This window comes from Frigoribacterium sp. RIT-PI-h (genome assembly GCF_001297205.1).
In the GTDB taxonomy this organism is placed as follows: Bacteria; Actinomycetota; Actinomycetes; order Actinomycetales; family Microbacteriaceae; genus Frigoribacterium.
The window spans coordinates 1-46,231 of the sequence record NZ_LHOZ01000067.1; the positions used below are offsets into that span (position 1 = coordinate 1).

Genomic DNA, 46,231 nt, shown 5'->3' on the forward strand with positions numbered 1-46,231 from the left:
GCCCCGAACCCCGGCTCGGCGGCCTGACGCGCGGTCCCGCCGACCCATCCGCGTCGGCAACTCCTGCCTGCAGCCGCCGCCCGAGCGGCGGACCGGGGAGGCGCGGTGCCGTCCGCGGCACCAGGCAGGAGTAGCCGACCGGCGGGCCCCCCCCGGCCCGACGCCCGCTCGGTCGCCCGGGCGTGGGAGAATCGAGCGGTCCCCCCGCCCACCACCCCCAGAGGATCGTGTGAGTCCCCAAGCAACCCGCGCACTCGAGCCGGCGTCGACCGAGCCCGAGTCCCTCCGCAACTTCTGCATCATCGCGCACATCGACCACGGCAAGTCGACCCTGGCCGACCGCATGCTCGGCATCACCGGCGTGGTCGAGTCGCGCGCGATGCGTGCCCAGTACCTCGACCGCATGGACATCGAGCGCGAGCGCGGCATCACGATCAAGAGCCAGGCCGTGCGCATGCCGTGGGAGCGCAACGGCGAGACCTTCGCACTCAACATGATCGACACCCCCGGCCACGTCGACTTCAGCTACGAGGTCTCCCGCTCGCTGGCCGCCTGCGAGGGCGCGATCCTGCTGGTCGACGCGGCCCAGGGCATCGAGGCGCAGACCCTGGCGAACCTCTACCTGGCGCTCGAGAACGACCTCGAGATCATCCCGGTGCTCAACAAGATCGACCTCCCGGCGGCCGACCCCGACAAGTACGCCGCCGAGCTGGCGGGCCTGATCGGCGGCGACCCCGCCGACGTCCTGCGCGTCAGCGGCAAGACCGGCATGGGCGTCGAAGAGCTCCTCGACCGCGTGGTCGACCGCATCCCCTCGCCCGTCGGCGTCAAGGACGCACCGCCCCGGGCGATGATCTTCGACTCGGTCTACGACAGCTACCGCGGCGTCGTCACCTACATCCGCATGATCGACGGCACCCTGCACCCTCGCGAGAAGGTGCAGATGATGTCCACGAAGTCGACGCACGACATCCTCGAGATCGGCGTCTCGTCGCCCGAGCCCGTCCCCAGCCAGGGGCTGTCGGTCGGCGAGGTCGGCTACCTCATCACCGGCGTGAAGGACGTCCGCCTGTCGAAGGTGGGCGACACCGTCACGACGGCGGCCAAGCCCGCGACCGAGGCGCTCAGCGGCTACACCGAGCCGCTGCCCATGGTCTTCTCGGGGCTCTACCCGATCGACGGCAGCGACTACCCCATCCTGCGCGAGGCCCTCGACAAGCTCAAGCTGTCGGACGCTGCGCTCGTGTACGAGCCCGAGACCTCGGTGGCCCTGGGGTTCGGCTTCCGTTGCGGGTTCCTCGGCCTGCTGCACCTCGAGATCGTCACCGAGCGCCTCGAGCGTGAGTTCGGCCTCGACCTCATCACGACGGCGCCGAGCGTCATCTACGAGGTCACCACCGAAGACAGGCAGACCGTCACGGTCACCAACCCCAGCGAGTTCCCGGGCGGCAAGATCACCAGCGTCAGCGAGCCCATGGTCAAGGCGGGCATCCTCGCGCCGAAGGACTACGTCGGCGTGATCATGGAGCTCTGCCAACAGCGCCGCGGCACCCTGCTCGGCATGGAGTACCTCGGTGAGGACAGGGTCGAGATCCGCTACGCGATGCCCCTCGGCGAGATCGTGTTCGACTTCTTCGACAGCCTCAAGTCGAAGACCGCGGGCTACGCCAGCCTCGACTACGAACCGATCGGCGACCAAGAGGCCGACCTGGTCAAGGTCGACATCCTGCTGCAGGGCGAACAGGTCGACGCGTTCAGCGCGATCGTGCACCGCGACAAGGCCTACGCCTACGGGGTCCTCATGACGGGCCGGCTGCGCGAGCTCATCCCGAGGCAGCAGTTCGAGGTGCCCATCCAGGCCGCCATCGGTGCCCGGATCATCGCCCGCGAGAGCATCCGCGCCATGCGCAAGGACGTCCTGGCCAAGTGCTACGGCGGCGACATCTCGCGCAAGCGCAAGCTGCTCGAGAAGCAGAAAGAGGGCAAGAAGCGCATGAAGACCATCGGTCGGGTCGACGTGCCCCAAGAGGCCTTCATCGCCGCCCTCAGCGGCGACGTCGAGAAGAAAGACAAGAAGTAGGGCGCATGCGTCGAGCCACCCACACCGAGACCCGCACGACCTACGGCGAGGTCGGGGCGACGCAGGCCCCCGACCTCATGCAGTACCCGCCGAAGGGCTTCAAGCCGGCCGAGTACCGGGCCCGCGTCGGCCACGGCGACGCCCGCTTCGCCGCGGCCTGGATCGCCACCATGACCTGGCAGATCCAGGAGCGCAGCGGCATCCGTGTCCGGGTCGACAGCGTGCCGCCGGCCGACGAGAGCGAGTACACGCCCGTCCAGTTCGACGAGCACGGGCAACCGGTCGACGCGGCCGAGTGGGCGACCGCGCGGGACGAGTCGCGGTACTCGCCCGACGGCACGCCCCTCCTCACGGCGGGCACGACGGCCACGCCCAGCATCGAGGCCTACGGGCGCACGGTCGAGGCGCCGGTCCGCGTCGTCTACGTCATCGACGAACCGAAGCGCAAGGGCTTCGCGTACGGAACCCTCGACGGCCACCCCGAGAGCGGCGAGGAGTCCTGGATCGTCGACCAGACCGACGACGGTTCGGTCTGGCTCTCCATCCGGTCGTTCTCGAAGCCGTCGAGCGCGAAGTGGCGCCTCGTGGCACCCTTCCTGCGACGCACGCAGGCGCAGTACACGAAGCGGTACCTGCGGGCCCTGAGCCTCAACGACAAGGGCGAGCAGACCGACGAGGTCGTCGTCGTCGAGGACACCGAGGCCGGGGTCGGCGATCCCCGCGGTGACGACCGGCCCCCGACCGGCCCGCGCGGCGACGCCTCGGGAACCGGCGCCTGACGGTGCCCGGAGCCCTTCCCCTCGGCGATCCCGCCCCCGTCGACGGACGCCTGCCCGAGACCGTCGCGGTCGGCGCGGACGACCGCAACTTCGGGGTCTACCTGCACGTCCCGTTCTGCCGTGTGCGCTGCGGGTACTGCGACTTCAACACGTACACGGGCGACGAACTGCGGGGCGCGCGCCGGGACGACTACGCCGGGCAGGCCGTCGCCGAGATCGAGCTCGGGGGCCGGGTGCTGCGCGAGGCGGGGCTGCCGCCGCGCCGCGCCTCCTCGGTGTTCTTCGGCGGGGGCACCCCGACGATGCTGCCCTCGGGCGACCTCACGTCGATGCTGCACGCGATGGTCGACACCTGGGGTCTCGAGCCGGGTGCCGAGGTGACGACCGAGGCGAACCCCGACTCGGTCGACGCCGCGTACCTGCAGCAGCTCGCCGACGCCGGTTTCACGCGCGTCAGCTTCGGCATGCAGTCGGCCGTGCCGAGCGTGCTCGCCACCCTCGAGCGCACGCACGATCCCGAGCGCATCCCGTTCGTGGTGCGCTGGGCGCGCGACGCCGGGCTCGACGTCAGCCTCGACCTCATCTACGGCACGCCCGGCGAGACCCTCGACGACTGGAGGCGTTCGCTCGACGTCGCCCTCGAGCAGCAGCCCGACCACCTCTCGGCCTATTCGCTGATCGTCGAGGACGGCACGAAGCTCGCCCGCCAGATCAAGCGGGGCGAGGTCCCGATGCCCGACGACGACACCGCCGCCGACATGTACGAGATCGCGGACGACCGGCTCGCCGCGGCAGGGTACGACTGGTACGAGGTCAGCAACTGGTCCCGGGGTGTCGAACATCGCTCCCGACACAACCTGGCCTACTGGCAGGGCCACGACTGGTGGGGCGTCGGCCCGGGCGCGCACAGCCACGTCGGTGGCGTCCGCTGGTGGAACGTCAAGCACCCGGCCGCCTACCAGCAGCGCATGGCCGCGGGCGAGTCGCCGGCCGCCGGGCGCGAGACCCTCGACGACGAGACCCGTCGGGTCGAGCGCGTCCTGCTCGGGGTGCGCATCCGCGAGGGGCTGCCGACCTCCGGGCTCGACGACGACGGTCGCCAGGCGGTCGCCGGCCTCATCGCCGACGGCTGGGTCGAGGGGCGCCCGGCCCTGCAGGGTCGCGTGGTGCTCACCCGCGAAGGTCGCCTGATGGCCGACGCCGTCGTGCGGCGCCTGCTGCCCGACTGACCGCGCACCCACCTCCTGCGCCTCGCGCACGGCGGACCGAGGAGGCGCGGGCCGGGAACGCAGGAGGCGCGGCTCCCGGGGGAGTCGCGCCTCGCGTCGTGCCCGTCCGGGCCGGTCGACCGTCTACTTGATGAACTCGATGGTCAGCGGGTACTTGTACCACTGGCCCTTGTTGGCCGCGACGGCGGCGATGATCGAGAAGATGACGACGAGGATGCCGGCGACGAGTGCGAGAACGCCGCCGATGACGATGACCGTCAGGATCGCCGAGATCACGTAGACGATGGCCATGGTGATCTGGAAGTTCAGCGCCGTCTTGGTGTGCTCCCGGATGAACGGGCCGCGGTCCTTGAGCACGAGGTAGCCGACGAGCGCCGGGACGAACGCGAAGATGATGCCGCCGAGGTGGATGAGCGTGGCCCAGAGCTTCTCGTCCTCAGGGCGCATGGGCTGGACGGGCTGCGGCTGGTAGCCGGGCTGCTGACCGTAGCCGGGGCCGGGCTGCTGGCCCTGACCGAAGGGCTGACCGGGCTGCTGGCCTTGGCCGTAGGGCTGGCCGGGCTGCCCGTTCTGGCCGGGCTGACCGTTCTGCGGGCCGTTCGGCTGGGCGGGAGGGGTCTCGGTCATGGCTGCACCTGTTCGTGAGTGTCCTGCGGATGTCCCCGCCACCCTAGGGCAGCCGGGCGCGGCGCGAGTAGGCCTCGCGACGGAGGTGTCGTACGATTGGCAGTCCGGCACGGCGAGTGCCAGGCCCGGTCGCCCGGCGTGCGGACGACCCGGGGGGCGTCGAGCGAAGAGAGGTGCGTCATGGTCTCCGAACGCGGTCTCGAAGTGCTGCGCGTCATCGTGCACGACTACGTCGCGTCCCGCGAGCCGGTGGGGTCCAAGTCCATCGTCGAGCGACACCAGTTCGGCGTCTCGGCGGCGACGATCCGCAACGACATGGCGCTGCTCGAAGAAGAAGAGCTCATCGCGGCCCCGCACACCTCGTCGGGTCGCGTGCCGACCGACAAGGGCTACCGGCTCTTCGTCAACCAGCTCGCCGACCTGCGACCGCTCAGCGCCGCCCAGCGTCAGGCCATCGAGACCTTCCTCGGCGACTCCACCGACCTCGACGAGGTGCTGGGTCGGACGGTCCGTCTGCTGTCGCAGCTCACCAACCAGGTGGCGCTGGTGCAGTACCCCACCTTCTCCCGGGCCCGCGTGCGTCACGTCGAGCTGGTCAGCCTGGGCGACGGCCGCGTCATGACGGTGCTCATCACCGACAGCGGCCAGGTCGAGCAGCGGGTCGTCGACATCCGCACCACCGTCGACGAGTCCTTCCTGTCCGAGCTGCGGGCCGCCATCAACGCCGCGGTCGGCGGACGGCCCCTGGGCGAGGCGTCCACGGCCCTCACCGACCTGCCGACGCGCTTCCGCCCCGACCTCGCGGCGGTCGTCGGCGTCGTCGTCGCGAGCCTCACCGAGCAGATCGCCGCCGGACGCCAGGACCGCCTCGTCATGGCCGGCGCGGCGAACCTCGTGCGCACGGGCGACGACTTCAGCGGCGACCTCTTCCCGGTGCTCGAGGCGATCGAAGAGCAGGTCGCGCTGCTGCGGTTGTTCGGCGAGATGCAACTCGACGCCGTCGACGTGGCCGCGAGCATCGGGCGTGAAAACGCCTCGTTCGGGTTGTCGCAGGCGTCGGTGCTGGCCAGCGGGTACTCGACGCAGGGCAGCGAGATCGCGAGGCTCGGCGTCCTCGGGCCCATGCGCATGGACTACTCGACCAACATGGCGGCGGTGCGTGCCGTCGCCCGCTACCTGTCGTCGCTGCTCGCCGAACGGTAGCCGACGCCGACGGCCCCGGCCGTCCCACGACCCCCATCCCCGTCCCGGTCCGCCGGGCCCGGCCCCGCCGGGAAGACCACCACACCACACCAGAGGCAGACGAGAACCAGTGGCAGATCATTACGACGTCCTCGGAGTCGACCGTCAGGCGACCCCGGAAGAGATCAAGAAGGCGTACCGCAAGCTCGCCCGCGAGCTGCACCCCGACGTCAACCCCAGCCCCGAGGCGTCCGAACGCTTCAAGGACGTCACGCACGCCTACGACGTGCTCAGCGATCCGCAGCAGCGCGAACGGTACGACCTCGGCCCGCAGCCCGGTTTCGGTGGCGGCGGAGGAGGCGGGGCCGCCGGCTTCGGCGACATCTTCGACGCGTTCTTCGGCGGCGGGGGTGGCCAGGGTCAGCGCCAGGGCCCGCGGTCGCGACGCGAGCGAGGGCAGGACGCCCTGCTGCGCCTCGAGGTCGACCTCGAGGACATCGTCTTCGGCACCCAGCGCGACATCGAGGTCGACACGGCCGTCCTCTGCGACACGTGCAGCGGCTCGTGCTGCGCGCCCGGCACGTCGCCGCAGACCTGCGACATCTGCGGTGGCTCCGGCCAGATCCAGCGCACCGTGCGCTCCCTGCTCGGCAACGTCATGACGTCGAGCCCGTGCGGCACCTGCCGGGGCTACGGCACCGTCATCCCGAACCCCTGCCCGACCTGCCAGGGGCAGGGCCGCGTACGGGCCCGTCGCTCGATCCCCATCGACATCCCCGCGGGCGTCGACACGGGCCTCAGGCTCCAACTGCCCGGCCAGGGCGAGGTCGGCCAGGCCGGCGGCCCGAACGGCGACCTCTACCTCGAGGTCAAGGTGCGCCACCACGACACGTACAGCCGCAACGGCGACGACCTGCTGGCGACGCTCGAGGTGCAGATGGCCGACGCCATCCTCGGCACGTCGACGACGCTCACCGGGCTCGACGGCGAGATCGAGGTCGAGATCAGGCCCGGCACCCAGAGCGCCGACATCATCACCGTGAAGGACCGCGGGATCACGCGTCTGCGCGGAACGGGTCGCGGCGACCTCAAGATCGGCGTCCAGGTGGTCACCCCGACCAAGCTCAGCCACAAAGAGCGCGAGCTGATCGAGAAGTTCGCCTCCGGTCGGCGCTCCCCGGCTCCCGAGTTGTCGCACTTCCAACAGGGCCTCTTCGGCAAGTTGCGCGACCGCTTCCTGAACTTCTGATCGTGGCGCACTTCTACCTGGTCGACGACCTGGTCGCCGCCGACGTCGGCGGGACCGTCGAGCTGACCGGTTCCGAGGCCCGGCACGCGGTCACGGTCAGCCGCGTGCGGGTGGGCGAGGCACTCACCCTCGGCAACGGTCGGGGCTTGGTCGTCCAGGGCGAGGTGACCGAGGCGGCTCCCGAGCGCTTGGTGCTGCTCTCGACGCGGGTGGTGCGGCACGAGCCGCCGACGACGCGGCTGGTCCTCGCCCAGGCCCTCGCCAAGGGCGATCGCGACGAGCTCGCGGTGCAGGCCGCGACCGAGCTCGGCGTCGACGAGATCGTGCCGTGGGCCGCGGCCCGCAGCATCTCCCGGTGGGAGGGCCCCAAGGTCGCCAAGGGGCTCACCCGCTGGTCGACGATCGTGCGCGAGGCGACCAAGCAGTCCATCCGTCCGTGGGCACCCGAGGTGTCCGGGCTCGCGACGACGCGGCTGCTGGCCGAGCGCGCCTCCCGCGATCTCGCGCTCGCGCTCGAGCCGGCTGCCGAGCCGGCGCCGACGGCGGTCGACCTGACCGCGGGGGGCGGGGTGCCCGCCCGCGTCGTCGTGGTCGTCGGTCCCGAGGGCGGGGGGTCGCCCGCCCGACTGCAGCAGCTCGCCGCGGCGGGTGCCCCCCCCGCGCGCCCCCGGGACGCCGCCCCCCGCACCCCCTCGGCCGGCCCCGCCGCGCTCCCCGTCCTGGGCGCACGTCTCGGCCGCCGGGGACCCCGACCCCCCCGGGGGCCGTGTCGGCGGTCGTCGCTACGATGGGCAGCATGTCCGAGACCTCCGACGAGCCCCCCGTCTTCGGCCGCACCGCCGCGCGCGAGATCCCCGCCGACATCGTGTTCGAGAGCGACACGGTGATCGCCTTCCGCGACATCGCGCCCCGGGCACCCGTCCACCTGCTCGTGGTGCCCAAGACCCAGGCGTACCGCGACGTCGTCGAACTCGCCGCGGGCGACCCGGCGCTGCTCGCCGAGCTGGTGGCGACCGCCTCCCGGCTCGCGGCCGACCCGGCGGCGTTCGGGGAACACTCCGGGTCCGAGTTCCGTTTGATCTTCAACACCGGCGCATCCGCCGGGCAGACCGTGTTCCACGTGCACGCCCATGTGCTCGGCGGACCCCTGGAGGAAGGCACCCTTGCCCACTAGCGACACGAACGCCACCGGCCCCTCGACACCGACGACGGGCGACGACGTCCGGCGCGTCGACGTCAGCGTCGACGGCGTCGCCATGGTCCAGCTGCTGGGCCCGCAAGACCGCCTGCTCCGTGCGGTCGAGAAGCAGTACCCCGAGGTCCGCGTGCTCGTGCGCGGCAACGAGGTCACCCTCGAGGGGCCCTCGTCCGCCGTCGACCGGGCCGAGGGGCTCGTCGACGAGCTCGTCTCGATGGTCCGGGGCGGCCACGACCTCGGCCCGGCCGAGGTCGCGACGTCGGCCCGTCTGCTCGACTCGGGGCAGGGCAGCCCGTCCGAGGTCTTCGGTCAGCCCATCGTCACCAGCCGCGGCAAGGGCGTCCGGGCGAAGACCCCGGGTCAGAAAGAGTACGTCGACGCGATCGACCAGCACACCATCACGTTCGGCATCGGTCCGGCCGGTACGGGCAAGACCTACCTGGCCATGGCCAAGGCCGTCCAGGCGCTGCAGCGCCGCGAGGTCCAGCGGATCATCCTGACGCGTCCCGCGGTCGAGGCCGGCGAGCGGCTGGGGTTCCTGCCGGGCACGCTCACCGACAAGATCGACCCGTACCTCCGCCCGCTCTACGACGCGCTCAACGAGATGATGGACCCCGAGATCGTGCCCAAGCTGCTCGCGGCCGGCACCGTCGAGGTGGCCCCTCTCGCCTACATGCGCGGTCGCACCCTCAACGACGCGTTCGTCGTCCTCGACGAGGCGCAGAACACGACGCCCGAGCAGATGAAGATGTTCCTCACCCGTCTCGGCTTCGGTTCGCGCATGGTCGTGACGGGCGACGTCACCCAGGTCGACCTGCCCACCGGGGCCAGCGGCCTCCAGCTCGTCACGACGGTGCTCGGCGGCATCGACGACATCCACTTCGCCCGTCTCACCAGCGACGACGTCGTGCGGCACACGCTCGTCGGCCGCATCGTCGACGCGTACACGACCTACGACGCCGAGCGTCAGGCCCAGCAGCACCGCCGTCACGAGGCGGCACACGAACAGACCGAGTCGGGCAACCGCGCCGAGCGGCGGGCCGACGCCCGCGACCGCCTGCCCAAGAGAGGAACCCGGTGAGCATCGAGGTCGCCAACGAATCCGCCGTCGAGGTCGACGAGGCCACGGTCCAACGTCTGGCCACCTTCGCCCTCGACCAGATGCACGTGCACCCCGAGGCCGAGCTCGCGATCGTCTTCGTCGACGAGGCCGCGATGGAGCAACTCCACGTCCAGTGGATGGACGAACCCGGCCCGACCGACGTCCTGAGCTTCCCGATGGACGAACTGCGTCCGGGCACCGAGGACGAGCCGACGCCGGCCGGCCTGCTCGGCGACATCGTCGTGTGTCCGCAGGTGGCCGTCGCCCAGGCGGCCACGGCGGGGCACACCCCTCTCGACGAGATGCTGCTGCTCACCTGCCACGGCATCCTGCACCTCCTCGGGTTCGACCACGCCGAGCCCGACGACGAGCGCGAGATGTTCGGTCTTCAGCGCGAGATCCTCGCGGCCTTCGCCGCGGCCGACACGAGCAGGTGACGCGGTGATGGTCACGGTCTTCGTCGTCGTGGCGGTCTTCCTGGTGGTCTTCGGCGGCCTGCTGGCCGCGGCCGACTCGGCCCTCGGTGTGCTCAGCCGCCAGGACCTCCTCGACGAGGCCGACGACGATCCGCGTCACGCGACCGCGCTTACCGCCATCGCGGCCGACGTCGGGGCACACGTCAACGCCGTCAACTTCGTGCGCATCCTGGCCGAGACGTCGGCGGCCGTCCTCGTGTCGTTGTCGTTCGCGTTCTCGGTCGAGCCCTGGTGGCTGGCCCTGCTGCTCTCGGCGCTCATCATGACGGTCGTGTCCTTCGTCCTCGTCGGCTCCAGCCCGCGCAGCGTCGGTCGCGCCCACGCCCGTGGTCTCGTGCGGCTCACCTCGGGGCTCGTGCGGTTCGTCCGGGTCGTCCTCGGGCCGCTGGCCGACGCCCTGGTGGCCGTCGGCAACCGGGTGACCCCCGGCCGTCCGCGCAGTGCGTCGTTCTCGTCCGAAGAGCAGTTGCTCAGCATGGTCGACGAGGCGACCGAGCTCGACGTCCTCGAAGAGGACGACCGCGAGCTCATCCACTCGATCTTCGAGTTCAGCGACACCGTGGTCCGCGAGGTCATGGTGCCCCGCACCGACATGGTCACCCTCGACGCCACCGCCTCGGTCGGATCGGCGATGAGCCTCTTCCTCGGCAGGGGCGTGTCCCGGGTGCCCGTCGTCGGCCGCGATTCGGACGACGTGGTCGGCATCGTGTACCTGCGCGACCTCGCCCGACGGTTGCACGAGCACAGCGGCGACGACTCGGCTCCCGTCACGACGCTCGCCCGCCCGGCGGTCTTCGTGCCCGAGTCCAAGAAGGCCGACGACGCGCTGCGACAGATGCAGCTCGACAAGAACCACCTCGCGATGGTCGTCGACGAGTACGGCGGCATCGCCGGCCTCGTCACGCTCGAGGACCTCATCGAAGAACTCGTCGGCGACATCAGCGACGAGTACGACCGCGAGGTCGCCCCGCAGCGCGAGGTATCCGCGGGGGTCTTCCGGGTGAGTGCCCGTCTCCCCGTCGACGAGCTCGGCGACCTCTTCGGCCTCGAGCTCGACGACGACGATGTGGACTCGGTGGGCGGTCTGCTCACCAAGGTCCTGGGGCGACTGCCCGAGCAGGGGTCGGTCGTCCGCGTGTCGGGCCTCGTCCTCACGGCCGATCGCACCGAGGGTCGTCGTCACGATCTGCAGACCGTCCTGGTCGAGCGTGATGCCGACCTCGCGGACGCCCAGGCCGCGTTCGCCGACGCCGCTCAAGACGACTGCGCGCCGGGTCGTCGCGACCCCCCCACCTCCCACCCGCTCCACCACGTTCACGAACGGCCCCCACGTCGCCCCCCGGAGACGACCTCACCCCCTCGGCCGCGCCTCCTCGGGGGTCGACCTACCGAGCCGGGTTCGTCTCGTTCGTCGGGCGGCCCAACGTCGGCAAGTCGACGCTGACCAACGCCCTGGTGGGCCAGAAGGTGGCCATCACCTCGTCGAAGCCGCAGACGACCCGCCGGGCCATCCGCGGCATCGTGCACCAAGCGTCCGGTCAGCTGGTCCTGGTCGACACACCGGGCATGCACCGTCCGCGCACGCTGCTCGGCGAGCGGCTCAACGACATCGTCCAGACCACGCTCGGCGACGTCGACGTGATCGGGTTCTGCGTGCCGGCCGACGAGAAGCTGGGCCCGGGCGACCGGTTCATCAACGAGCAGCTCGACCAGTACCCGAGGGCCAAGAAGGTCGCGATCGTCACCAAGACCGACGCGACGTCGCGGCCCGCGGTCGCCGAGCAGCTGCTCGCGGTCAGCCGGCTGCGCGACTGGGAGGCCATCATCCCGTTGTCGGCCGTCAGCGACGTGCAGCTCGACGTCCTCACCGCCGAGCTCATCAAGCTCATGCCGGTGTCGCAGCCTCTCTACCCGTCCGACGCGGTGACCGAGGAAGGTCTGACGGACCGGGTGGCCGAGTACGTCCGCGAGGCCGCGCTCGAGGGCGTGCAAGACGAGCTGCCGCACTCGCTCGCCGTCACGATCGACGACATGGTCGAGCGTGACGACAAGGACCTCCTCGAGATCTACGCGAACCTGTTCGTCGAGCGCGACAGCCAGAAGGCCATCGTCATCGGCAAGGCCGGTCAGCGACTGCGCGAGGTCGGCGAGCGTGCCCGGGCGCAGATCGAGCCGCTCGTCGGCAAGCAGGTGTTCCTGTCGATCCGCGTGAAGGTCGCGAAGGACTGGCAGCGCGACCCGAAGCAGCTCGGTCGGCTGGGGTTCTGACCCGTCTCACCGTCGACCGGCCTCGTCCCTCTCGGACGGGTCGGCCTCGTCCCTGCGGATGATCGCGATGGTCCCGAGGTCGTTCGCGCCCGGCGGCCGGCCCGATCCGGCCGCCGAAGGTCGTACGGTGGTCGGGTGATCTTCCGACGCCTCGCGCCTTACCAGGTCGCCGTCGACCTGTCGGCGGCGTTCCTGCTCGGCGTGGTCGGCTTGGTGTTGAGCGACGGCGTCGCGACGACACCGTTCGTCGTGCTGGGCATGACGGTCACGTTCGCCCTGCGTCGGCTGTCGCCCGGGCTCGCCCTGACCCTCGCCTGGCTGGTCGCCGCGTCCCAGATGATCACGGGCAGCACGCCCGGTGTCACGAACCTCGCGATCTGCGCGGTGCTGTACTCCACGGCCGCGTACGGCACCGACCGGGTCAAGTGGTCGGGCCTGGTCTCCGTGGGCGTGGGGGCCCTCCTGGGCACGTTCTACCTCTCGTTCGTGCAGCAGAGCCTGTTCGGCGTCGACTACGACATCTACGCGGTGACCGACGTCGTCCGCATCCTCCTGCAGCTGGGGATCAGCCTCCTCGGATTCCTCGCCCTGCTCGGTCTGCCCTGGGCCGGGGGACTGCTGGCCCGGGCGCGATGGTCCGAGCGGCTCAGCCGTGAGGCGCGGCTCATCGCCGAACGCGAGACCGCCCGTGCCGAGAACGATGCCGCCCGGGCCGAACGCGAGGCCGCCCGAGCCGAGCGAGACATCGCCGTCGAGCAGGAACGCAACCGGATCGCCCGGGACATGCACGACGTCGTCGCCCACTCGCTGGCCGTCGTCATCGCCCAGGCCGACGGGGCCCGTTACGCCGCCCGGGTCGACCCGACCTCGGTCGACGGGGCGCTCACCACCATCGCCACGACGGCGCGCGAGGCACTGGGTGACGTCCGCGTGCTCCTCGGTCAGCTGCGGCACAGCCAGGGCGAGGCGCCGCAGCCCGCCCTCGGTGACCTCGACCGTCTGCTCGACCAGATGCGCGGCTCGGGCCTCATGGTCGACCTGCGCGTCACGGGCGAGCCCCAGGTGCTCGGGACCAACCGGCAGCTCGCCGTGTTCCGCATCGTGCAGGAGAGCCTGACCAACGTCCTCCGACACGGTGCCGTCGACCAGCCCGTGGGCCTGCACTTCGACTGGCGCTACGAGGCGCTGCACCTGGTGATCTCGAACGTCGTGCGGCCGCCGACGCGTCCGGTCGACACGACCGGCGACGAACGGCGGGGCGGCCACGGGCTCGACGGCATGCGCGAGCGTGCCACCCTGGCGGGCGGCTCGCTCACCACCCAGAACGCCGACGGACGCTTCGTCGTCCACGCCATCGTGCCGACCCTGGCACTGACCCAAGAGGTACGCATCCGATGATCGACATGCCCGGCCGCTCGACGGCACCCATCCGCGTCGCGCTGGTCGACGACCAGGCCCTGTTCCGTGCGGGCATCAAGATGCTGGTCGGCTCGCAGCCCGACCTCGAGTTCGTGGGCGAGGCCAGCAACGGCGACGAGGGCGTGGCCATGGTCGCGCGCACCACGCCCGACGTCGTCCTGATGGACATCCGCATGCCCGTCATGGACGGCATCGCCGCCACCACCGCCGTCCTGGCTCAGGCCGAGGCGGCCTCCCGTCGTCCGCCGCGCATCATCGTGCTGACGACGTTCGACCTCGACGAGGCCGCCACCCGGGCCATCCGAGGAGGCGCGAGCGGTTTCGTCCTCAAGGACGCCGACCCCGAGTTCCTCCTCGCCGCCATCCGGACCGTGCACGCGGGCAACGCCGTGATCGCGGCGTCCGCCACCCGTGAGCTCTTCGAGCACTTCGACGGACGCGCCTCCCGCGCCCGGGCCGTACCCGAGTCGTTCGGCACCCTCACCACCCGAGAGCGCGACATCTTCGACCTCGCGGCGCGGGGCCTCAGCAACTCCGAGATCGCGTCGCGGGAGTTCCTCAGCGAGGCGACCGTCAAGACCCACATCAGTCGTGTGCTGTCGAAGCTGTCCCTGCGTGACCGGGTGCAGCTCGTGGTCTACGCGTACGAACACGGGCTCGCCGAGTAGGCCCGAGACGGCGGCGCGACACGGTCGGTCGTCGACGGAGCGTCGTGCGATCGACCTGCGGGTGCCGTGTGGACGCTGACCGCACCTGATGAGACTGCTGTGATCGAGCGGCACGGCTCGTGTCGACCGGCTTCGTGGCGGCAGAGTGTCACCTGGGTGGTCACCACCCCGACACTCCGCTGAAAGAAGCCCTCGCATGAACTGGTTGCTGTCGGTCCCGTTGCTGTCGTCGACGGTGCTGTGGGTGGTCGACGTCGTCGCCGCCCTGGTCGCGATCGGACTCCTCGTCCGTCCGCGGACCCGCCGGACGTGGCGGCGGCGGATCGCCCTCGCGGTCCTCGTCGGAGCCGCCCCGGGCGCCGTCGTCACGTGGTGGCTCGGCGGCGTGCGCGGCGTGCTGGGCCTGTCGCCGCCCTGGGTGGAGCGCCTCTGGGTCGCCGCGGTGGGCGCCGGCCTCGGGGTCGTCGTCGTCAGCCTGTTCCGCACCCCGTGGTGGCGGAAGGTCGTGGCCGTGGTGGCGGTCCTGGTGTTCGCCCTGGCCGGGGGCCTGGCGCTGAACCGCGACGGCAGCGTGTACCAGAACCTGCCGCAGGCGCTCGGCCAGGACGAGGTGCCGCCTCTCGCGGCGACCGCCACCGCGCCTCCGTCCGCGGCTCCTGGCTCGACGGAGTTCGACCCGACCCTCTGGTCGACCTGGAAGGCCCCCGCCGACCTCCCGGCCACGGGCCGGTACGGCAGCGTGTCCATCCCCGGGACGGTCTCGCACTTCCCGGCACGCGACGCCGTCGTCTACCTGCCTCCCGCGGCCCTCGTGGCGAACGCCCCCGCCCTCCCGGTGATGATCATGATGTCGGGGCAACCGGCCGAACCGAGCTCGGTGGTCACGGCCGGCCACCTCGTCCGGACGCTGGACGCCTTCGCGGCGAAGAACCACGGTCTCGCGCCGATCGTCGTCGTGCCCGACCAGCTGAGTGCCGACGCGCACAACCCGATGTGCGGGGACGGCGCCCTGGGCAACAGCGCCACCTACATCACCACGGACGTGGTCGACTACATGACGAGCCACTTCCACGTGGCCTCCGGCTCGAGGGCGTGGGCGATCGGCGGGTTCTCGCAGGGGGGCCCCGGCTCGATCCAGTTCGCCGCGGCGCGACCCGACCTATTCTCGACCTTCATCGACGTGTCGGGTGAGCTCGGCCCGTCGATCGGCGACGAGAAGACCACGATCACCCAGGGCTTCGCCGGGAACCGAGCCGCGTACGAGGCCGCCCAGCCCCAGGCGATCATGGCCGAGCACGCGCCCTACGCGGACACCGCGGCGTTCTTCGCCGTCGGTTCCACCGACGCTCGGTACGGTCGGTTCATGACGGCGAACTCGGTGGCGGCGGCGAAGGCGGGCATGTCGGTGACGCGTTACGTGTCACCCGGCAGCGGACACGACTGGACGACCGCGACCGACGGCTTCGCCCACGGCATCGGGCAGTTCTACCCGCGCCTCGGCCTGAGCGCGGCGGTACAGACCCCGTGCGCGACGACGTGACCGTGGCCGGCCCGGACGCACCGCCTCCGCCCGACCCCCGCGAGCCCGAGCCCCACGAGCCGGGGCGGGTGCGACAGGCCGCAGAGGGCATCGGCACCCGCGTCGTTGCGTTCGTCCGCGCCCGTCCCGTGAGTCTCGTCCTCGCCCTGCTGCTCGTCGTGCTGGCCGTCGCCTCGGGCAGCCTCACGCACGCTCCGAGCGAGCGACTCCGGGACCTCGTCGGCGCGGGTCTCGACCCGTTCGAGGACCGCACCTCGTGGCTGCTCGTCTTCGGCTCGGTGTTCTTCGCCGGCGGTCCCGCCCAACTCGTCCTGGCCGTGGTCGGCGTCCTCGTGCTCGTGGGCGCCGCCGAGCGCCGCATGGGCTGGCGCCGCACGGTCGCGGCCTACCTCGTGACGGCCGTCGTGGCGACCGGCGTCGGCGTCGCGGTGCAGGCCCTGGGGCAGGCGGTCGGCGAGACCTGGGCCCTCGAGGTGGCCGCCGAGTCCACCCTCCACCCGCTCACGCCCGCCCTCGGCACGATCATGACCGCCAGCGCGTTCTTCGGGCCGCTCTGGCGCCGCCGCATCCGGCTGGTCGGCTTCTCGTTCGTGTTCGCCTTCGTGCTGTACGACGGGCATCCCTCCGGTCTCTACGCGCTCCTCGGCGCCCTCGTCGGGCTCGTGTTCGGGGTGGTGTCGGCCGGCCCTCCCGCCGAGCGCGGATGGCTGCGCAGCTCGCACCACGAGGTGCGCCGCCTCGCGTCGACCATCGTCGCGGTGACGGCGGTCGGTCCCGTCCTGACCCTGCTCACCCGCAGCCCCATCGGGGCGCTCTCGCCCCTCGGCATGCTGTTCCGTGACGTCCTGCCGGGGCGGTCGCTCTCGGCCGCCTGCGCGGCCGCGGGACAGGGCGCACCCGACCGGCACGCGCCTCCGATCGGGGCCTGCGCGCGGGCCGCGGCCCTCGCCGGCATCGACAGCGTGCCGACCGTCCTGCTCAGCCTGCTGCCGCTGGCCGTCCTGCTCGTGTGCGCCTGGTACCTGCGGCGGGGGCGTCGCCTCGCCCTCGACGTGGCCGTCGCGGTCGACGGGCTCCTCGCGGTCTTCGCCGGTCTCTACTACGTGGTGCTGCCCGTCACGACCGACCCGGTCGTCGACCAGCCCCGTCACGTGGTCGAGAGGGTGGTGCTCGCCGTCCTGGCGGTCGCCGTGCCGGCCGCGGTCGCCGTCGGGCTGTTCCTCCTCCGTCGTCACTTCGGCGTCGGGGCCGAGGGGACGCGACGGCCCCGGTTCGCCCTCGTCGTCGTGCTGTCGGGTGTCGTGCTGGCCGTGACGTTCGCCGTCCTCGCGTGGCTGGGACGCGCCTCCTTCGTCCCGGCGATCGAACCGTGGACGCTGCTGCTCGACGTGCCCGAACGCTTCGTGCCGGTCGGGTTCGTCGGGCTCACCCGCATCGGGCCGGTGCCCGACGGCGGCGTCGTCCGGGCCGCGTTCGAGTGGGTCGGGCCGCTCTGGTGGCTCGTCGTGCTGGTCGGGCTCGTGGTGGGTGCGACACGGCCGGGCGACGTCCGTCCCGACGCGGCGCGTGCCCAGGTGCGCGAGATCATCCACCGGGGGACGTCGGGCACGCTGTCGCACATGGCCCTGTGGGAGGGCAACCGGTACTGGTTCACGGCCGACGGTCGCGCCGCGGTCGCCTATCGCGTCGTCACGGACATCGCCATCACCACGGGTGAGCCGCTGTGCCCGGCCGACCGGCTCCCTGAGGTGACCCGTGAGTTCGCCCGCTGGTGCGACGACCAGGGCCTCACCCCGGTCTTCTACAGCGTGCGGGGCGAGCTCTCGCCCCTCTACGCCGAGATGGGCTGGGCGACGCTGCCCGTCGGCGAAGAGACCGTGCTCCACCCGGCCACCTTCGCCATGACCGGCAAGAAGTGGCAGGACGTCCGGTCGAGCATCAACCGCGCGACGAAGAACGGGGTCCGGGCCGAGTGGACCCGCTACGCCGACCTCCGTCCCGCGGTCGCCCGCCAGATCGGCGAGATCAGCGAGCAGTGGGTCGCCGAGAAGAACCTGCCCGAGATGGGCTTCACCCTCGGCGGCGTGGACGAGTTGCGCGACCCCGACGTGGCGCTGATGCTCGCCCTGGACGAGGACGACTCGGTCCAGGCCGTGACGAGCTGGCTGCCCTCCTGGCGCGACGGAGAGGTCGTCGGCTGGACGCTCGACTTCATGCGCCGTCGACCGGACAGCATGAACGGCGTGATGGAGTTCGTCATCGCGTCGTCGGCCCTGGCCATGAAAGAACAGGGCGTCGAGTTCCTCAGCCTCTCGGCGGCACCCCTCGCGACCAGTGCACCGTCGGACGGCCCGGCGACGCAGACCGAGCGCGTGCTGACCTTCCTCGGGCGCGTGCTCGAGCCGGCCTACGGATTCCAGACCCTGCTGACCTTCAAGAAGAAGTTCCAGCCCGAGTTCGTGCCGCTCGTCATGGCCTTCCCCGATCCCGTGCAGCTGCCGGCCATCGGCACGGCCCTCGGCCGCGCCTACCTGCCCGACCTCTCGGTCGGGGCCGTCGTGCGGCTCGTCCGCACGGTGGTCTGATCGGGCGGGGGAGCCGAGGAGGCGCGGTGCCGGTCCGCGACGACCCGCCCCTCCTCGGTCGGTGCTAGCCTCGTCACGTGTCCACCGGCCTGCTCCTCCTTAGCTGCCGCGGCGAGTCCTGACCCAGGCCCCCCTCGTCGCGGAGTTCGTCGTCGGCCGACACCCCCGCGAAGAGCAGCCCCTCGAGGGCGAGAGAGACCACAGGACATGAAGAACGCACAGCAGCCGTCGGCCATGCCGATCCACAAGTACCGGCCCTTCCACGAGCAGATCGCCGTCGACCTGCCCGACCGCACGTGGCCGTCCAAGCGCATCACCGAGGCACCGCGTTGGTGCGCCGTCGACCTGCGGGACGGCAACCAGGCGCTGATCGACCCGATGAGCCCCGAGCGCAAGCGCATCATGTTCGACCTGCTGGTCGGCATGGGCTACAAAGAGATCGAGGTCGGCTTCCCGAGCGCCTCGCAGACCGACTTCGACTTCGTGCGCAGCCTCATCGACGAGGGGGCCATCCCGGACGACGTGACGATCCAGGTGCTGACCCAGGCGCGCGAGCACCTGATCGCCCGCACCTACGAGTCGATCGCCGGCGCCAGGCAGGCCATCGTCCACCTGTACAACTCGACGAGCGTGCTGCAGCGCGACGTCGTGTTCCGCACCGACCGTCAGGGCATCGTCGACATCGCGCTCGAAGGCGTCCGGCTGTGCCTCGAGGCCGAGAAGACCATCCCCGAGACGGCCGTGTTCTACGAGTACTCGCCCGAGAGCTACACCGGCACCGAGCTCGACTTCGCGCTCGACATCTGCAACCAGGTGATCGAGGCCTTCGACGCGACGCCCGAGCGCCCCGTGATCGTGAACCTGCCGGCGACCGTCGAGATGGCGACCCCCAACGTCTACGCCGACTCGATCGAGTGGATGCACCGTCATCTGACCCGTCGCGACAGCGTCATCCTGTCGCTGCACCCGCACAACGACCGGGGCACGGGCATCGCCGCGGCCGAGCTGGGCTACCTGGCCGGGGCCGACCGCATCGAGGGCTGCCTCTTCGGCAACGGCGAGCGGACCGGCAACGTCGACCTCGTCGCGCTGGGCATCAACCTGTTCACCCAGGGCATCGACCCGCAGATCGATTTCAGCGACCTCGACATGGTCAAGCGCACCGCCGAGCACTGCAACCAGCTGCCCGTGCACGAGCGCAGCCCCTGGGCCGGCGACCTCGTCTACACGGCGTTCTCGGGCTCGCACCAGGACGCCATCAAGAAGGGCTTCGAGGCCATGGCCGCGACCGCGGCGTCACGTGGGGTCGACGTCGACGAGCTGGAATGGGCGGTCCCGTACCTGCCGGTCGACCCCAAAGACCTGGGTCGCAGCTACGAGGCGGTCATCCGCGTCAACTCGCAGTCGGGCAAGGGCGGCGTGGCCTACCTGCTCAAGGCTGACCACGCGATCGACCTGCCGCGCAAACTGCAGATCGAGTTCAGCGGCGTCGTCCAGTCACGCACCGACGAAGAGGGCGGCGAGATGACGAGCGCCCACATCTGGTCGATCTTCCAGGACGAGTACCTGCCCGCCGACGACGCCGACGACAAGTGGGGTCGCTTCGAGCTGACCCGGACGAGCACCTCGAGCGACATGTCGGGCGAGACCGTGCTCGACGTCGACCTGCGGGTCGGCGAGACCGTCGAGTCGACCTCGGCCCGCGGCACCGGGCCCATCGCGGCGTTCATCGCCGTGCTCGCCGAGCAGGGCGTCCAGGTCAAGCTGTACGACTACGTCGAGCACACGCTCAGCGCGTCGGGCGACGCGCAGGCCGCTGCCTACGTCGAGCTCGACGTCGACGGCACCCGGCTCTGGGGCGTCGGCATCGACGCCGACATCTCGACGGCCTCGCTCAAGGCCATCGTCTCGGCGGTGAACCGTGCCATCCGCACGACGACCGACGTGCACGAGCTCGCCTCGGTCTGAGCGGCCTGCCCCGTCCGGACCCGCACGTCTCGACCCGCCCCCGGTGCCTTCGGCGCCGGGGGCGTCGTCGTGCGGGACGGGTGCCGGCGTGGGGCCGCGGTGTCGGTCTGCGGCCTGAGGTGCGGGCAACTCCTGCCTGGTGTCGCGCGCGGGTGCGGGTGTGCGGCGTGTCGGGGTCCGCTGGCGCAGGGGGCAGGAGTTGCCGACACGGGCGGCGCCGGGCCGACGGGGTGCAAGGGCCGGCACCGCGCGCCGAGCGCCGGCAGCGGGGTCAGCGGGGCCGGCGCCAGCGGGGGAGCCGGCTGAGGGCGCGCTGTTCGGGCAGGGTCCACCCGAACCGCACCGCCAGCATGCGGATGACCAGCGTGATCGACGTGCCCGCGATGGCGGAGACGGCCACGGGTGCCCCGAGCGACACGGCCACCACCAGAACGACGGTGCCCCCGGCCGCCGCCACGGCGTAGAGCGACCCCACGTGCATCATCGCGATGGTGAGGTTCATCAGCAGGTCGCGCAGCACCGAGCCGCCGACGGCGGCGATGACCCCGACGAACACGGCGGGGATCTCGGGCAGTCCGAGCGAGTGCGCCTTGGTCGACCCGATCGCGCCGAGCAGGCCGATCGTCAGGGCGTCGAGCACGGTGATGACCCCCGCCAGCCGGGTGAACACCCGCTGCAGAGCCATGCCGACGATCGCGGCCGCGACGGCGACGAGCAGGTACCAGTTGCTCGTCATGGCCCGGGGCACCTCGCCGAGCAGGACGTCGCGCAGCACGCCGCCGCCGAGTCCGGTGGCGATGCCGATGATGGCGATGCCGAGCAGGTCGAGGCGGCGGTCCTTGTACTCGGAGGCGAACATCGCCCCCTGCAGGCTGCCGATGCCGACGGCGAGGAGGTCCACCCACAGGGGTACGGCGAAGGCTGTGGCGTGCACCTGACGTTTGTACCACGCGTGCGATGCTTGGTCGGTGCCCGTCTACCGTGATGAATGCGTCGTGTTGCGCACCCACAAGCTGGGTGAGGCCGACCGCATCCTCACGATGCTCAGCCGCAACCACGGCAAGATCCGGGCCGTGGCCAAGGGCGTCCGGCGGACCGCTTCGAAGTTCGGTGCGCGCCTCGAGCCGATGATGGTCGCCGACCTGCAGCTCTACGAGGGCCGGTCGCTCGACATCGTGCAGCAGGCCGAGTCGCTCGGCTCGTACGGTGCCGTGATCGCGGCCGACTACGAGAGCTACACGGCCGGCAGCGTCATGGTCGAGACCGCCGACAAGCTGACCGAGGCCGAGGCGGGTCTGCAGCAGTACCTCCTGCTCGTCGGGGCCCTCCGCTCGCCCCCCCGCCACGAGCACGCCCCCCAGCTCACGCTCGACTCGTCCCTCCTGCGCGCGCTCAGCATCGCGGGCTGGTCGCCGAGCTTCGGCGACTGCGCCGTCACCGGTGAACCCGGGCCGCATTCGGCCTTCGTCGTGCAGCTGGGTGGTGTGGTGGCCGACTCGCACGCGCCTCCCGGCGCTCCGCGGTTGACGCAGGAGGCGCTGGCCCTGTTGGGCGCGTTGCTCACGGGGGACTGGGGCCACGCCGAAGACGCGCCCGACGCGACCCGCAACCAGGCGAGCGGCGTCGTCGCCGCCTACACGCAGTGGCACCTCGAACGGGGACTGCGATCGTTGCAGCACGTCGACCGGGTGCCCGGAAGAGAGAGACCGTGAAGAAGACCCACCGCGACGCCGCCGACTTCCGCCCGCTCGACTGGACCGGCGTCCATCCGCCGGCGATGCCGAAGGGCGCCGTGCCTGAACACGTCGCGATCGTCATGGACGGCAACGGGCGCTGGGCCAACGGGCGCGGGCTCACCCGCGTCGAAGGGCACAAGGCGGGCGAGATGTCGCTGCTCGACGTGGTCGCCGGGGCGATCCAGATCGGCGTGAAGCACCTCAGCGTGTACGCGTTCTCGACCGAGAACTGGAAGCGCTCGCCCGACGAGGTGCGCTTCCTGATGGGCTTCAACCGCGACGTGCTGCACCGCCGACGCGACCAGCTGAACGCGTGGGGGGTGCGGGTCCGCTGGGCCGGGCGGAAACCACGGCTGTGGGGGTCGGTCATCAAAGAACTGCAGTTCGCCGAAGAGCTGACGAAGGGCAACGACGTCCTGACGCTGACGATGTGCGTCAACTACGGCGGGCGGACCGAGATCGCCGACGCGATGCGCTCGATCGCCGACGACGTCGCCGCCGGGCGGCTCAAGCCCTCGGCCGTCGGCGAGAAGCTGATCCAGAAGCGGCTGTACGCTCCCGAACTGCCCGACGTCGACCTGTTCGTGCGCAGCTCGGGCGAACAGCGGACGAGCAACTTCATGCTCTGGCAGTCCGCCTACGCCGAGATGGTGTTCCTCGACCAGCTGTGGCCCGACTTCACCCGCACCGACCTGTGGCAGGCCGTCGAGATGTACGCCTCGCGCACCCGTCGGTTCGGGGGAGCGGTGGACGCCCCCAGCCCGGCCTGACCGGTCGGCCGTCAGAACTGGATGTTCGCGCCCAGGAAGATCCGCTCGGCCGGCCACAGGAACTGCAGGGTCAGCGGACCGTCGCTCGCCCGGTGGAACCAGGCGTTGGCGAAGACCGTGGACTCGCCGGGCAGCAGGTACCAGTTCGCGCTGTCGGCCGGGAACTTCGACTCGAGCGAGGTCTCGTAACCCATCTGGGTCAACAGGTCCTGCCCGGCGAAGACGTCCTGCGTGGCGAGGTCGTTGCCGTACGACGAGTAGTCGGCGCTCAGGTCGGTCAGGTCGAGCCGACGCTGCGAGTTGTTCGTCAGGACGTAGGCCGTGACCTCGACGTCGGTGCCCGCCGGGTAGGGATCGGTGCCGTCGGGGCGGGCGTAGATCGAGGGGGCCGTGGTCGTCAGCTCGCCGACGCCGTAGACGTAGATGGTGAGGTCCTTGTAGTTGACCTGGCCGGGCAGCGTGCCGCCGGGGGCGAGGGCGTCGGGTTGCGACCCGGTGCCTCCGCCGGTTCCGGGCGCGCCCGTCACCTGGGGCTGAGGGGCGCCGCTCGCGCCCGAGGTCGGCGTCGACCCGTCCGCACCGACGGGTGTGAGGTCGTCGAGGCTCGGGAAGCAGCCGGTCAGCCCGACGAGGGCCAGCACCGAGACGGCGATGCCGACGGTCAGTCTTCTGCGCACGACCTGCACCTCTCCTGGTTCGTCGGGCCAGCCTAACCCGGAGCCACGGACAGCTCGCCCCGTCGGACCGGCACGAGGCCCAGCGCGTCGCCGTCCACCTGCTCGAAGGCGTCCAGGACCGCCCGCACGCTCGGTACGCGGTCACCGCCGCGTCCGTGGACGACGTGCACCACGCGGGCGAGCCCCTCGTCCAGGCCGACCACGCGCACCCCGGGAGGCACCGCGGCGGAGACCAACGACAGCCCCGGCAGCAGCGCGACGCCAAGCCCTGCCGCGACGAGCCCCAGCACGGCCAGGGCGTTGTCCGTCTCGAGCACGATCTCGGGCTCGAACCCGGACGCGGCGCACGTGGCGAGCAGGTGACCCCGGCAGCGCGGGCATCCGCCGATCCACCTCTCATGCGCCAGGCCGGCGAAGTCGTCGCCGCGGACGAACGGGTGCGCCGTCGGCAGGACCAGCACCGTGCGGTCGACGAAGGAGGCGCGGTGCAGCAGCCCGTCGAGGTCGCGTTCGCCCCCGGGGTCGCCCCCGTGGCGGACGGCGACCGCGACGTCCGCCGGGCCGTCCCGCAGTCGTGCCAGCGCCTCCGGCGGTTCCGCCTCGACGTAGTCGACCGTCAGGCCGGGGTGCCGGTCGCGCAGCCGCGACAGCACGTCGGGGACGATCGTGGACGACGCGCTGGGGAAGCCGGCCAGCGTGACGCGGCCCGTGGCGACGCCGCCCAGGGCGTCGAGGTCCTGTCGCGCGGCGTCGAGGGCGGCCTGCACGTGCACGGCGTGGGCCGCGAGCCTCTGCCCGGCCTCGGTCAGGGCGACGCCGCGTCCCGCGCGCAGCACGAGCGGCTGACCGACCTGGCGTTCGGCCCGCCGGAGCTGCTGGCTGACGGCGGGGTGGCTGTAGCCGAGCAGGGCGGCGGCCGCCGGGATCGGGCCGGTGTCCGCGACGGCACGGACGACGCGCAAGGACGCGAGGTCGAGATCGTCGGTCATGCTCGAATCATAAGCCGGTGTGATGGATGACCTCAGACACTGGCGGTTGTCCCGCGATCTCGGCGGGAGGAGCCTGAGGGCATGACCGAGCCCCGTCCCGACCTCTTCGCCTCTGCCCCGGGGTACCTCGCGGCCTGCACCATGGGCCTGCCGATGCGGTCGACGGTCGAGGCACTGCGAGCCGACCTCGACCGGTGGTCGTCCGGTGGGGCCGGGCCCGTCGCCTACGGCGCCGTCGTCGAGGAGGCGCGCGCGGCCTTCGCCCGTCTGGCCCGGGTCCACGTCGGCCGCGTCGCCATCGCGTCCCAGACGTCGGCGATGGTCGCCGTGATCGCGGCCTCGGTCCCGGACGGGGCCGAGGTGCTCGTGCCCACGGGCGACTTCAGCTCGATCGTCTACCCCTTCGTGGTCCAGGAGGCGCGGGGCGTCCGGGTCCGGAGCGGCCCGCTCGACGAGGTGGCCGGCTCCGTCGGGCCCGACACGCACCTCGTGGCCTGGTCAGCCGTCCAGTCCGCCACGGGAGAGGTCGCCGACGACGCGGCCAGCGTCGCCGCGGCGGCCCGTCACGGGGCGCTCACGCTGTGCGACCTGACCCCGGCCGCGGGCGTGCGACCCGTCGACGCCTCGCGGTACGACGCCAGCGTCACCCACGCCTACAAGTGGTTGTGCTGCCCGCGCGGGGTGGCGTTCCTCACCCTGGGGGAGCGGCTCCAGCGCCTCCTGGTGCCGGCACAGGCCGGCTGGTACGCGGGCGACGACGTGTGGGGCTCGTGCTACGGCCCCGAGATGCGACTCGCCGCGGACGCCCGCGCGTTCGACGTCTCGCCCGCCTGGCAGGCCTGGGCGGGGGCGCTGCCCGCGCTCCGCACGTTCGCCGGGCTCGACGCCGACGAGACCTGGGCGCACGCCGCCGGGACGGGCGACGCGCTCTGCTCGCGGCTCGGGATCGAGGCGCAGGGTCGCGCGATCGTGACCTGGGCCGATCCCGACGGACGCGACCAGCGCCTCCTCGGCGACGCCGGTCTCGTGGTGTCGGGGCGCGCCGGTCGCGTCCGCGTGGCGTTCCACCTCTGGAACGACGAGAGCGACGTCGAGGCCGTCGCCGTCGCGCTCGGCCGGTGACGCGCCGCCGCTAGAGTTGCCGGGTACCTCGACCGACCGGGCACCCAGCTCGGGCCTCAACTCATCGGAGCATCACACGTGGCAGCACCCAACCGTCTCGATTCCGTCATCGCCCTGGCCAAGCGCCGCGGCTTCGTCTTCCAGTCGGGAGAGATCTACGGCGGTTCGCGCTCGGCCTGGGACTACGGGCCCCTCGGCGTCGCCCTGAAGGAGAACATCAAGCGCCAGTGGTGGCAGACCATGGTGCAGGGCCGCGACGACGTCGTCGGCCTCGACTCGGCGGTCATCCTGCCGCGTCAGGTGTGGGAGGCCTCGGGCCACGTCGAGGTCTTCAGCGACCCGCTGGTCGAGTCGCTGCACACCCACAAGCGCTACCGCGCCGACCACCTGCTCGAGGCGTACGAGGCCAAGCACGGCCACCCGCCCGAGAACGGCCTGGCCGACGTCCGCGACCCCGACACGGGGCAGCCCGGCTCGTGGACCGAACCGCAGAACTTCTCGGGCCTGCTCAAGACCTTCCTCGGCCCGGTCGACAACGAGCAGGGCATGGCCTACCTGCGGCCCGAGACCGCGCAGGGCATCTTCACCAACTTCGACAACATCCTGCAGTCGTCGCGCATCAAGCCGCCGTTCGGCATCGGTCAGATCGGCAAGAGCTTCCGCAACGAGATCACGCCCGGCAACTTCATCTTCCGCACGCGCGAGTTCGAGCAGATGGAGATGGAGTTCTTCGTCGAGCCCGGCACCGACGAAGAGTGGCACCAGTACTGGATCGACCAGCGGTTCCAGTGGTACGTCGACCTCGGCATCGACCCCGAGAACCTGCGCCTCTACGAGCACGCCGCCGAGAAGCTCTCGCACTACTCGAAGCGCACCGTCGACATCGAATACCGCTTCCGGTTCGCCGGCGGCGAGTTCGGCGAGCTCGAGGGCATCGCGAACCGCACCGACTACGACCTCAAGACCCACGCCGCCGCCTCGGGCAAGGACCTGACCTACTTCGACCAGGCCAAGAACGAGCGCTGGACGCCTTACGTCATCGAGCCCGCGGCAGGCCTGACCCGCTCGCTCATGGCGTTCCTCGTCGACGCCTACACCGAAGACGAGGCGCCGAACGCGAAGGGCGGTGTCGACAAGCGCACCGTCCTGAAGCTCGACCGGCGCCTGGCTCCGATCAAGGTCGCCGTCCTGCCGCTCAGCCGCAACGAGCAGCTGTCGCCCATGGCCCGAGGGCTCGCCGCCGACCTCCGCAAGTACTGGAACATCGACTTCGACGACGCGGGGGCCATCGGCCGCCGTTACCGCCGCCAGGACGAGATCGGCACGCCGTTCTGCGTCACCGTCGACTTCGACTCGCTCGAGGACGACGCCGTGACCGTGCGCGAGCGCGACACCATGGCACAGCAGCGCATCCCGCTGGCCGGGCTCAGGGCCTACCTGGCCGAGCAACTGCTCGGCGCGTAGCCGCCCGGGTCGCCCCACCCCTCGACGGGCCCTCGTCGTGCACCCGCTGCACGCCGAGGGCCCGTTCCCTCGTGTCGGCAACTCCTGCCTCCTGTGCCGCCGCGCCCCGGGCGCCCGGGTGTCGTCGGCTCGAAGGGCACGGAGCAGGAGTTGTCGACCACCCTGGCCCGCGGCCGCCCTCGCCTCGCGGCCCGGCCGCCTGAGCTCCTGCCCGCACTCGCTCGCGCCCACCCGGCGCTCATCCACCCGGCGCTCATCCACCCGGTCTCAGCCCACCCGCCCTGGCGGCAACTCCTGCTTCCTGCCGCGACCTGAACCGAGCACGCGGCGTGTCGTCCGTGGACGATGCACGAGGCAGGAGTTGCCCGCGCCCGACCGGCGCTCCGTGCGACGAGGACTCGCCCCCCGGGGGTCCCAGGTGAGGCCGCCGTCCCCAGATCCCCCGTACTCTCCACACCAGGGGGGTACCTCTCGGGACGCTGTGGGGCATGACCACGATCTCCGAACTCGTCTCCGACGCCGGTGGCTTGCTGCACAAGCGTGATCTCGTCGCGGCGGGTGCGACGGACCGCCATCTGACCGTCGCCGTCAGCTCCCGCACGGTCCGTCGACCCCGCCGCGGCTGGTATTCGACGTGGCCGCGCCATGATCCGCGCTTCGTGGCCGTCGCGGTGGGGGGACGCCTCACCGGTGCGGCCGCCCTGCACCAGCCCGGGGCGTGGTCGTGGCGACGTCCGCCGATCACGGTCTCGGTGCCCGAGACCGCGTCCCGCCTCCGCCGGCGACGGGGCGTCCGCGTCGTCTGGGACCCTGTCGAACTCGGTTCCCGTGGCTCGACCTGGGCGGGGGACCCACGAGACGCTCTCGCCCGCGCGGTGGTCGAAGCGAAGTCCCTCGAGGACGCGGTCATCTTGGTCGACTGGGCACGCAGCGTCGGCATCGTGACCGACGACGAGGACGCCGCCGAGGTCCTGGCACGGAAACGCGCTGACGCTGCTGGGCTGGTGGCCTGGAGCGACGGGGGAGCCGAGAGCATCCTCGAGTCGACGGCCGGGACGAGGCTTCGGCGGGCCGGACACCCCGTCGTGCGACAGGTGCCCGTCGGCACCACGGGCAAGATCCTCGACATGCTCGGCGACGGTGTCGTCGGTCTCGAGACCGACGGTCGCGAGCACCACGAGAGCCGCTTCGACCGGGACCGTCTCAAGGACGCAGACATCGCCCTCGACGGACATGTCCCGTTCCGGGCGGGGACGATCATGGTGCGAGACCTGTGGGCCCGCACGTCGGCCGCGATCGAGGCCCTGATCACCACGGCGGGCGGTCCGAGACCGGTGTCACGTGTCGGCAACTCCTGCCTCCCGCGTGTGCTCGGGCCGCGGGGCCGCAGGAACTGGCGGCTCGCCGCACCGGGCCGACGCAGGAGGCAGGAGTTGCCGACAGGGGAAGGCGGGTGAGGGCGACGCGCGACGGGGTGAAGCGCGTGAGGGCGAAGCGCGACGGGGCGGTGGAAGTGGTGAGGGCGCGGGGAATGGTGAGGCCCCCGCGCGAGTTGGTCCTGCCGTGACCGCAGACTCCGCCACCCCGTCCGCGACCGTCAAGGTCGACATCTGGTCCGACATCGCCTGCCCGTGGTGCTTCATCGGCAAGCGCAAGTTCGAAGAGGCGGTCCGACGTTTCGACGGCCCCGTCGAGGTCGAGTACCACTCGTTCGAGCTCTCACCCGACACCCCGGTCGACTTCGAAGGCGACGAGGTCGACTTCCTCTCGAAGCACAAGGGGATGCCCGCCGACCAGGTCCGCGGCATGCTCGACACCGTCGCCGGCATCGCGTCCGAGGTCGGCCTCGCCTACGACTTCGAGCACCTTCAGCACACCAACACGGTCAAGGCGCACGAGCTGCTGCACTTCGCCAAGGCCAACGGTCGCCAGGCCGAGATGAAGGAGCGCCTCCTCCACGCCTACTTCGAGGAAGGCCGCCACGTGGGCCGCGTCGACGATCTCGTCGCGCTGGCCATGGAGGTCGGTCTCGATGAACAGGAGGCGCGCGAGGCTCTCGAGACCGGGCGCCACCTCGGCGACGTGCGGGCCGACCAGGCGCAGGCGCAGGCCTTCGGCATCACCGGCGTCCCGTTCTTCGTCCTCGACGGCCAGTACGGCATCTCGGGCGCCCAGGCTCCCGAGACCTTCGTCCAGGCCCTCGAGCAGGTCGCCTCCGAGGTGGCCCGATGAGCGACCCCACCGGGGTCGCTACGCCGCCCGTGCCGTTCACCATGCTCGGCGCACCGGACGCCGCCGTCTGCGAGGGGGATTCCTGCCTCGTCGACCTGCCGAGCACCGCCGGTGGGTCCTCCGATCGGACCCCGGACGACGAGCCCGGGAGGCGCGGCGTCAGTCGCTGATGTCGGCCACGGTCGCGTCGTACCCTGCGATCAGGTCGTCGGCCTGGACGAAGGCGCTGAAGCCGTGGGCTCCGGCACCCAGGGCGACGCGCCTCCCGACGATGCGGGAGTCCGCGACCACCGGCCACGCGGTCGAGCTGCCCAGGGGAGTGATCGTGCCCCGTTCGTACCCGGTGACCTCGAGCGCGACGTCCGCGCTCGGCATCGACAGCTTGTTGACGCCGACGACCGCTCGGAGCTTCGCCCACGAGATCTGTCGGTCGCCCGGGACGAGCGCGAACAGGAACGAGCCGTCGTGCCGTTTGACCACCAGGCTCTTCACGATGTCGGAGGGCTGCAGTCCGAGCAACGCGGCGGCGGCCTCGAGCGAGTCGGCCGCCGGACGCGCCACGATCTCGACCGCGAGACCGTGTGCGGCGGCGTCCGTGCGCACACGCCCCGTGCCGTCGACCCGCCCCGGGTCGCCCCCGACGTCCGCGTCGTCCACACCACTCGTCAGCCTGCCGTCGCTCATGGGAGAATCGTAACGATGTCCACCACCACCCTGCCCTCGCGCGGCCTCTCGATCGGTCCGATCGACGTGGCCTCGCCGGTCGTGCTCGCCCCCATGGCCGGCATCACCAACACGGCCTACCGCCGCCTCTGTCGCGAGTACGGCGCCGGTCTCTACGTCAGCGAGATGATCACGAGTCGGGCTCTGGTCGAGCGCACGCCCGAGTCGATGCGCCTCATCCAGCACCACGAGTCCGAGACCCCCCGCAGCATCCAGCTCTACGGCGTCGAGCCCAACACGGTGGCCGAGGCGGTCACCATGCTCGTCGCCGAGGACCGCGCCGACCACATCGACCTCAACTTCGGTTGCCCCGTCCCCAAGGTGACCCGCAAGGGCGGCGGTTCGGCCCTCCCCTGGAAGATCGGCCTCTTCCGCGAGATCGTCGAGGGTGCGGTCGAGGCGGCCGGTGACATCCCGGTGACCGTCAAGATGCGCAAAGGCATCGACGACGACCACCTCACCTACCTCGAGGCCGGTCGTGCCGCGCAGGGTGCAGGCGTGGCGAGCATCGCGTTGCACGCGCGCACGGCGGCCGACTTCTACTCGGGCACCGCCGACTGGTCGGCCATCGCGACCCTGAAGCAGACGATCACCGACGTGCCGGTCCTCGGCAACGGCGACATCTGGTCGGCGGCCGACGCGCTGCGCATGGTCGACGAGACCGGCTGCGACGGCGTGGTCGTCGGCCGGGGCTGCCTCGGCCGACCGTGGTTGTTCGGTGACCTCGCCGCGGCATTCCGCGGCGAAGACCTCAAGGCCGAGCCGACCCTCGGCGAGGTGGGTCGGGCCTTCCGCCGTCACGCCCAACTCATGGTCGAGTTCTGGTCGGGCGACGAGGGGCGGGCCTGCCGTGACATGCGCAAGCACGTCGCCTGGTACTTCAAGGGCTACCCCGTAGGCGGTGAGGTCCGGGCGGCTCTCGCCCTGGCCGACTCGCTGCAGCAGATCGACGACCTGCTCGCCACGATGGACCCCGACGAGCAGTACCCCGGCGAGGCGGCCGAGGGGCCGCGGGGTCGTGCCGGCAGCCCCAAGCGTCCTGCCCTGCCCGACCGGTGGCTCGAGAGCCGCGACCTCGACGAGGCCTTCAAGGCCGAGCTCGCCGCCGCCGAACTGCACCACAGCGGCGGCTAGGCACGCCCGTCCGCGACATTTCTTCCCGTCCCGACCGAGAGGCCCCGGTGTCCACCGAAGCCCTGCCGAGCGCTGCCCCCGGATACGACCCCGCCGACTCCGAGCGCTGGTTGCCCGAGCAGCACTCCAACCGGCGCAGCGACTTCGCCCGCGACCGGGCCCGGCTGCTGCACTCGAGCGCGCTGCGGCGCCTGGCGGCGAAGACGCAGGTGCTGAGCCCGACCGCCGGCCTCGCCTTCGCCCGCAACCGGCTGACGCACTCGCTCGAGGTCGCGCGGGTCGGTCGGGGGCTCGCGACGAGTCGGGGCCCCGCCCCCGGCGTCGCCGACACGGCCTGTCCCGCCCACGCCCTCGGCCACCCGCCGTTCGGACACAACGGCGAGCGGGCCCTGAACGAGTGGTCGTCCGACATCGGCGGTTTCGAGGGCAACGCGCAGACCCTCCGGCTACTGACCCGCATCGAACCGACGGTGATCGACGCGAACGGGCGGAGTTTCGGGCTGAACCGGACCCGCGCGAGCCTCGACGCCAGTTGCAAGTACCCGTGGCCGGCGGCCCAGGGCATCCCCGACCCGGGCGGGCGCATGAAGTTCGGCTTCTACGACGACGACACGGCCGCCTTCGAGTGGCTGCGACGGGGTGCTCCGCGTCGGCGACGGTGCGTCGAGGCCCAGGTGATGGACCTCAGCGACGACATCGCGTACTCCGTCCACGACTTCGAGGACGCCGTCGTCAACGGCTACGTCGACGTCGCCGCCCTGGGTACCCGGGTCGACCACGACTCGCTCGTCACGGCCATGCACGCCTGGGTCGGAGGTGAGCTCAGCCGTGACGAGCTGACCGAGGCCTTCGACCGTCTGCAGGCATTGCCGTTCTGGCTCGAGTCGTACGACGGCAGCCGGTTCGCGCAGGCCCGCCTCAAGAACCTCACGAGCCAGCTGATCGGCCGGTTCGCCGGCTCGGCCACGCAGGCGACCCGCGACTCGTATCCCGGTGACGCCCTGATGCGCTTCGGGGCCTCGGTCGTCGTCGCCCCCGACGTGATCGGCGAGATCGCCGTGCTCAAGGGCATCGTCGCGGCCTTCGTCATGACGAGTGACGACCGGCAGCCCATCTACCTCCGCCAGCGCGAGGTCCTCACCGGCCTCGCCGACGCCCTCTGGCAGGCGGGCCCTTCCGAACTCGACCGGGGCTTCGCGGCCGACTGGGCCGCGGCCGACGACGACGCCGCGAGGCGTCGGGTCGTCGTCGACCAGGTCGCCTCGCTGACCGACCAGAGCGCCATGGCCTGGCACGACCGGCTGACCGCCGGCCGCTAGGGAGACCCCCGAGGAGGCGCGGGTCCTCCCCAGCCCCACCGCGCCTCCTCGTCCTCCCGCGGTCGGCCCACCGGGTCGGTGCGGTCGGTGGCGCGATCTAGAATCGACACGTGCCCGGCCTGATCAAACGCAACGACATCGACGAGGTCCGGTCGCGCACCAACATCGCCGACATCGTCGGCGACCACGTCACACTCAAGGGTGCCGGTGTGGGGTCGCTCAAGGGCCTCTGTCCGTTCCACGACGAGCGCAGCCCGAGCTTCCACGTGCGGCCCCAGGTGGGTCGTTACCACTGCTTCGGCTGTGGTGAGGACGGCGACGTCTTCAGCTTCGTGATGAAGACCGACCACACGACCTTCCAAGAGGCGGTCGAGCGCATGGCGGCGCGCATCGGCTTCGAGCTGCACTACGAAGACGGCGGTCAGGCCAGCGACCACGGCAACCGGGCGCGACTGATCTCGGCGAACGAGGCCGCCCGAGAGTTCTTCGTGGACCACCTGACGGCCGCCGACGCCGAGCCCGCCCGGCGGTTCCTTGGCGAACGGGGTTTCGACCCGGCCGCGGCCGAGCGGTTCGGCGTCGGCTTCGCGCCGAAGTCGTTCGACGCCTTGCGGTCCCACCTCAAGGGGCTCGGCTACCGCGACGAAGAACTCGTCACCGCGGGGCTGCTGAGCCAGGGCGACCGCAGTCCCTACGACCGCTTCCGGGGGCGGCTGGTGTGGCCGATCCGCGACGTCACGGGGTCGACCATCGGCTTCGGCGCCCGTCGCCTGCTCGAGGACGACAAGGGCCCGAAGTACCTCAACACCCCCGAGACGCCGATCTACCACAAGTCCCAGGTGCTCTACGGGCTCGACCTGGCCCGTCGTGACATCTCGAAGGGCAAGCAGGTCGTCATCGTCGAGGGCTACACCGACGTCATGGCGTGCCACCTGGCCGGGGTCACGACGGCCGTGGCGACGTGCGGGACCTCCTTCGGGGTCGACCACATCAAGGTACTGCGTCCCATGCTCGGCGACGTCAGCGGGGCCGACACGTCGACCGGCGGCGAGGTCGTCTTCACCTTCGACCCCGACGAGGCGGGCCAGAAGGCGGCGTCCCGCGCGTTCGCCGAAGAACAGCGGTTCGCCGCACAGACCTTCGTCGCCGTCGCTCCCGACGGGCTCGACCCGGGCGACCTCAGGCTGAACCGTGGCGACGACGCCGTGCGCCGTCTCATCTCGACCAAGCGTCCGATGTTCGAGTTCATGATCCGTCGCCTCATCGACGGGCACGACCTCGAGACGGTCGAGGGGCGCGTGTCGGCGCTCCGAGCGGCTTCCCCGGTGGTGGCGGGCATCCGCGACCGGTCGATGACGCAGGGCTACGTGCGGTCGCTGGCGGGTTGGCTGGGGCTCGATCCGGCCGACGTGGCGAGATCCGTCGACGACGCGGGTCGCGCCTCCTCGGCCCAGAACGCGCCCGAGCGGTCGCAGCCCCAGAGCGTCCCCGGCGGCCGGCAGTCGATCACGAGCCTGCCGCCGGTGCCCGACGAGCCGGCCGGCCCGAGCCTGCTCACGCTGCCGGGAGACCTGACCACCCGGACCGAGCGCGACGCGCTCATGGCGATGCTCCAGCACCCGGCGACGGTCGGCTTCGAGCTCATGCAGCGAGCGGCCCGGGCACGCATCGAGAACAGCGCCCTGGCGGTCGTCCGCGACGCGATCGGGGCGAGCCTCGACCGTTTCGACTCGGCCGACTGGCTCGACGTCGTCCTCGGCCAGACCCCGTCGCCGTTCGACGCCCTGGCCAAAGAGCTCGCCATCGCCCCCATCCCCGAGCGCGAGGGGCGCGAGATCACGACCTACTGTCGAGGCATCGTCGTCTCGATCGTCGAACGCGACCTCATCCGCGAGAAGTCCGAGCTGCTCGGTCAGTCGTTCCGCACCGACATGAAGTCCGAGCCCGAACGCTGGCGCGAGATCCAGGTGCGCATCGCCGCGGTCGAGGCCGAGCGCCGGTCCGTCCGTCAAGAGTGACGTCGTCGGACGTGTCGCGGGCCTCCGTTCCTGTACGCGCATACATCGAGTGCGTCCGCCGTCGGGCCCGACCGGACCAGTTGGCAAGGGTTCGTTGCGGGCCTGTAAACAGTTGCGCGATGAGTCCGTCTCAGGCTCACGTGTGTGTTACCAATGGACGTTCCCTGAAACGGCCGCGTCCACAGCACGGCCCGGGGCCCCTTGCACACAGAGAAAGAGGTAACCGGATATGACATCCGACTCCACGCTCGCCCGACGCGCCCTCGCCGTCGTCGGTGGCGCCGCTGCCACCGCACTCGTCCTCTCGGGCTGCGCCTCCGGTGGGGACGCGACCGACGCCCTCGACGGTCTCAGCATCGGCACGACCGACGTCATCACGTCGCTCGACCCGGCCGGTTCGTACGACAACGGGTCGTTCGCCGTCCAGAACCAGGTGTTCGGCTTCCTGACGAACGCCCCGTACGGCAGCCCCGACGTCGAGCCCGACCTGGCCGAGTCCGCCGACTTCACCAGCCCGACCGAGTACACGGTCAAGCTGAAGGACGGTCTGACCTTCGCGAACGGCAACGCGCTCACCTCGAGCGACGTCAAGTTCAGCTTCGACCGCCAGCTGGCCATCGCCGACCCCAACGGCCCGTCGTCGTTGCTCGGCAACCTGGCGAGCACCGATGCGCCGGACGACACGACCGTCGTCTTCACGCTCAAGTCGGCCGACCAGACCTGGCCCCAGGTGCTCTCGAGCCCCGCCGGACCCATCGTCGACGAGGACGTCTTCTCGGCGACCGGGCTGACCGACGCCGACGACATCGTCAAGGGCGACGCCTTCTCGGGCCAGTACACGATCACCGACTACTCGCAGAACGAGACGATCGCCTACGCGGCGAACGACGCCTACGACGGCGTGCTCGGTGCTCCGAAGACCGACTCGGTCACGGCGACGTACTACACCGAAGAGACCGACCTGAAGCTCGCCGTCCAGAACGGTGACGTCGACGTCGCGAACCGCAGCCTGAGCCCGACCGACCTGGCCGACCTGGCCAAGGACGACGCACTCACCGTGCACAACGGCCCCGGCGGCGAGATCCGCTACCTGGTGTTCAACTTCAACACCATGCCCTACGGCGCCACGCAGCCCGACGCCGACCCGGCCAAGGCTCTGGCCGTGCGTCAGTCGGTGGCCGACACGGTCGACCGTGCCGCCCTCGCCAAGGACGTCTACAACGACACCTACACGCCGCTCTACTCGGTCGTCCCCGACGGCCTGACCGGCGCGACCAAGCCCCTCGAGAGCCTCTACGGCGACGGCCAGGGCGGTCCCGACGTCGACAAGGCCGCCGCGGCCCTGTCGGCCGCCGGCGTCAGCACCCCGGTGTCGATCGACCTGCAGTACAGCCCCGACCACTACGGTGCGTCGAGCGACGAAGAGTACGCACTGATCAAGTCGCAGCTCGAGGCGAGCGGCCTGTTCACCGTGAACCTGCAGTCGACCCTCTGGGACACTTACAGCACCGAGCGCCGCGAGGACGCCTACCCCGTGTACCAGCTGGGTTGGTTCCCCGACTTCTCGGACGCCGACAACTACCTGACGCCGTTCTTCAGCGCGGACAACTTCGTCGGCAACCACTACGACAGCCCGACCGTCCAGGGTCTGCTGACGCAAGAGATCGGTGAGCAGGACGCCTCGGCCCGCGAGGCGACCATCGGCCAGATCCAGGACGCCGTCGCGGCCGACCTGCCGACGCTGCCGCTGTTGCAGGGCACGCAGGTCGTCGTCTCGCAGTCCGACGTGAAGGGCGTGGACGACACGCTCGACGCGTCGTTCAAGTTCCGTTACGGTGCGCTGAGCCGCTGACGCGCCTCCCCGTCCCCTGAGCCCCGCCGGTCCGCCGGTCGGTCTCGGGGGCCGGGGGACTCCGCACCACGGCCGTACGCCGAGGGGGCGACCCGCGACACCGCGGGGCGCCCCCTCCGGCCTGCGACCGGCACCACACCATCGAAAGGCCCAACGACGTGACCCTGATCACCGACGGCTCCCTCACGGCGCCGCCCACCTCCAGCCCCGGGAAGTCCCGAAGTTCCGGGGGCGGCGGCCTCGGACGCTACATCGTGATCCGCGCGATCCTGATCGTGCCCACCGTGTTCATCCTCGTCACGCTCGTGTTCTTCCTGATGCGCGTGGTCGGCAACCCGATCACCGCCTCCGTCGGGGGCCGTCTCACCGAGGCCCAGCTGCAAGAGCGTCTCGCCGCCGCGGGCTACGACCGTCCGGTGATCGTCCAGTACCTCGAGTACCTCGGCCAGATCGTCCGGGGCGACTTCGGCACCACCGCGACCGACAACCGCGAGATCAGCGGCATCCTGCTGCAGTACGGCAGCGCCACCATCGAGCTGGTCTTCTACGCACTGATCGTCGCGCTCGTGCTGGGCATCCCGCTCGGCATGCTCGCCGCGTACGTGCGCGACCGGTGGCCCGACGCGATCCTCCGCGTGCTGGCGATCCTCGCCTACGCGACCCCGGTCTTCTTCGCCGGCCTGCTGCTCAAGCTGACCTTCTCCGTCTGGCTCGGCTGGCTGCCCCTCGGCGGTCGGGCCAGCACGCGGGTCGCCATCGCCCTGGGCCGCATCGACCACCCGACGGGCATCTACATCGTCGACGCCCTGCGGACCGGCAACTCGACGATCATCGTCGACGTCCTCTCGCACGCCGTGCTGCCCGCCCTCGCGCTCGGCGTCCTGACCGCCGGCATCTTCCTGCGCCTCGTGCGCACCAACGTGATCGGCACGCTCGGTTCCGAGTACGTCGACGCGGCCCGGTCGCGGGGCGTCAGCGAGTTCCGCCTCGTCCGGGCGCACGCGCTCAAGCCCGCCCTCATCCCGATCATCACCGTCATGGGCCTCCAGATCGCGATGCTGCTCGGCGGCTCGGTGCTGACCGAGACGACCTTCGGCTGGCGGGGGCTCGGCTTCCAGCTGCAGCAGTACTTGTCGGCCCGCGACTTTATCGCCGTGCAGGGCATCGTCGCCGTGCTCGCCGTCATCGTCGCCGTGACCAACTTCGTGGTCGACGTGATTGCCGCCCTGATCGACCCCCGCGTGAGGTACTGACCATGACCGATGCTGCCGTCGCGGCCGACCGCCGCGAACCCCTCTACAAGCGCCTCCCCGTCGTCGCCCAGATCCGCCGCTCGGTGGGACTGCAGCGCGGCATGCTGCTGACCGGCGTCGTCATCGTCGCCGTGTTCGTGCTGCTGGCGATCTTCGCCCCGCTCATCGCCCCCTACGGCTTCGGCCAGCTGCGCGGTGCCACCGAGGCCTTCCCGCGCCAGGCGCCGCCCTCGGCCGAGCACCTGTGGGGCACAACGGTCGGTGGCTACGACGTGTTCAGCCGCGTCATGTGGGGCACCCGCACCGCCGTGGCCGTGGTCATCGTGGCCGTCGTGCTGTCGATCACGATCGGCGTGACGCTCGGCCTGATCTCGGGCTACCTGGGCGGGTGGCTCGACCGGGTGCTCGTCGTCATCGCCGACGCCGTCTACGCGTTCCCGTCGCTGCTGCTCGCCATCGTCGTCTCGATCGTCATCAGCGGCGGCCAGTCCAGCCTCTGGGGCGGCATCGTCTCGGCGGGCATCTCGATCACCGTGGTCTACGTCCCGCAGTACTTCAGGGTCGTCCGCGCCGAGGCCACGAGGCTCAAGGCCGAGGCGTTCGTCGAGTCCGCCAAGGTGAACGGCAGCAGCACGGGCCGCATCATGTTCAAGCACGTCCTGCGCAACGCCACGCGCAGCCTGCCCCTGATTCTCACGCTCAACGCGTCCGAGGCGATCCTGACCCTGGCGGCCCTCGGCTTCCTGGGCTTCGGCATCGGTCCGACCTCGGCGGCCGAATGGGGCTACGACCTGAACCGCGCCCTGTCCGACACGGCCAGCGGCATCTGGTGGACCGGCGTGTTCCCCGGAGCGGCGATCGTCCTGATGGTGCTCGGCCTCACGCTGATGGGCGAGAGCCTGAACGACCTGGCCGACCCGCGCCGCCGGTCCCGCCGTCGCGCGAAGCGCAAGACGCGGGCGAGCCGCGGTGCCGAGCAGGCCCCGACCACGACGAACGACGAGGTGACCGCATGACCGCCGACACGACCACGACCGGCCGACCGGCGGCCCCGCGCGACGAGCGCCCCGTCGCCGTCGGCATCACCGACCTCGAGGTCACCTTCGCGACCGACGGTGGCGACGTCGCCGCCGTGCAGGGCGTGACGCTCGACGTCCGCGCCGGCGAGGTGCTGGCCATCGTCGGCGAGTCGGGCAGCGGCAAGACCGTGACCGCCAAGACGATCCTGGGCCTGTTGCCCGAGACGGCGGTCGCCACCGGTGCCGTGCTGCTCTCGGGGCAGAACGTCCTCGAGGTCGGCCCGAAGAAGGTCCGCGAGCTGCGCGGCACCGACGTCGCCATGGTCTTCCAAGAGCCGTCCACCGCGCTCAACCCCGTCTACACGGTGGGCTGGCAGATCGCCGAGGGCCTGCGGGCCCACGGCAAGGTGGGACGCAAGGAGGCGCGGGTCAAGGCGATCGACATCCTGCGTCGCGTGGGCATCCCCGACCCCGAGACCCGCGTCGACTACTATCCGCACCAGTTCTCGGGCGGGCAGAAACAGCGCGTGGTGATCGCGATGGCGCTCGTCCTCGACCCGTCGGTGATCGTCGCGGACGAGCCGACCACGGCCCTCGACGTGACCGTGCAGGCCGAGATCCTCGACCTGCTGCGCCGCTGCCGCGACGAGTTCGGCACGGCCATCGTCCTGATCACGCACAACATGGGCGTCGTCGCCGACCTCGCCGACCGGGTCGCGGTCATGTACCTCGGCAAGGTCGTCGAGCAGGCTCCCGCCGTCGAGCTGTTCGCGAACCCGCAGGACGACTACACCAAGCGCCTCCTCGGCTCGGTGCCGAAGCTCGAGGCCCGCGGTCACACGCAACAGGAGCAGCCCGCCGACAGCGAGGTCGTCGTCCGCGCCCGCGGACTCGAGATCGAGTACCCGGGCCGCCTCGGCCGCGGCGGCTTCCGGGCCGTCAAGGGCGTCGACTTCACGATCGCCCGCGGCGAGGTGCTCGGCCTGGTCGGCGAGAGCGGTTCGGGGAAGACCACGATCGGGCGGGCCATCGCCGGGCTGACGAAGGTCACCGGCGGGTCGCTCGAGGGGCTCGGCATCGAGATGAACGGGGTGCACGAGCGCGACTTCAAGCCGAAGCGCGCCGACATCGGCTTCGTCTTCCAGGACCCCGCGTCGAGCTTCAACCCCCTGCTGACGATCGCCGAGTGCGTGGCCGAGCCGCTCATCGTGCACGGCCGCGCGAAAGACGCCCGGGCCGCTCGTCCGCGCGTCGACGAACTGCTCGAGGCGGTCCAGCTGCCCAAGTCGTTCGCCGACCGCTACCCCCACGAGCTCAGTGGCGGGCAGCGCCAGCGGGCGAGCCTCGCCCGCTCGCTCGCCCTCGACCCGACGTTGCTGATCGCCGACGAGCCCACCAGTGCCCTCGACGTGTCCGTGCAGGCCCGCGTCCTCGAGTTGTTCACCGAACTGCAGTCGCAACTGGGCTTCGCCGCCCTGTTCATCAGCCACGACCTCGCCGTCGTCAACATGCTGGCCGACCGGATCGGCGTGCTGTTCCACGGCGACCTGATCGAGAGCGGTCCGAACGACCAGGTCCTCGGCGCACCCGAGCACCCCTACACGCAGCGCCTGCTGGCGTCGTTGCCGGTGCCCGATCCGATCGAGCAGGCGTCTCGTCGCGAGCGGTTGGCCGCCCTGGACCGACGGGCGGCGGACGACGCCGCCCTCGGCACCGCCACCGACGGGGCGGCCTGACGGTGCCGGGTCGCGAGCTCGACCTCGACCAGCCGGTCGTCACCGACGACCTCTCGCTGCTCTATCCGGCGCGGGCGGGCCACCCGGCCGTGCGGGCCGTCGACGGGGTGACCCTGCGGGTCGAGCCGGGTGAGATCGTCGCCGTGCTCGGCGAGAGCGGCTCGGGCAAGTCGACGCTCGCGATGGCCTTGGCCGGGCTGACCGGCACGGGACGCGTCGACGAGGGTCGACCCCGTCTGGTCGGCGGCACCGCGCGCGTCTTCGGCCAGGACGTCGGCAAGCTCTCGGGCCGACGACGCGACCGGCTCTCGGCCATGGTCGGCTACCTGGCGCAGGACGACGGCGAACGGCTGAGCCCCGACCTGACCGTCGGCGAGGCCATCGCCGAGCCGATCTACCAGCGCGACCGGAAGTTCGACCGCACCGAGGCCGGGCGCATCGTCGCCACGCTCGTCGACGGCGTGCCCCTGCCGCTCGGCACCATGCTCAAGCAGACCTGGGAGCTCAGCTCGGGTCAGCGTCAGCGCGTCGCCCTGGCTCGCAGCCTCGTCCTCGAGCCGCCCCTGCTGATCGCCGACGAGCCAGCTCGCGGCGTCGACGTGCTCGTCCGCCAGGCCGTCCTCGACGTCATCAAGAACCTCCACGAGGGGCGTCAGTTCTCGGCGCTCGTCGTGACGTCGTCGGTGGCCGAGGCGCGGGCCATCACCGACCGCGTCGCCGTCATGCGGGGCGGTCGTCTGGTCGGGCTGGGCGACATCGACGACGTGCTCCGGACCGGCATCGACCCGTACGTCAAGGTGCTCTCGCAGACCACGCCGATCGACATCATCCGCCCCGAAGAACGTGAGTCCGGGCGCCCCCTCGATCCCGACGCCGAGCGCCGCGGCGACCAGGCACCGTGCCCACCGAGCCGGCTCCGGGCCCCGCCCCGGCGGCCGCCGCCCGCGAGGCGAGCCCAGGAGGCGCGCGCGGCCACCGCGCGGCCGCCCCCCCGGGCCCCGTCCTCGCGCCTGCGCGTCGCCCGACCGCGGGCGCCGTGTCGGTGGCCCCCCGCCCGACCCCGGTCTTCGTCGACGCCGTGCGTGCCGGGGGAGCGGAGGTCGTCCCGCTCGGTCCGGACACCCGTGGCCTGGTCTGGCTCTCGTACCGCGACGCCGACGGCCTCGCGCGGGCCCTGGACGAGAACCCGGGCGTCGAGTGGGTGCAGCTGCCCTACGCCGGGGTCGACGCCTTCGCCGAGGTCATCGCCGCACGTGCCGACCGCGCGCTGCCGCTCTGGACCAGCGCGAAGGGGGCGTTCGCCGAGCCCGTGGCCGAACACGCCCTCATGCTGGTGCTGTCGTTGCTGAGGGTCGTGCCCCAGCGTGTGCGCGCGACGTCCTGGGCCACCGAACAGCAGGGCCGCTCGCTCTACGGTCGGCACGTCGTCATCGTCGGCGCCGGCGGCATCGCGATCGAGCTGATGCGCCTCCTGGCCCCGTTCGACGTCAGTGTGACGATCGTGCGCCGGTCGAGCGAGCCCGTGCCCGGGGCCGACCGCACGCTCCCCGTCGAACGCCTGGACGAGGTGCTGCCCGGGGCCGACGTCCTCGTCCTCGCCGCTGCGGCCACGCCCGGCACGTCGGGCCTCCTCGACGCCCGTCGGCTCGCCCTGCTGCCCGAGACGGCCGTGCTCGTGAACGTCGCGCGGGGCAGCCTGGTCGACACGGACGCCCTCGTCGACGCGGTCCGCGCGGAGCGTCTCTGGGGAGCCGGGGTCGACGTCACGACGCCCGAGCCGCTCCCCGACGGTCACCCGCTCTTCGGCGAGCCGCGGGTCATCGTCACGCCGCACCAGGCGGACACCCCCGAGATGACGGCCCCGTTGCTGGCCGAACGCATCCGGCACAACGTGCGGGCGTTCCTCGGCGACGGCGAGTTCGTCGGGGTCGTCGACCCGCACGACGGGTACTGACGCCGGGGCCGGAGTCGTCCGACGCGCCGCGTCACCACCGTGGTCCGTGGGGGTCCCAGATCTTTGCTAGAGTTGTCTCCGCTGTCACGGATGAGAGTCCGGGGCGGTTGCCATTCCTCGATAGCTCAATTGGCAGAGCAGCCGGCTGTTAACCGGCAGGTTGTTGGTTCGAGTCCAACTCGGGGAGCGAAGGCCCAGAGGCTCCACCCTCTGGGCCTTTTCTCTTGCTCCGGTCCGTCTCCAGCATTTTTCTCCCGCCCGTTCCGTGCCGGGGCCGAACGAGAAGGAGGCGCGTCCTGCGGTTCGCAGGACGCGCCTCCTTCGTCGTCGGGTCGGCTCGGTCCGAGGTCAGTCCTCGAGGTGGTCGACTCCCGGCAGCCAGGTGCTTCCCGGCTGGCCCCAGCCCTTCTTGCGGACGGCCTTGGCGGCCGCCTTGTGGAACGGGTGCTCGAGCCGGTCCGCGTAGAGGATGCCGTCGAGGTGGTCGTACTCGTGCTGGAAGATGCGCGCGAGCCAGCCCCAGGCCTCGATCTCGACCTCGTCGCCGTCGAGGTCGGTGGCCCGCAGCACGACACCGTCGGCGCGGCGCAGCGGGAACCTCTCGCCCGGCACCGACAGGCACCCCTCGGACTCCGAGTCGTCGTCGAGCGGCTCGATCGAGAGCGGGCTCTGCCAGAGCGTCGGGTTGATCGCGACGCCCCGCCACAGCTCGCCGTCGTCGTCGGTCCACGAGTAGACGAACAGGCGCTTGCCGACGCCCACCTGAGGGCCCGCGAGGCCGACGCCCGGGGCGGCGTCCATCGTCTCGAACATGTCGGAGACGAGGGTGCGGAGCTCGTCGTCGACGACGGTCACCTCGGAGGCGGGGGAGTGGAGCACGGGGTCACCCGTGATGGAAATGGGTCGAACGGCCATTCGTCCAGACTATCCAGCGCCACGGCGCTAGCGTGGACGCCGTGACGACGGACATCGGGGAGCTCACCCAGCAGGTATCCCTGACCCCCTACCAGGCGCTCGGAATCCCCATCGCCCTGATCGGCGCCGTGTTCCTGTCGATCGGCGCGCAGCTGCAACACCAGGGCGTCGCCAAGGTCGAGCGGCGGATCGGTGCGGCCAAGAGCGGCATGAACGTCCGCCAGGTGCTCGCCCTCGTCGGCCGTCCCTCCTGGGTGCTGGGCACGCTGATGCTCGGCCTCGCGATCCTGTTCCAGCTGACCAGCCTGCGCATCGCCCCGTTGCTCGTCGTGCAGCCGCTCGGTGCGGTGGCGCTCGTGATCACGGCGGTCCTCAACTCCCGGTCCACCGGGCGACGGCTCGACCGTCGCGCCAAGCGGGCGATCCTCTTCTGCGTCGGCGGGGTCGGGCTCTTCGTCACCGTGGCGGCCTTCACGGCGATCGAACCCGAGATCACGACCCGACAACTCGTCACCGTGCTCGTCATCCTCGCCGTCGTCGGAGCCGTGCTGGGCGTCGCCTTCGCCCTGCTGCGTCGACGCCGCAGCGCGTTGTTCTACATCATCGCGGCCGGCGTGCTCTACGGCTTCGTGGCCACCCTCGCGAAGGTCGTCCTCAACCGCGTCTTCGCCGGCAACTTCGACTGGTTGACGATCGTCTGCATCGTCTTCCTGCTCGCCGCGGGCCTGCTCGGCGGGTACTTCGTGCAGAACGCCTACTCGTCCGGGCCGCCCGACCTCGTCATCGCCGGCCTCACCGTCGTCGACCCGCTCATCGCGGTCGGCATCGGCATCGTCGTGCTGGGCGAGGCGCAGAACGCCCCCGCGATCGCCGGGGTCTTCTTCGTCATCGCGGCCGCGATCGCCGTGTACGGCGTGTTCCAACTCGCTAAATACCATCCCCAGACCCGAGCCTGAGCTACCGTGGGGTCGTCTTGTCCGTCGGTCCCACCACCGTGCGGATGCCTGACACGACGCACACCTCACCGAGCACGAGAAGGACGCCACGACCCGTGACACCTGCCCCGACGCCCTCGGAACCCGGCCCGACCGACGACGCGACGTCGCCTGACGCCGCGACCCGCGCCTCCTCGGGGCCGTCCGACCGGCTGACCGTCCTGATCGCGGGCGACACCTTCCCGCCCGACGTCAACGGCGCCGCCAACTTCACCGAGAGGCTCGCCGTGGGCCTCGCCCAGCGTGGGCACGACGTCCACCTCATGGTGCCGGCGGCCAGTCGTCACCACGGCACCTTCCTCGAGCAGCACGGCGGCGTCACGCTGACCGTCCACCGGCTCTACTCGACCCGCTGGCCTCTGCACGACTGGCTGCGCTTCGCGACACCGTGGCGCGTGCAGGAGCACGCCGAGAAGATCTTCGACGAGATCCACCCCGACGTCGTGCACATCCAGTCGCACATCGTGATGGGCCGGGGCGTGGCGCAGGTCGCCGAGCGCCGGGGCGTGCGCATCGTCGCGACGAACCACTTCATGCCCGAGAACCTGCTCGAGCACACCGGTCTGCCCAAGGGCCTCCGCGCGAAGGCGACCCAGATGGCGTGGAACGACGCGAGCAAGACGTTCCACAAGGCCGCGGCGATCACGACGCCCACGCAGAAGGCGGCGACGTTCCTCGAGAAGTCGGTCGCGGTCACCGGCGTGCTCGCCGTCTCGTGCGGCATCGAGGCCGGTCACTACACCGCCCTCGACACCCGTCCCGTCGAGAACCGCATCGTGTTCGTCGGCCGGGTCACGGCCGAGAAGCAGATCGACGTGCTGCTCAAGGCGATGACCCTGCTCGACCCGTCCCTCCGTGCCACGTTGACGATCGTAGGCGGGGGAGACCTGTTCAAGCAGCTCCAGGCGACCAGTCGCGACCTGGGTCTGGCCGACGTCGTGACCTTCGTCGGGTACCTGTCGGACGACGAGTTGCGCCGCACGCTCACCGAGTCGACCGTTTTCGCGATGCCGTCGATCGCCGAGCTGCAGAGCATCGCCAGCCTCGAGGCCATGGCCTCGGGCCTGCCGATCGTGGTGGCCGACGCGATGGCCCTGCCGCACCTGGTCGACGAGGGTGAGAACGGCTACCTCTTCCGTCCGGGGGACAGCCGCGACCTCGCCGACAAGCTCACGACGGTTCTGACCGCGACCGACGACGACTACCTCGCCATGCGCCGGGCCAGCCTGAAGATGATCGAGGGGCACGACATCGACCGCACGATCAGCGTGTTCGAGAGCCTGTATCGTGGTCAGCCGGTGGTCCCCTCCACCGACGCGGCGTCCGACCGCGCGCACTGACGGTCGACCGCGGCTCCGCCCCGGCCGACCCCGGTTCGCACCGATGGGCCGACGCGGGGGGCGGTAGCTCAGCCGGTTAGAGCAGTCGACTCATAATCGATCGGTCACGGGTTCAAGTCCCGTCCGCCCTACTCGTCGTCTTCGGTCGCGCTCTGCCGCCGGCATGGGCTCATCCGGCCTACGGGCCTGCTGTGAGCGCGGCCGTGTCGTCGCGTGGCGCCCGTCGCGCATGGCACGATGTCGTCCATGTTCACCAGACGGCCCCGACAGCCGGAACCCGAACCCGACGCCTGGGGTAGCGATTCCTCCTCCTCCCCCTCCTCCGACGACGACGGGCGCTCCGGTTCGGCGCGCATGGGGGTGGGCGCGCAGGTGTACGTGCTCGACTCCGACGAAGACCCGGCGACGCCGTTCCCGTACGGCCCGACCGGCATCGTGGTCCGGGCCGGCGGCAGTGCCTGGCAGGGCGTGTCGGCGATCGGCGGCTCGGCTCGCACCTGGTGGGTCGAGTTCGACTCGCCCCAGATCGACCGTGACGGCGACGGACCCGTCTCGCAGGCGCAGGTCGCCGAGCGCTGGCTACGCCTCGCCCCCCTCGCCTGAACCCCCGCCC

General features: G+C 71.3%; 40 protein-coding genes, 2 tRNA genes and 1 pseudogene. 37 read left to right on the forward strand and 6 right to left on the reverse strand.

From position 1 onward, the window contains the following. The first annotated feature begins 229 nt into the window (after positions 1-229). Genes lepA through hemW form a run of 3 tightly spaced genes read left to right on the forward strand, consistent with a single transcriptional unit; the run spans position 230 to position 4,088 of the window. Positions 230-2,080, forward strand: a complete 1,851-nt coding sequence (lepA, locus tag AEQ27_RS08260; RefSeq protein ID WP_054146216.1) for a translation elongation factor 4 — start codon at positions 230-232, stop codon at positions 2,078-2,080. Positions 2,081-2,085: 5 nt separating this feature from the next. Next, complete coding sequence (locus AEQ27_RS08265; RefSeq protein WP_082383358.1) at positions 2,086-2,859, forward strand: DUF1990 family protein; 774 nt, start codon at positions 2,086-2,088, stop codon at positions 2,857-2,859. 2 nt (positions 2,860-2,861) lie between these two features. Then, positions 2,862-4,088: a radical SAM family heme chaperone HemW gene (gene hemW, locus AEQ27_RS08270; RefSeq protein ID WP_054146217.1), complete on the forward strand. Its 1,227-nt coding sequence runs from the start codon at positions 2,862-2,864 to the stop codon at positions 4,086-4,088. 123 nt (positions 4,089-4,211) lie between these two features. On the opposite strand, the gene AEQ27_RS18305 is transcribed toward hemW, so the two are convergent. Next, the gene (locus AEQ27_RS18305; RefSeq protein ID WP_235451027.1) at positions 4,212-4,715 is read right to left on the reverse strand and encodes a DUF4870 domain-containing protein; all 504 of its coding nucleotides are present in this window, start codon (positions 4,713-4,715) and stop codon (positions 4,212-4,214) included. 180 nt (positions 4,716-4,895) lie between these two features. Here AEQ27_RS18305 and hrcA point away from each other — a divergent pair, with 180 nt between their 5' ends. From hrcA to leuA, 13 genes and pseudogenes are all read left to right on the forward strand, one after another. Then, the gene (hrcA, locus tag AEQ27_RS08280) at positions 4,896-5,918 is read left to right on the forward strand and encodes a heat-inducible transcriptional repressor HrcA (RefSeq protein WP_054146218.1); all 1,023 of its coding nucleotides are present in this window, start codon (positions 4,896-4,898) and stop codon (positions 5,916-5,918) included. 109 nt (positions 5,919-6,027) lie between these two features. Continuing rightward, positions 6,028-7,146 (forward strand): molecular chaperone DnaJ, encoded by a 1,119-nt coding sequence (gene dnaJ / locus AEQ27_RS08285; protein WP_054146219.1) that lies wholly within the window; start codon positions 6,028-6,030, stop codon positions 7,144-7,146. A 2-nt stretch (positions 7,147-7,148) separates the two neighbouring features. Then, complete coding sequence (locus AEQ27_RS08290) at positions 7,149-8,033, forward strand: 16S rRNA (uracil(1498)-N(3))-methyltransferase (protein ID WP_082383359.1); 885 nt, start codon at positions 7,149-7,151, stop codon at positions 8,031-8,033. Next, on the forward strand, positions 7,943-8,320 hold the full coding sequence (locus tag AEQ27_RS08295; RefSeq protein WP_054146220.1) for a histidine triad nucleotide-binding protein: 378 nt from the start codon (positions 7,943-7,945) through the stop codon (positions 8,318-8,320). Before AEQ27_RS08290 ends, AEQ27_RS08295 begins: the two co-directional genes overlap by 91 nt. Further along, positions 8,310-9,425 (forward strand): PhoH family protein, encoded by a 1,116-nt coding sequence (locus AEQ27_RS08300; RefSeq protein ID WP_054146221.1) that lies wholly within the window; start codon positions 8,310-8,312, stop codon positions 9,423-9,425. The genes AEQ27_RS08295 and AEQ27_RS08300 overlap by 11 nt, the downstream gene beginning before the upstream one ends. Next, the gene (ybeY, locus tag AEQ27_RS08305; protein WP_054146222.1) at positions 9,422-9,883 is read left to right on the forward strand and encodes an rRNA maturation RNase YbeY; all 462 of its coding nucleotides are present in this window, start codon (positions 9,422-9,424) and stop codon (positions 9,881-9,883) included. Before AEQ27_RS08300 ends, ybeY begins: the two co-directional genes overlap by 4 nt. A 7-nt stretch (positions 9,884-9,890) precedes the next feature. After that, positions 9,891-11,183: pseudogene (locus AEQ27_RS08310) on the forward strand (hemolysin family protein); the annotation flags it as partial. A gap of 2 nt (positions 11,184-11,185) precedes the next feature. Then, the gene (gene era, locus AEQ27_RS08315; protein WP_082383360.1) at positions 11,186-12,190 is read left to right on the forward strand and encodes a GTPase Era; all 1,005 of its coding nucleotides are present in this window, start codon (positions 11,186-11,188) and stop codon (positions 12,188-12,190) included. A gap of 135 nt (positions 12,191-12,325) precedes the next feature. After that, the gene (locus AEQ27_RS08320; RefSeq protein WP_054146223.1) at positions 12,326-13,588 is read left to right on the forward strand and encodes a sensor histidine kinase; all 1,263 of its coding nucleotides are present in this window, start codon (positions 12,326-12,328) and stop codon (positions 13,586-13,588) included. Then, the gene (locus AEQ27_RS08325) at positions 13,585-14,277 is read left to right on the forward strand and encodes a response regulator (protein ID WP_369813612.1); all 693 of its coding nucleotides are present in this window, start codon (positions 13,585-13,587) and stop codon (positions 14,275-14,277) included. Before AEQ27_RS08320 ends, AEQ27_RS08325 begins: the two co-directional genes overlap by 4 nt. A 196-nt stretch (positions 14,278-14,473) precedes the next feature. Continuing rightward, positions 14,474-15,817 carry an esterase family protein gene (locus AEQ27_RS08330; protein WP_054146224.1) on the forward strand — a complete coding sequence of 448 codons (1,344 nt, stop codon included), beginning with the start codon at positions 14,474-14,476 and terminating at the stop codon, positions 15,815-15,817. Continuing rightward, complete coding sequence (locus tag AEQ27_RS08335; RefSeq protein WP_054146225.1) at positions 15,802-18,402, forward strand: DUF2156 domain-containing protein; 2,601 nt, start codon at positions 15,802-15,804, stop codon at positions 18,400-18,402. Before AEQ27_RS08330 ends, AEQ27_RS08335 begins: the two co-directional genes overlap by 16 nt. 207 nt (positions 18,403-18,609) lie before the next feature. Beyond that, positions 18,610-20,370: a 2-isopropylmalate synthase gene (gene leuA, locus AEQ27_RS08340; protein ID WP_054146226.1), complete on the forward strand. Its 1,761-nt coding sequence runs from the start codon at positions 18,610-18,612 to the stop codon at positions 20,368-20,370. A gap of 271 nt (positions 20,371-20,641) precedes the next feature. On the opposite strand, the gene AEQ27_RS08345 is transcribed toward leuA, so the two are convergent. Continuing rightward, positions 20,642-21,304 carry a trimeric intracellular cation channel family protein gene (locus AEQ27_RS08345; RefSeq protein ID WP_054146227.1) on the reverse strand — a complete coding sequence of 221 codons (663 nt, stop codon included), beginning with the start codon at positions 21,302-21,304 and terminating at the stop codon, positions 20,642-20,644. Positions 21,305-21,338: 34 nt separating this feature from the next. On the opposite strand from AEQ27_RS08345, the gene recO reads away from it, so the two are divergent. After that, positions 21,339-22,082 (forward strand): DNA repair protein RecO, encoded by a 744-nt coding sequence (recO, locus tag AEQ27_RS08350; RefSeq protein WP_054146228.1) that lies wholly within the window; start codon positions 21,339-21,341, stop codon positions 22,080-22,082. Then, on the forward strand, positions 22,079-22,876 hold the full coding sequence (locus tag AEQ27_RS08355) for an isoprenyl transferase (protein ID WP_054146229.1): 798 nt from the start codon (positions 22,079-22,081) through the stop codon (positions 22,874-22,876). The genes recO and AEQ27_RS08355 overlap by 4 nt, the downstream gene beginning before the upstream one ends. 11 nt (positions 22,877-22,887) lie before the next feature. Here AEQ27_RS08355 and AEQ27_RS08360 read toward each other — a convergent pair whose 3' ends face one another. After that, positions 22,888-23,553: a hypothetical protein gene (locus AEQ27_RS08360; RefSeq protein ID WP_152970243.1), complete on the reverse strand. Its 666-nt coding sequence runs from the start codon at positions 23,551-23,553 to the stop codon at positions 22,888-22,890. Between the two features lie 32 nt (positions 23,554-23,585). Then, entirely contained in the window at positions 23,586-24,542 is a 957-nt protein-coding gene (locus AEQ27_RS08365; RefSeq protein ID WP_054146231.1) for a LysR family transcriptional regulator, read from the reverse strand. An 81-nt stretch (positions 24,543-24,623) separates the two neighbouring features. Here AEQ27_RS08365 and AEQ27_RS08370 point away from each other — a divergent pair, with 81 nt between their 5' ends. From AEQ27_RS08370 to AEQ27_RS17760, 5 genes are all read left to right on the forward strand, one after another. Next, positions 24,624-25,664 carry an aminotransferase class V-fold PLP-dependent enzyme gene (locus AEQ27_RS08370; RefSeq protein ID WP_054146232.1) on the forward strand — a complete coding sequence of 347 codons (1,041 nt, stop codon included), beginning with the start codon at positions 24,624-24,626 and terminating at the stop codon, positions 25,662-25,664. Between the two features lie 78 nt (positions 25,665-25,742). Beyond that, the gene (locus tag AEQ27_RS08375; protein ID WP_054146233.1) at positions 25,743-27,128 is read left to right on the forward strand and encodes a glycine--tRNA ligase; all 1,386 of its coding nucleotides are present in this window, start codon (positions 25,743-25,745) and stop codon (positions 27,126-27,128) included. Positions 27,129-27,616: 488 nt separating this feature from the next. Further along, a complete protein-coding gene (locus tag AEQ27_RS08380) occupies positions 27,617-28,585 on the forward strand; it encodes a hypothetical protein (protein ID WP_054146234.1) in 969 nt (322 codons plus the stop codon). Positions 28,586-28,691: 106 nt separating this feature from the next. Continuing rightward, positions 28,692-29,360 (forward strand): DsbA family protein, encoded by a 669-nt coding sequence (locus AEQ27_RS08385; RefSeq protein ID WP_054146235.1) that lies wholly within the window; start codon positions 28,692-28,694, stop codon positions 29,358-29,360. Next, positions 29,357-29,530 carry a hypothetical protein gene (locus AEQ27_RS17760; RefSeq protein WP_161805508.1) on the forward strand — a complete coding sequence of 58 codons (174 nt, stop codon included), beginning with the start codon at positions 29,357-29,359 and terminating at the stop codon, positions 29,528-29,530. Before AEQ27_RS08385 ends, AEQ27_RS17760 begins: the two co-directional genes overlap by 4 nt. Here AEQ27_RS17760 and AEQ27_RS08390 read toward each other — a convergent pair. Further along, positions 29,520-30,044, reverse strand: coding sequence for an aminoacyl-tRNA deacylase (locus tag AEQ27_RS08390; RefSeq protein WP_082383361.1), 525 nt, complete (start codon positions 30,042-30,044; stop codon positions 29,520-29,522). The two genes, AEQ27_RS17760 and AEQ27_RS08390, sit on opposite strands and share 11 nt — an antisense overlap. A 15-nt stretch (positions 30,045-30,059) precedes the next feature. On the opposite strand from AEQ27_RS08390, the gene dusB reads away from it, so the two are divergent. From dusB to AEQ27_RS08440, 10 genes are all read left to right on the forward strand, one after another. Then, complete coding sequence (dusB, locus tag AEQ27_RS08395) at positions 30,060-31,217, forward strand: tRNA dihydrouridine synthase DusB (protein ID WP_054146236.1); 1,158 nt, start codon at positions 30,060-30,062, stop codon at positions 31,215-31,217. A 47-nt stretch (positions 31,218-31,264) separates the two neighbouring features. Further along, positions 31,265-32,536, forward strand: coding sequence for a deoxyguanosinetriphosphate triphosphohydrolase (locus AEQ27_RS08400; protein ID WP_235451028.1), 1,272 nt, complete (start codon positions 31,265-31,267; stop codon positions 32,534-32,536). 110 nt (positions 32,537-32,646) lie between these two features. Next, a complete protein-coding gene (gene dnaG, locus AEQ27_RS08405) occupies positions 32,647-34,554 on the forward strand; it encodes a DNA primase (RefSeq protein WP_054146237.1) in 1,908 nt (635 codons plus the stop codon). 229 nt (positions 34,555-34,783) lie between these two features. Continuing rightward, positions 34,784-36,406 carry an ABC transporter substrate-binding protein gene (locus tag AEQ27_RS08410; RefSeq protein WP_054146238.1) on the forward strand — a complete coding sequence of 541 codons (1,623 nt, stop codon included), beginning with the start codon at positions 34,784-34,786 and terminating at the stop codon, positions 36,404-36,406. 158 nt (positions 36,407-36,564) lie between these two features. Further along, a complete protein-coding gene (locus AEQ27_RS08415) occupies positions 36,565-37,659 on the forward strand; it encodes an ABC transporter permease (RefSeq protein ID WP_043592590.1) in 1,095 nt (364 codons plus the stop codon). A 2-nt stretch (positions 37,660-37,661) separates the two neighbouring features. Continuing rightward, on the forward strand, positions 37,662-38,675 hold the full coding sequence (locus AEQ27_RS08420) for an ABC transporter permease (protein WP_054146239.1): 1,014 nt from the start codon (positions 37,662-37,664) through the stop codon (positions 38,673-38,675). Continuing rightward, complete coding sequence (locus AEQ27_RS08425) at positions 38,672-40,414, forward strand: ABC transporter ATP-binding protein (RefSeq protein WP_082383362.1); 1,743 nt, start codon at positions 38,672-38,674, stop codon at positions 40,412-40,414. The genes AEQ27_RS08420 and AEQ27_RS08425 overlap by 4 nt, the downstream gene beginning before the upstream one ends. Positions 40,415-40,416: 2 nt before the next feature. Further along, the gene (locus AEQ27_RS08430; protein WP_235451029.1) at positions 40,417-41,763 is read left to right on the forward strand and encodes a dipeptide/oligopeptide/nickel ABC transporter ATP-binding protein; all 1,347 of its coding nucleotides are present in this window, start codon (positions 40,417-40,419) and stop codon (positions 41,761-41,763) included. After that, entirely contained in the window at positions 41,724-42,368 is a 645-nt protein-coding gene (locus AEQ27_RS08435) for an NAD(P)-dependent oxidoreductase (RefSeq protein WP_235451030.1), read from the forward strand. The genes AEQ27_RS08430 and AEQ27_RS08435 overlap by 40 nt, the downstream gene beginning before the upstream one ends. Before the next feature lie 114 nt (positions 42,369-42,482). Further along, positions 42,483-42,555: transfer RNA gene (locus AEQ27_RS08440), tRNA-Asn, on the forward strand. Between the two features lie 161 nt (positions 42,556-42,716). Here the strand turns inward: AEQ27_RS08440 and def are convergent. Further along, on the reverse strand, positions 42,717-43,283 hold the full coding sequence (gene def, locus AEQ27_RS08445; RefSeq protein ID WP_054146240.1) for a peptide deformylase: 567 nt from the start codon (positions 43,281-43,283) through the stop codon (positions 42,717-42,719). Between the two features lie 41 nt (positions 43,284-43,324). On the opposite strand from def, the gene AEQ27_RS08450 reads away from it, so the two are divergent. The 4 genes from AEQ27_RS08450 (at position 43,325) to AEQ27_RS08465 (ending at position 46,221) form a co-directional block, all read left to right on the forward strand. Continuing rightward, a complete protein-coding gene (locus tag AEQ27_RS08450) occupies positions 43,325-44,239 on the forward strand; it encodes a DMT family transporter (RefSeq protein ID WP_054146248.1) in 915 nt (304 codons plus the stop codon). A gap of 95 nt (positions 44,240-44,334) precedes the next feature. After that, positions 44,335-45,618 (forward strand): glycosyltransferase, encoded by a 1,284-nt coding sequence (locus AEQ27_RS08455; RefSeq protein WP_369813613.1) that lies wholly within the window; start codon positions 44,335-44,337, stop codon positions 45,616-45,618. Between the two features lie 57 nt (positions 45,619-45,675). Then, positions 45,676-45,749: transfer RNA gene (locus AEQ27_RS08460), tRNA-Ile, on the forward strand. A 115-nt stretch (positions 45,750-45,864) separates the two neighbouring features. Then, entirely contained in the window at positions 45,865-46,221 is a 357-nt protein-coding gene (locus AEQ27_RS08465; RefSeq protein WP_152970244.1) for a hypothetical protein, read from the forward strand. The last annotated feature ends 10 nt before the right edge of the window (positions 46,222-46,231 follow it).

Bases quoted from the DNA above. Each gene is read 5' to 3' on its own strand.
- AEQ27_RS08265 (WP_082383358.1), top strand. From the start codon at position 2,086: ATGCGTCGAGCCACCCACACCGAGACCCGCACGACCTACGGCGAGGTC.
- AEQ27_RS18305 (WP_235451027.1), bottom strand. From the start codon at position 4,715: ATGACCGAGACCCCTCCCGCCCAGCCGAACGGCCCGCAGAACGGTCAG.
- hrcA (WP_054146218.1), top strand. From the start codon at position 4,896: ATGGTCTCCGAACGCGGTCTCGAAGTGCTGCGCGTCATCGTGCACGAC.
- AEQ27_RS08295 (WP_054146220.1), top strand. From the start codon at position 7,943: ATGTCCGAGACCTCCGACGAGCCCCCCGTCTTCGGCCGCACCGCCGCG.
- AEQ27_RS08325 (WP_369813612.1), top strand. From the start codon at position 13,585: ATGATCGACATGCCCGGCCGCTCGACGGCACCCATCCGCGTCGCGCTG.
- AEQ27_RS08330 (WP_054146224.1), top strand. From the start codon at position 14,474: ATGAACTGGTTGCTGTCGGTCCCGTTGCTGTCGTCGACGGTGCTGTGG.
- leuA (WP_054146226.1), top strand. From the start codon at position 18,610: ATGAAGAACGCACAGCAGCCGTCGGCCATGCCGATCCACAAGTACCGG.
- AEQ27_RS08365 (WP_054146231.1), bottom strand. From the start codon at position 24,542: ATGACCGACGATCTCGACCTCGCGTCCTTGCGCGTCGTCCGTGCCGTC.
- AEQ27_RS08370 (WP_054146232.1), top strand. From the start codon at position 24,624: ATGACCGAGCCCCGTCCCGACCTCTTCGCCTCTGCCCCGGGGTACCTC.
- AEQ27_RS08380 (WP_054146234.1), top strand. From the start codon at position 27,617: ATGACCACGATCTCCGAACTCGTCTCCGACGCCGGTGGCTTGCTGCAC.
- AEQ27_RS17760 (WP_161805508.1), top strand. From the start codon at position 29,357: ATGAGCGACCCCACCGGGGTCGCTACGCCGCCCGTGCCGTTCACCATG.
- AEQ27_RS08390 (WP_082383361.1), bottom strand. From the start codon at position 30,044: ATGAGCGACGGCAGGCTGACGAGTGGTGTGGACGACGCGGACGTCGGG.
- dusB (WP_054146236.1), top strand. From the start codon at position 30,060: ATGTCCACCACCACCCTGCCCTCGCGCGGCCTCTCGATCGGTCCGATC.
- AEQ27_RS08410 (WP_054146238.1), top strand. From the start codon at position 34,784: ATGACATCCGACTCCACGCTCGCCCGACGCGCCCTCGCCGTCGTCGGT.
- AEQ27_RS08420 (WP_054146239.1), top strand. From the start codon at position 37,662: ATGACCGATGCTGCCGTCGCGGCCGACCGCCGCGAACCCCTCTACAAG.
- AEQ27_RS08425 (WP_082383362.1), top strand. From the start codon at position 38,672: ATGACCGCCGACACGACCACGACCGGCCGACCGGCGGCCCCGCGCGAC.
- def (WP_054146240.1), bottom strand. From the start codon at position 43,283: ATGGCCGTTCGACCCATTTCCATCACGGGTGACCCCGTGCTCCACTCC.
- AEQ27_RS08465 (WP_152970244.1), top strand. From the start codon at position 45,865: ATGTTCACCAGACGGCCCCGACAGCCGGAACCCGAACCCGACGCCTGG.